The 42,410-nt window shown below is 64.2% G+C and carries 42 protein-coding genes and 1 pseudogene (1 of these 43 running past the window's edge); 16 read left to right on the top strand and 27 right to left on the bottom strand.

What is annotated here, in order from left to right; all coding sequences use genetic code 11:
- Positions 1 to 100 precede the first annotated feature (100 nt).
- Genes FJ957_RS28765 through FJ957_RS28755 form a run of 3 tightly spaced genes read right to left on the bottom strand, consistent with a single transcriptional unit; the run spans position 101 to position 2,576 of the window.
- On the bottom strand, positions 101 to 517 hold the full coding sequence (locus tag FJ957_RS28765; RefSeq protein ID WP_140836187.1) for a cupin domain-containing protein: 417 nt from the start codon (positions 515 to 517) through the stop codon (positions 101 to 103).
- A 4-nt stretch (positions 518 to 521) separates the two neighbouring features.
- Positions 522 to 1,367, bottom strand: coding sequence for a phosphoenolpyruvate hydrolase family protein (locus FJ957_RS28760; protein ID WP_140836186.1), 846 nt, complete (start codon positions 1,365 to 1,367; stop codon positions 522 to 524).
- A 12-nt stretch (positions 1,368 to 1,379) separates the two neighbouring features.
- Positions 1,380 to 2,576, bottom strand: coding sequence for a Tm-1-like ATP-binding domain-containing protein (locus tag FJ957_RS28755; RefSeq protein WP_140836193.1), 1,197 nt, complete (start codon positions 2,574 to 2,576; stop codon positions 1,380 to 1,382).
- A 177-nt stretch (positions 2,577 to 2,753) separates the two neighbouring features.
- On the opposite strand from FJ957_RS28755, the gene FJ957_RS28750 reads away from it, so the two are divergent.
- The 7 genes from FJ957_RS28750 (at position 2,754) to FJ957_RS28720 (ending at position 9,482) form a co-directional block, all read left to right on the top strand.
- The gene (locus tag FJ957_RS28750; RefSeq protein WP_140836185.1) at positions 2,754 to 3,437 is read left to right on the top strand and encodes a TetR/AcrR family transcriptional regulator; all 684 of its coding nucleotides are present in this window, start codon (positions 2,754 to 2,756) and stop codon (positions 3,435 to 3,437) included.
- A 353-nt stretch (positions 3,438 to 3,790) separates the two neighbouring features.
- Positions 3,791 to 5,107, top strand: coding sequence for an ABC transporter substrate-binding protein (locus tag FJ957_RS28745; protein ID WP_140644645.1), 1,317 nt, complete (start codon positions 3,791 to 3,793; stop codon positions 5,105 to 5,107).
- Positions 5,108 to 5,177: 70 nt separating this feature from the next.
- On the top strand, positions 5,178 to 6,083 hold the full coding sequence (locus FJ957_RS28740) for a sugar ABC transporter permease (protein WP_140644644.1): 906 nt from the start codon (positions 5,178 to 5,180) through the stop codon (positions 6,081 to 6,083).
- Between the two features lie 3 nt (positions 6,084 to 6,086).
- The gene (locus FJ957_RS28735) at positions 6,087 to 7,046 is read left to right on the top strand and encodes a carbohydrate ABC transporter permease (protein ID WP_140836184.1); all 960 of its coding nucleotides are present in this window, start codon (positions 6,087 to 6,089) and stop codon (positions 7,044 to 7,046) included.
- Positions 7,043 to 7,279 carry a hypothetical protein gene (locus FJ957_RS28730; protein ID WP_127252685.1) on the top strand — a complete coding sequence of 79 codons (237 nt, stop codon included), beginning with the start codon at positions 7,043 to 7,045 and terminating at the stop codon, positions 7,277 to 7,279. The genes FJ957_RS28735 and FJ957_RS28730 overlap by 4 nt, the downstream gene beginning before the upstream one ends.
- On the top strand, positions 7,276 to 8,379 hold the full coding sequence (locus FJ957_RS28725) for an ABC transporter ATP-binding protein (protein WP_140836183.1): 1,104 nt from the start codon (positions 7,276 to 7,278) through the stop codon (positions 8,377 to 8,379). The genes FJ957_RS28730 and FJ957_RS28725 overlap by 4 nt, the downstream gene beginning before the upstream one ends.
- Positions 8,379 to 9,482 carry an ABC transporter ATP-binding protein gene (locus FJ957_RS28720; RefSeq protein ID WP_140836182.1) on the top strand — a complete coding sequence of 368 codons (1,104 nt, stop codon included), beginning with the start codon at positions 8,379 to 8,381 and terminating at the stop codon, positions 9,480 to 9,482. The genes FJ957_RS28725 and FJ957_RS28720 overlap by 1 nt, the downstream gene beginning before the upstream one ends.
- A gap of 21 nt (positions 9,483 to 9,503) precedes the next feature.
- Here the strand turns inward: FJ957_RS28720 and FJ957_RS28715 are convergent.
- Together FJ957_RS28715 and FJ957_RS28710 are read right to left on the bottom strand one after the other, a co-directional pair.
- Positions 9,504 to 9,801: pseudogene (locus FJ957_RS28715) on the bottom strand (DUF4437 domain-containing protein); the annotation flags it as partial.
- A 27-nt stretch (positions 9,802 to 9,828) separates the two neighbouring features.
- Entirely contained in the window at positions 9,829 to 10,797 is a 969-nt protein-coding gene (locus FJ957_RS28710) for an AraC family transcriptional regulator (protein ID WP_140836181.1), read from the bottom strand.
- A 171-nt stretch (positions 10,798 to 10,968) separates the two neighbouring features.
- Here FJ957_RS28710 and FJ957_RS28705 point away from each other — a divergent pair, with 171 nt between their 5' ends.
- A complete protein-coding gene (locus FJ957_RS28705; protein ID WP_140836180.1) occupies positions 10,969 to 12,186 on the top strand; it encodes an MFS transporter in 1,218 nt (405 codons plus the stop codon).
- Positions 12,187 to 12,256: 70 nt separating this feature from the next.
- Here the strand turns inward: FJ957_RS28705 and FJ957_RS28700 are convergent, their stop codons facing one another.
- On the bottom strand, positions 12,257 to 12,604 hold the full coding sequence (locus FJ957_RS28700) for a GFA family protein (protein ID WP_140836179.1): 348 nt from the start codon (positions 12,602 to 12,604) through the stop codon (positions 12,257 to 12,259).
- A 117-nt stretch (positions 12,605 to 12,721) separates the two neighbouring features.
- Between FJ957_RS28700 and FJ957_RS28695 the strand changes: the two genes are divergently transcribed.
- Positions 12,722 to 14,017, top strand: coding sequence for an amidase (locus FJ957_RS28695; RefSeq protein ID WP_140836178.1), 1,296 nt, complete (start codon positions 12,722 to 12,724; stop codon positions 14,015 to 14,017).
- Between the two features lie 195 nt (positions 14,018 to 14,212).
- Here the strand turns inward: FJ957_RS28695 and FJ957_RS28690 are convergent, their stop codons facing one another.
- The 4 genes from FJ957_RS28690 to FJ957_RS28675 form a co-directional block, all read right to left on the bottom strand.
- The gene (locus FJ957_RS28690; RefSeq protein WP_140836177.1) at positions 14,213 to 15,193 is read right to left on the bottom strand and encodes a hydroxyacid dehydrogenase; all 981 of its coding nucleotides are present in this window, start codon (positions 15,191 to 15,193) and stop codon (positions 14,213 to 14,215) included.
- Between the two features lie 62 nt (positions 15,194 to 15,255).
- Positions 15,256 to 15,972: a FadR/GntR family transcriptional regulator gene (locus FJ957_RS28685; RefSeq protein ID WP_140836176.1), complete on the bottom strand. Its 717-nt coding sequence runs from the start codon at positions 15,970 to 15,972 to the stop codon at positions 15,256 to 15,258.
- Between the two features lie 2 nt (positions 15,973 to 15,974).
- The gene (locus FJ957_RS28680; RefSeq protein ID WP_140836175.1) at positions 15,975 to 17,144 is read right to left on the bottom strand and encodes a mandelate racemase/muconate lactonizing enzyme family protein; all 1,170 of its coding nucleotides are present in this window, start codon (positions 17,142 to 17,144) and stop codon (positions 15,975 to 15,977) included.
- Positions 17,145 to 17,201: 57 nt separating this feature from the next.
- Positions 17,202 to 18,089, bottom strand: coding sequence for a sugar phosphate isomerase/epimerase (locus FJ957_RS28675; protein WP_140836174.1), 888 nt, complete (start codon positions 18,087 to 18,089; stop codon positions 17,202 to 17,204).
- Between the two features lie 399 nt (positions 18,090 to 18,488).
- Between FJ957_RS28675 and FJ957_RS28670 the strand changes: the two genes are divergently transcribed.
- The 3 genes from FJ957_RS28670 to FJ957_RS28660 all read left to right on the top strand — a co-directional run bounded on the left by FJ957_RS28670 (position 18,489) and on the right by FJ957_RS28660 (position 21,899).
- The gene (locus FJ957_RS28670; RefSeq protein WP_140836173.1) at positions 18,489 to 19,544 is read left to right on the top strand and encodes a sugar phosphate isomerase/epimerase; all 1,056 of its coding nucleotides are present in this window, start codon (positions 18,489 to 18,491) and stop codon (positions 19,542 to 19,544) included.
- Positions 19,545 to 19,694: 150 nt separating this feature from the next.
- The gene (locus FJ957_RS28665; protein ID WP_140836172.1) at positions 19,695 to 20,882 is read left to right on the top strand and encodes a Gfo/Idh/MocA family oxidoreductase; all 1,188 of its coding nucleotides are present in this window, start codon (positions 19,695 to 19,697) and stop codon (positions 20,880 to 20,882) included.
- 165 nt (positions 20,883 to 21,047) lie between these two features.
- Positions 21,048 to 21,899: a sugar phosphate isomerase/epimerase gene (locus FJ957_RS28660; RefSeq protein ID WP_140836171.1), complete on the top strand. Its 852-nt coding sequence runs from the start codon at positions 21,048 to 21,050 to the stop codon at positions 21,897 to 21,899.
- 223 nt (positions 21,900 to 22,122) lie between these two features.
- Here the strand turns inward: FJ957_RS28660 and phnE (FJ957_RS28650) are convergent, their stop codons facing one another.
- The 9 genes from phnE (FJ957_RS28650) to FJ957_RS28610 all read right to left on the bottom strand — a co-directional run bounded on the left by phnE (FJ957_RS28650) (position 22,123) and on the right by FJ957_RS28610 (position 30,503).
- Positions 22,123 to 23,490, bottom strand: a complete 1,368-nt coding sequence (gene phnE, locus FJ957_RS28650) for a phosphonate ABC transporter, permease protein PhnE (protein ID WP_140836170.1) — start codon at positions 23,488 to 23,490, stop codon at positions 22,123 to 22,125.
- A 107-nt stretch (positions 23,491 to 23,597) separates the two neighbouring features.
- Positions 23,598 to 24,551 (bottom strand): phosphonate ABC transporter, permease protein PhnE, encoded by a 954-nt coding sequence (phnE, locus tag FJ957_RS28645; protein WP_140836169.1) that lies wholly within the window; start codon positions 24,549 to 24,551, stop codon positions 23,598 to 23,600.
- A 54-nt stretch (positions 24,552 to 24,605) separates the two neighbouring features.
- Positions 24,606 to 25,514: a phosphonate ABC transporter substrate-binding protein gene (gene phnD, locus FJ957_RS28640; protein WP_140836168.1), complete on the bottom strand. Its 909-nt coding sequence runs from the start codon at positions 25,512 to 25,514 to the stop codon at positions 24,606 to 24,608.
- 140 nt (positions 25,515 to 25,654) lie between these two features.
- On the bottom strand, positions 25,655 to 26,512 hold the full coding sequence (phnC, locus tag FJ957_RS28635) for a phosphonate ABC transporter ATP-binding protein (RefSeq protein WP_140836167.1): 858 nt from the start codon (positions 26,510 to 26,512) through the stop codon (positions 25,655 to 25,657).
- Positions 26,513 to 26,628: 116 nt separating this feature from the next.
- Positions 26,629 to 27,333 carry a DUF1868 domain-containing protein gene (locus FJ957_RS28630; RefSeq protein WP_181180751.1) on the bottom strand — a complete coding sequence of 235 codons (705 nt, stop codon included), beginning with the start codon at positions 27,331 to 27,333 and terminating at the stop codon, positions 26,629 to 26,631.
- A 113-nt stretch (positions 27,334 to 27,446) separates the two neighbouring features.
- Positions 27,447 to 28,058: a DapH/DapD/GlmU-related protein gene (locus tag FJ957_RS28625; RefSeq protein ID WP_140836166.1), complete on the bottom strand. Its 612-nt coding sequence runs from the start codon at positions 28,056 to 28,058 to the stop codon at positions 27,447 to 27,449.
- On the bottom strand, positions 28,055 to 28,762 hold the full coding sequence (phnL, locus tag FJ957_RS28620; protein WP_140836165.1) for a phosphonate C-P lyase system protein PhnL: 708 nt from the start codon (positions 28,760 to 28,762) through the stop codon (positions 28,055 to 28,057). Before phnL ends, FJ957_RS28625 begins: the two co-directional genes overlap by 4 nt.
- A 68-nt stretch (positions 28,763 to 28,830) precedes the next feature.
- Complete coding sequence (gene phnK / locus FJ957_RS28615; protein WP_140836164.1) at positions 28,831 to 29,607, bottom strand: phosphonate C-P lyase system protein PhnK; 777 nt, start codon at positions 29,605 to 29,607, stop codon at positions 28,831 to 28,833.
- Positions 29,604 to 30,503 (bottom strand): alpha-D-ribose 1-methylphosphonate 5-phosphate C-P-lyase PhnJ, encoded by a 900-nt coding sequence (locus tag FJ957_RS28610; RefSeq protein ID WP_140836163.1) that lies wholly within the window; start codon positions 30,501 to 30,503, stop codon positions 29,604 to 29,606. Before FJ957_RS28610 ends, phnK begins: the two co-directional genes overlap by 4 nt.
- Positions 30,504 to 30,562: 59 nt before the next feature.
- On the opposite strand from FJ957_RS28610, the gene FJ957_RS28605 reads away from it, so the two are divergent.
- Positions 30,563 to 30,760 (top strand): hypothetical protein, encoded by a 198-nt coding sequence (locus tag FJ957_RS28605; RefSeq protein WP_140836162.1) that lies wholly within the window; start codon positions 30,563 to 30,565, stop codon positions 30,758 to 30,760.
- A 2-nt stretch (positions 30,761 to 30,762) separates the two neighbouring features.
- Here the strand turns inward: FJ957_RS28605 and FJ957_RS28600 are convergent, their stop codons facing one another.
- From FJ957_RS28600 to phnG, 3 genes are read right to left on the bottom strand one after another with little or no spacing between them, the layout of a single operon-like run.
- On the bottom strand, positions 30,763 to 31,878 hold the full coding sequence (locus tag FJ957_RS28600) for a carbon-phosphorus lyase complex subunit PhnI (protein WP_140836161.1): 1,116 nt from the start codon (positions 31,876 to 31,878) through the stop codon (positions 30,763 to 30,765).
- 1 nt (position 31,879) lies between these two features.
- On the bottom strand, positions 31,880 to 32,491 hold the full coding sequence (gene phnH / locus FJ957_RS28595) for a phosphonate C-P lyase system protein PhnH (protein ID WP_140836160.1): 612 nt from the start codon (positions 32,489 to 32,491) through the stop codon (positions 31,880 to 31,882).
- Positions 32,491 to 32,952, bottom strand: a complete 462-nt coding sequence (gene phnG / locus FJ957_RS28590) for a phosphonate C-P lyase system protein PhnG (protein ID WP_140836159.1) — start codon at positions 32,950 to 32,952, stop codon at positions 32,491 to 32,493. The genes phnH and phnG overlap by 1 nt, the downstream gene beginning before the upstream one ends.
- Before the next feature lie 134 nt (positions 32,953 to 33,086).
- On the opposite strand from phnG, the gene phnF reads away from it, so the two are divergent.
- Positions 33,087 to 33,824 carry a phosphonate metabolism transcriptional regulator PhnF gene (phnF, locus tag FJ957_RS28585; RefSeq protein WP_181180753.1) on the top strand — a complete coding sequence of 246 codons (738 nt, stop codon included), beginning with the start codon at positions 33,087 to 33,089 and terminating at the stop codon, positions 33,822 to 33,824.
- A gap of 300 nt (positions 33,825 to 34,124) precedes the next feature.
- On the opposite strand, the gene FJ957_RS28580 is transcribed toward phnF, so the two are convergent.
- The 5 genes from FJ957_RS28580 to FJ957_RS28560 form a co-directional block, all read right to left on the bottom strand.
- Complete coding sequence (locus tag FJ957_RS28580) at positions 34,125 to 35,141, bottom strand: zinc-binding alcohol dehydrogenase family protein (protein ID WP_140836157.1); 1,017 nt, start codon at positions 35,139 to 35,141, stop codon at positions 34,125 to 34,127.
- Between the two features lie 68 nt (positions 35,142 to 35,209).
- The gene (locus FJ957_RS28575; RefSeq protein WP_140836156.1) at positions 35,210 to 36,175 is read right to left on the bottom strand and encodes an ABC transporter permease; all 966 of its coding nucleotides are present in this window, start codon (positions 36,173 to 36,175) and stop codon (positions 35,210 to 35,212) included.
- Positions 36,172 to 37,725, bottom strand: coding sequence for a sugar ABC transporter ATP-binding protein (locus FJ957_RS28570; protein WP_140836155.1), 1,554 nt, complete (start codon positions 37,723 to 37,725; stop codon positions 36,172 to 36,174). The genes FJ957_RS28575 and FJ957_RS28570 overlap by 4 nt, the downstream gene beginning before the upstream one ends.
- A 156-nt stretch (positions 37,726 to 37,881) precedes the next feature.
- Positions 37,882 to 38,877 carry an ABC transporter substrate-binding protein gene (locus tag FJ957_RS28565; protein ID WP_140836154.1) on the bottom strand — a complete coding sequence of 332 codons (996 nt, stop codon included), beginning with the start codon at positions 38,875 to 38,877 and terminating at the stop codon, positions 37,882 to 37,884.
- Between the two features lie 338 nt (positions 38,878 to 39,215).
- Positions 39,216 to 40,721: an altronate dehydratase family protein gene (locus FJ957_RS28560; protein WP_140836153.1), complete on the bottom strand. Its 1,506-nt coding sequence runs from the start codon at positions 40,719 to 40,721 to the stop codon at positions 39,216 to 39,218.
- A 468-nt stretch (positions 40,722 to 41,189) separates the two neighbouring features.
- On the opposite strand from FJ957_RS28560, the gene FJ957_RS28555 reads away from it, so the two are divergent.
- Together FJ957_RS28555 and FJ957_RS28550 are read left to right on the top strand one after the other, a co-directional pair.
- Entirely contained in the window at positions 41,190 to 42,092 is a 903-nt protein-coding gene (locus FJ957_RS28555) for a GntR family transcriptional regulator (protein WP_140836152.1), read from the top strand.
- Between the two features lie 241 nt (positions 42,093 to 42,333).
- Positions 42,334 to 42,410, top strand: the start of a protein-coding gene (locus tag FJ957_RS28550) for a hypothetical protein (protein WP_140836190.1). 271 nt of this gene lie beyond the right edge of the window; only the first 77 of its 348 coding nucleotides appear in the window; it begins with the start codon at positions 42,334 to 42,336; the stop codon falls past the right edge of the window.

Here is a 42,410-nt window from a genome sequence, read left to right as displayed (position 1 = left end):
GGGTGGAATAGGGGTGGGATTTCATAGAACCGAAGGTCGACGCTGCCCCTCATCCGTCTGCCGGTACCTTCTCCCGGAGAACGGAGAGAAGGAAAGTTCATCACTGCCCCACCGGCAGCAGCTTGAAGTCCGGCAGGTCGCGTAGCGCGAGTTCCGGTCCGGCTGGGGAATAGACGACGAAAAGCTGCATCGGCCGGTCGCCGGTGTTGAGCGTCGAGTGGAAGCGGCTTTCCGGCACGTAGATGGTGCAGCCGGGACCGACCTTGGCCACCACCGGATTGCCGTTCTCGTCCTCGACCATCTGCTCGCCATTGCCGGAGATGACGAAGATGATCTCTTCGGCGCCCGGATGGTTATGGCGGGTGTGGCCCTTGCCCGGCGGCAGGTCGACGACGCCGCCGGAGAAGCGCGTGGCGCCGTTCACCTCCGGCGCGACGGTCAGCGACAGCTTGCCCCAGTCGAAGCCGAAGGCGCTGACATCCTTCGGATAGACGAATACCTTGCTCTTGTCGGCCATTGCCTCATCCCTTCCTTTTCGCGATCTTGACAGATTTGAAATCCGCCGTCTGCCTGGCGATCGCCGCTTCGGCCGGCAGCCGCTCCATCGAGCTCGCACCATAGAAGCCGTGCAGCCCCCCGCAGCGCTCGAGGATGTAGCGCGCATCGTCGGGCATCGAGATCGGCCCGCCATGGCAAAGCAGGATGACGTCCTTGCGCACCGAGCGCGCGGCGTCGGCGATGGCGTCGATCTCGTTCACGCAGGCGTCGAGCGTTTTCGCCGAGGTGGCGCCGATCGAGCCGCCGGTCGTGACGCCCATATGGGCGACGACGATGTCGGCGCCGGCCCGCGTCATGGCGCGCGCTTCGTCCGGATTGAAAACGTAGGGCGTGGTCAGGAGATCGAGCTTGTGCGCCTCGGCGATCATGTCGACCTCGAGGCCGAAGCCCATGCCGGTCTCCTCGAAGCTCTGGCGCATGGTGCCGTCGAACAGGCCTACGGTCGGAAAATTCTGCACACCGGAAAAACCCATCGTCTTCAGTTCGGCCAAAAGCAGCGGCATGATGACGAAGGGGTCGGTGCCGTTGACTCCGGCCAGCACCGGCGTCTTCTTCACCACCGGCAGCACCTCATAGGCCATCTCCTTGACGATCTCGTTGGCGTTGCCATAAGCGAGCAGGCCAGCGGCCGAGCCGCGCCCGGCCATGCGGTAGCGACCGGAATTGTAGATGATGATAAGGTCGATGCCGCCGGCTTCCTCAGCCTTGGCCGACAGGCCGGTGCCGGCGCCGCCGCCGACGATCGGCACGCCGCCGGCGATCATGTTGCGGAATTTTTCCAGGATCGTTTTGCGGGGAATGGCGGCCATGCTTGTCGTCTCTCAGTTTTGGGCGATGTCGAGGAACGCCTCGGCGGCGGCCTTGGCGAATGCGGGGTCGTTGATGTGCAGCGGCAGGCGCGTCACGGTGCGGTCCGTGGTCGGCCGGATCGTATGCTCGATGGCGTCGAACAGTGCCGCGTCGGCGTCCGGATCGAAGAAGGCGCCGCCTTCTATATCCAGCGCCGACACGCCCTTTTCCGGGATCAGGAAACGAACCGGGCCGTCGCAGCGGGCCAGGCGGCCGCCGATCCATTCGCCGATCTTGCGGCATTCCTCGGCCGTGGTGCGCATCAGGGTGACGTTGGGGTTGTGCTCGTAGAACAAGCGTCCGCGATAACGATCGGGGATCGTGGCGGGCGCCCAGAAATTCACCATGTCGAGGGCGCCGACCGAGCCGACATAGGGCAGCTTCGCGCGGGCAATCGCGCCGAAGCGATCCTCGGTCGCGGGCAGCACGCCGCCGAACAGGAAGTCGCAGACTTCGGTCGTGGTGATGTCGAGGACGCCGGCCAGCAGACCGCTGTCGGCGAGCTTCTCCATCGAGCGGCCGCCGGTGCCGGTGGCGTGGAAGACCATGCAGTCATAGCCAGCGCGCAATCGGTCGACGATCGCGGTCACGCAGGGCGTGGTGACGCCGAACATGGTGAGCCCCAGAGCCGGCTTGCCGGCGGCGGCCGGGGCGGGCTTCGCGGCCATTCCGGCGATCGCCTGGGCGGCATTGTGCAGCACGACGCTCGACAGCCGGTTGAGGCCCGCCATGTCGGTCACCGACGGCATCATGACGATGTCGGAGACGTCGACGTAAGGCGCGGTATCGCCGGAGGCCAGCGTCGAAACCATGAGCTTCGGCAGGCCGAGCGGCAGCGCGCGCATGCCGGCGGTGACGATCGACGTGCCGCCGCCACCACCGATGCCGATGACGCCGGCGATGTCGTTGCGCGACCGGATGAAATTGACGAAGGCGGCGCCCATGCCGGCGACGGCGGCGCCGCGATCATCGATGCCGAGAACCGCGCCGGCTCCCTTGGCATGATGCACGGCGACCTCGCTTGCGGGAATGTCGACCGGAACCGTCGCGCCGCGCGTGCCGATATCGACACGTATGACAGCGCCACCGGCCTTGGCGACGGCATCGGCCAGGAAGGCGAGTTCCTCACCCTTGGTGTCGGCGGTGCCGACGACATAGATGCGCCCCATCGGTGGTTTCCCGTCCTCCGACATGTCCGGCATCGCCGTCCGCCTCTTTTGCCCCACCCTCAAGCTCCTCGGCAAAAGCCTCGTCGCTGGTGGGGACCCCATTATTGCCTGGCGTTGCGCCGTTGTTGCCCGGCGTTGCGCCGTTGCAAATTTTTGAGACGCGCGTATCGTATTGATATGGATGTCTCACGTCAACAAGCCGCCTCCAACGGTGGTGCCGCCCAGGCGCCGCCCGTCGAGAAGGGGCCGCGCGCCCGCACAAGGCGACTGATGCTGGAGACGGCGACGAGGCTGATGCAGTCCGGCATGACCCCTTCGGTCAGCGAGGTCGCGGAGGCGGCGGAGGTGTCGCGCGCGACCGCCTACCGCTATTTCCCGAGCCAGGCGGTGCTGGTGCAGGCCGTGGTCGACGAAGGGCTCGGCCCGATCCTGACCTGGAAGTCGGCGTCCGACGATGCCGAGCGGCGCGTGGCGGATCTCTTCGCCACCGCGATGCCGCGCATCGAAGCCTTCGAGGCGACCTTCAAGGCGGCGCTGAAACTGTCCCTCGATCAATGGGCGCGGCGCGAGGCGGGCACGCTCGGATCGGAGCCGGCCTTCAAGCGCGGCCATCGCGTCGACTTGCTGAAGGATGCGATCGCGCCGCTCAAGGGGCGCTTGAAGCCGCGCCAGTTCAAGCGCCTTGCCCAGGCGCTGTCGCTGGTGTTCGGCGTCGAGGTGGTCACGGTGTTGAAGGATATATGGGGACTGGACAGCGCCGAGATGATGTCGATCGCGCAATGGGCGGCGGGCGCGCTGGTGCGTGCCGCGATGGCGGAATCGGAGGCGAAATCGGCGATGCCGAAGGCAACAACGGCCTAAATCTGGTTCGACCAGATTAAGGAGACAGTTTGGAATGCTAGTTGTGATGGGCGGCCTGTGGCAAGGGCGCGGCATACCAAAGAGTAGGAAAAGCGAGGTAAAACAGGCAGATATCGTAATGTTTGGCTTTTTCGGCCGCTGCTGGCCGCTCAAGAAAGCGCTTGACGCCCAGCCGGAATTGGTAATACCAGATCAGTACCGATAAAGCGGATCAAAAGTGAAGGCCGCGATCCATTTCCGGCAGGGCGAGGAGGCCTGGAACCGGAGAGGCGCCATCACAGGAGGAACTACCAGGGCCGGCTTTCGCTGCCAGCCCGCATGAGACGGTAGAATGCGCACAAGGGAGGAAAACTATGCGCAAGTTAGTGACCAGCGTGCTTGCTGGTGTCGGCCTGGCGCTTGCCTGCGGGACATCCGTGCACGCGCAGGAAAAGTCGCTCACCATCTTCTGGGCGGAATGGGATCCGGCCAACTACCTGCAGGAACTCGGCAACGAGTATGAGAAGGAAACCGGCGTCAAGATCACGGTTGAAACCACGCCGTGGTCCGACTTCCAGACCAAGGCATTCACCGAGTTCAACGCCCATGGCGACGCCTATGACCTCGTGGTGGGCGACTCGCAGTGGCTCGGCGCGGGCTCGACCGGCGGCCACTATGTCGACCTGACCGACTTCTTCAACAAGTACAACCTCAAGGAAGTCATGGCGCCGGCGACGGTCAAATACTACGCTGAATATCCCGGCAACAGCGGCAAGTACTGGGCAATCCCGCTCGAGGGCGACGCCGTCGGCTGGTCCTATCGCAAGGACTGGTTCGAGGACCCGAAGGAAAAGGAAGCCTTCAAGGCCAAGTATGGCTACGACCTCGACGTGCCGAAGGATTTCAAGGCGCTGCGCGACATCGCTGAATTCTTCTACCGGCCGGACCAGAAGAAATACGGCATCGCCATCTACACCGACAATTCCTATGACGCGATGGCGATGGGCTTCGAGAACGCCCTGTTCTCCTACGGCGGCGAGCTCGGCGACTACTCCACGTACAAGGTCGACGGTATCGTCAACTCCGACAAGGCCGTCGCGGCACTGGATGCCTACAAGGAACTCTACAAGTTCACGCCTCCGGGCTGGGCCAAGTCGTTCTTCGTCGAGGACAACCAGGCGATCACCGAGAACCTCGCGGCGATGAGCATGAACTACTTCGCCTTCTTCCCCTCGCTGATCAACGAGTCGTCAAATCCGAACGCCAAGAACACCGGTTTCTTCGCCAATCCTCCGGGACCGAATGGCGACCAGTTCGCGGCTCTCGGCGGCCAGGGCATCTCCATTGTCTCCTATTCGCAGAAGCAGGACGAGGCGATGAAGTTCCTGGAATGGTTCATCAAGGACGACACCCAGAAGAAATGGGCGGCTCTCGGCGGCTATACCTGCAGCGCCGCGGTGCTGAAATCGCCGGAATTCCAGAGTGCAACGCCGTACAACAAGGCCTTCTACGAGACCATGTTCAAGGTGAAGGACTTCTGGGCTGTGCCGGAATATGCCGAACTGCTGCAGCAGCTCAACCAGCGCGTCTATCCCTACATGATCGGCGGCTCGGGCACCGCCAAGGAAACGCTGGACGCGCTTGCCGCCGACTGGAACGCGACCTTCAAGAAATACGGCCGCGTGAAGTAACCGACATGCCTCACGGAGGAGGCTTCCCATGCCTCCTCCGTTTGCTTTTTCGAGAATCCGGAGCAGGGTTTTGGCGAGCACGATGATCACTACGCTGGACAGGTCCTCGCGGGCCGCAGCGCGCGGCCTCAGCGACATTTCGATCCGCAATCTCTTCATCATCCCGACGATCCTGTTCCTGATCGTCTTCAACATCTTTCCGTTGATCTATTCGCTCGGTTATTCCTTCACCGATTTCCGCGCGTCGACCAACGCGCCGGCTAATTTCGTCGGGCTGCAGAACTATCGCGATCTGCTCAACGACCCCTATGTCTGGTCGAACTTCGCCATCACCGCGAAATACGTGATTGTCTCGGTCGTCGGACAACTGCTTGTCGGCTTTGGCGTGGCGATGCTGCTCAACCGGGATATTCCGCTCAAGGGCCTTATCACTACGCTGCTGTTGCTCCCGATGATGCTGTCGATGGCCGTCGTCGGCCTGTTCTGGAAACTGCTTTACGACCCTTCATGGGGCGTCATCAACTATGCGCTCGGGCTCGGCAATTTCGAATGGCTGGCAGACCCGAAAATGGCGCTCTATGCAGTCGCCTTGACCGATATCTGGATGTGGTCGCCCTTCGTCATGCTGCTGTCGCTGGCCGGCCTCTCGGCGGTGCCCAAACATCTCTACGAGGCCGCGGCGATCGACCGCGCCGGCCCGTTCTACACCTTCTTCCGCATCACCCTGCCGCTGGTCGCGCCGATCCTGATGATCGCGGTCATTTTCCGCACCATGGAAGCGTTCAAGACCTTCGATCTCGCCTACATCCTGACCAGCCAGCCGACGGCCGAACTTATCTCGATCCGGCTCTACAAGATGGCTTTCCAGGAATGGCAGACGGGGCGCTCCTGCGCCATGGCCTACATCGTGCTGATCATGGTGCTGGCGATCACCAACATCTACGTCAAATACCTCAACAAAGTGAAGGAGCGCTGACAGATGGCCGCCGTCCGCACTTCTTCAGAAATCACCTTCAACCGCATCGCCATCGTCATCGTTCTGCTGGTGACGATCATTTTCCTGGCGCCAATCTACTGGATCGCCTCGACGGCATTCAAGCCGCGCGCCCTCGCCACCACCATCCCGCCGACGGTCATCTTCCAGCCGGAGATATCGCCCTTCGTGAAGCTGTTCACCAAGCGGTCCCAGATGCGCAATCCGCCGACGCCGGAAGAATATGCGGCCGCCCCGTGGTGGGAGCGCGTCGTCTTCGATGGCGGCGAAAAGATCGTGCGCGACGGCAAGGGCGAGGTGCAATGGTCGGGATATCCAAGCCGCTTCCTGAACTCGCTCATTGTCGCCATCACCTCGACCGTGCTGGCGGTCGGCATGGGAACCTTCACCGCCTATGGCTTCTCGCGGTTCAGAGTGAAGGGAGAGGCGGATTGGCTGTTCTTCATCCTGTCGACACGCATGTTGCCGCCGGTGGTGGTGGCGATCCCGATGTTCCTGATGTACCGGGCCGTGGGGCTGAACGATTCCCATCTCGGGCTGATCATCCTCTACACCGCCTTCAACCTGTCCTTCTCGGTCTGGCTGATGAAAGGCTTCATCGACGAAATTCCGAAGGAATATGAGGAGGCGGCACTCGTCGACGGCTACACGCGCATGGAAGCCTTTTTCAAGATCGTGCTGCCCGAAGCCGCGACCGGCATCGCCGCAACCGCGGTGTTCTGCTTCATCACGGCGTGGAACGAATATGCCTTCGCGCTGATCATGACCAATCGCCGCGCGCAGACGGCGCCGCCCTTCATCCCGAGCCAGGTCGGCTCCGGCCTGCCCGACTGGACGGTGATCGCCGCCGGAACGTTCCTGTTCCTGCTGCCGGTCGCGATCTTCACCTTCCTGCTCCGCAACCATCTGTTGCGCGGCATGTCCTTCGGAGCGATCCGCAAATGAGCTTTCGCGCGATCAACGAGAAATATCTGGAGCCTGGATCGCAGATCCTGATGGTGCTTGGCATCGTCGCGCTCTGCCAGCCATGGAACATGCCGCTCCACACTTACGGCGTGACGATCATCCTGATCGGCCTGATCGGCTTCAACGTCACCTCCAAGATCCCACGCGAGGAGCAGGCCGGCACCGGACACGGAGCCGACCAGCAGGCGCACAACGCGGGGGCACAGCATTGACCCACATCGAGCTTCGCGGCGTCCAGAAATTCTTCGGCGCCGTCCAGGTCATCAAGGACCTGAACCTCAAGATCGACGACAACGAGTTCATCGTGCTGCTCGGACAGTCGGGCTGCGGCAAGACGACGACGCTGCGCGCCATCGCCGGGCTGGAGACCATAGACCAGGGCGACATATTGATCGACGGCAAGCCGGTGCAGCACCTCAAGGCTGCCGACCGCGACATCGCCATGGTGTTCCAGTCCTTCTCGCTCTATCCGCATATGAACGTCTACGAGAACATCGCCTTTCCGCTGCGCGCGACGCGCAAGAGCAGGAGCGAGATCGACACCGAGGTGCGCTCGGTGGCCAAGACGCTGCAGATCGCCGATCTCCTCAACAAGAAGCCTTCGGCGCTGTCTGGCGGCGACATGCAGCGCGTGGCCATCGGCCGGGCGCTGGTGCGGCGCCCGAAGGCGATGCTGATGGACGAGCCGATCGGCGCGCTCGATGCCAAGCTGCGCGAGGAAATGCGCGCCGAGATCAAGCGGCTGCATATCAAGCAAGGCTCGACCAGCATCTATGTCACGCACGACCAGATCGAGGCGATGAGCCTCGCCGACCGCATCGTCATCATGCATGAGGGCGTGCTGCAGCAGGTCGGCACGCCGGACGAGGTCTATTCGCATCCGGCCAATCTGTTCGTCGCGCAGTTCGTCGGCAGCCCGGTGATGAACGTGGCTGAGGCGACGGTCGCCGAGAATGCGTCGGCAGCTTCCGTCTCCGTCGGCGGCGCGGCCACCGGCTTCGAGTTTCCGCGCGCACTGCTTTCCAAGCTCAACGGCCATGCCGGCGGCCAGCTGACGCTCGGCATCCGGCCGGAAGGCGTGCTGGTGCGCCGCGAGGCGACGGACGGCTTCCTGCCAGTCGAAACGCAGATCGTCGAGCCGCTGGGATCCTTCGATATCGTCGATCTCAAGGTCGGCTCCAAGATGCTGCGCGCCCGCACCAAGAGCGGCTTCATCGGTGGTGCGGGCGAAAAGGTCTATGCGCGGATCGATCCTTCGCAGGCGCATTTCTTCGACGCCGCGAGCGGCAAGTCGCTCGGAGTGAGATTGTAATGGCCCATATCCAGCTGAAGAACATCTCCAAGACGTTCGGCACCCACACGGCTCTGTCCAATCTCGATCTCGACATCGCCGACGGCGAATTCTTCGTGCTGCTCGGCGAGACGGGCGCCGGCAAGACGACGACGCTGAGGATGGTCGCGGGCCTTGAGAAGCCGACCGAGGGCCAGGTCTTCATCGACGGCGTCGACGTCGCCGACTGGGGCGCTGCCGAACGCGACGTGGCGCTGGTGCTGCAGCAGTATTCGCTCTATCCGCGCTACACGGTGCGGCAGAACCTCGAATTTCCGCTAAAGCCGAAGATCCGCCGGCTGCCGGATGCCGAGATCAAGGACCGCGTGGCGCGCGCGGCCCGCACGCTCAGGATCGAGCACCTTCTCGACCGCAAGACGGATCGGCTTTCCGGCGGCGAGATGCAGCGCGTGTCGATCGGCCGGGCGATCGTGCGCAAGCCGCGCGTGTTCCTGATGGACGAGCCGCTGTCGGCGCTCGACGCCAAGCTGCGCGAGGCGCTGCGCACGGAATTGAAGAACCTGCAAATGCAACTCGGCGCCACATTCCTGTTCGTCACGCATGACCAGATCGAGGCCATGTCGATGGGCGACAAGGTCGGCGTGCTCAACCACGGGCGCATCGTTCAGACCGGCACGCCGCATGAGATCTACAACAATCCGCGCGACACCTATGTCGCGAGCTTCGTCGGTTCGCCGCCGATGAACCTCATCGACGGCAGGCTGGTCAACGACCGCGCCGTGATGGCGCCGATGAATTTCGAGCTGCCGCTGACGATTGGGGCCAAGACTTTTGGCGGGGGCAGGACGAGTGGCGCGACCGACGGTCGGCCACTCGTCTTCGGCATCCGTCCGGAGGACGTCTACCTGGAGACCGGCGCGCCGGTCGAGGCACGCGTCCACGACGTCGAGAATCATGGGGTGGAGAAGATCCTGACGCTCAGGGTGGGCGAAACGATGCTGCGGGCAACCGTGCCGGCCAGGACCGATGTCGCGATCGAGCAGCCGGTGCGCTTTGCCTGGAACCCCGACAAGGTGGTGCTGTTCGACAAGGGCAGCGGCGTCAGCCTGCGGCACGCCGGATAGCGGTCTCCTTGGCCTGCTGCCTTATTTCGGCAGATAGGTCTCGTAGGGCGTGCAATTGATCAGCAGGATCACGCATTCGGTGTCCGACAGGCAGGCATCGTCATGCATTTCGTCGGCCTTCTGGGTCCAGTAGGAGCCGGGCGGCAACTCGACCCTGGTGGCTTCGCCGCCCTGCATCTGCCAATGCGCCCCAGAGGCCCTTGTTGACCACGGCGCGGTAATCGGCGGTGTGGGCGTGCACGGGCGCGCGCCAGTTGCCGGGGACTTTCAGCAGGGTGCCGGCCGGACCTTTTGCGCGTTCGCCCCATAGCGGACCGAGGTGGCCCGGCGCTTCGGCTGCTTGTGATCAGGATTGTTCGTCGGCGCCGGCGTGACGGAAATGGCTCGGCGCAACGCCCATCACCCGCTTGAAGGCGCGGCTGAAGGAGGCTTCCGAATCGTAGCCCAGCCTCGACGCCGCCACCGAAACCCGCATGCCGTCGCGGGTGAACCATTGCCGCGCCTGGTGCATGCGCACGCGCAGCACATATTTGGCCGGCGTCTCGCCGACCACGGTGGCGAAGCGCTGCGCAAAGGCGGAACGTGAGGCCCCCATCATCCTGGCCAGCGCCTCGACCGTCCAGTCGCGCTCCGGCTGCAGGTGGATGGCGGCGAGCACCTTGCCGACATCCGGGTTGCGCACGGCGGCGATCCATCCGGTGGCGTCGCCGCAGCCATTCTCCACCCAGGAGCGGATGATGGTGGCTGCGAGCACGTCGGCCAGGCGGGCGAGGATGCCGCCGGAGCCGACGCGATCCATCGTCACCTCGCCGGCCATCGCGTCGAGCAGATGCTGGATGCCCGGCGCGTTGGCCATCAGCTTATGCGCCTGCATCAGGTCGGGCATCATCTCCAGCAGCGGATGCGAGCCGTCGAGGTTGAAATGCATGCTGCCGCAAAACAGCAAGGTCTTGCAGCCATCGCAGCCGTTCGAGACGTCGTAGATGTTCTCGCATACGGGCTCGATCGTGTAGCGGCCGATCGGCACCGGCGGCACGCCGGGCGCGCTCGCCAGCACATGCTCGTCGCCGCGCGGGATCAGCAGCGCGTCGCCCACCGAGAGCTCTATCCATTCCTTGGCCGGCGAAAACAGCCAGCAGCCCTGCTGTCCGATGAAATGGAAGCGCGCCGCCTTCTGCGCGGGGAAGGAAACGGCCCAGGGCTCGCCAAGCACGCAGCGGCCGTAATCGACGCCGTCAAGGCGCAGGCCGCGCAACATGTCGGTCAGCGGGTCGCCCGAAGCCTGCAGAATGGTTTTGGACGAATTGTAATTCATCTCGGCGTTTCTAGCATGGAAACTCCAGCCAGTCACTCCCTATGTTGCGCTGCAGCCAAATGTTGCGCCGCAACCAAATCGAACTGACAGAGCCGCCCACCGGCATGTAACGGGTGGAGTCCGATCTGGTCATCTCTTGCGTGGCGCCGCAAACAGATCGGAGATTTTGCCATGACCGAACCCGCAACGGGCGCCGTCGACGCCACTATTCTGGACGCAAGCGAGCCGGACGAACGAACCGAACCGGCCTGGGGGGCGGTGGTCTCGCTGGCGCTCGGCGTTTTTGGCCTGGTGACCGCCGAATTCCTGCCCGCCAGCCTGCTGACGCGGCTGGCGCAGGATCTCGGCGTCAGCGAAGGCGCCGCCGGCCAGGCGGTGACGGCGACAGCCGTCGTCGGCGCGATCGCGGCGCCGACCATGGCGATCGTCACCAAGCGGCTCGACCGCCGGCTGGTCATGTGGATACTCTCCGTCCTTTTGATCGTCTCCAACCTCGTCGCCGCCTTCGCGTCCTCGCTCACCATGCTGCTTCTTGCCCGCGTCGTGCTGGGCGTTGCGCTTGGCGGTTTCTGGTCGATGTCGGCGGCCATGGCGCTGCGGCTGGTGCCGATGCGGCTGATGCCGCGCGCCATGTCGATCATCCTCACCGGCGTCTCCGTCGCCACGGTCACGGCGGCTCCTGTCGGCGCCTATGTCGGCGATACCTGGGGCTGGCGCACCGCCTTCATGATCGCGGCGGTCGTCGGCGGGCTGGCGCTGCTGGTGCAGCTCGCCACCCTGCCAAGCCTGCCGCCGACGGCGGTCGCGAGCTTCCGCACGCTGGCCGAGGTGCTGAAGCGGCCGATGATCCGCATCGCGCTGCTGGTCGTTCTGCTGGTCGCCTCCGGTCAGTTTGCCGGCTTCACCTATGTGCGGCCGTTCCTGGAGATGGTGCCGGCGATGCCGATCGAAACCATCTCGCTGGTGCTGCTCGCCTATGGCATCGGCGGCTTCTTCGGCAATTTCGCCGGCGCCTTCCTGGCCGAGCGCAACCTGAAGATGGCGGTCGGCCTGGCGCCGCTGCTGATCGCCTTGTCGGCGGCGGCGCTGCTCGTGCTCGGCGCCTCGCCGATAACGGCGGCGGTCGCGGTCACCGCCTGGGGCTTTGCCTTCGGCGCCGTTCCGGTCGGCCTGCAGACCTGGCTGGTGCGCGCCGCGCCCGACCAGGCCGAGAGCGCCGGCGGTCTGATGGTCGCGACCTTCCAGGTGGCGATCGCGCTTGGCGCCGTCGTCGGCGGCCTTCTGGTCGATCACGCCGGTGTCGCCACCGCCTTCGCCTATAGCGGCGTGGCGACCTTGCTGGCGGCGCTGGTGGCCTTCCTGATGGGACCGAAGCAGGCTGCCGAGTAGCTAAGACTGCTTGCCTTCTCAGACATCGGCCCGGCGGCTCTCACGAGCGCCGGGCCGATAATTCTTAGCTTCAGGCCGAGCGGCCGTCGAACTCGAAGACTTCGATGGTCGCCAGATCGACGTCTTCCAGGCAGTTGATGTTGACATAGGCGGATCGTTCGTTGCCCTCACTGACATCCTCGGCAAACGGGTGCATGCCACAGGTGCGGCAGAAACGATGCGCGATCGTGCCTTTGCCGAATGTGTAGCGGCCGAGGTCGTCGCCCCAGGCGACCAGATTGAACTTCTCATGCGGCACGGCCCACAACAGCGCGCCCTTGCGCCGGCAGATCGAGCAATTGCAGCGCACGGCCATGCCGAGCTCGCCCTCGACCTCGAACGCCACCTTGCCGCAGTGGCAGCTGCCTTTGTACAGCATCAGCATCTTCCCATCGCTGGCAGGGTGCAAAGGCGCGCCTGCCGGGTTACCTCTTGGCTGGCCCAACACAGGCCGCGCCTAAAAGACGTTGCAACTTTGCAGGGCCCGACATCGAAAATGCAATCCATCCGAGACCGGCTTGAAATCATCCTGTCACGTCTTGCCAATCGCGCGGTCGACGAGAAGGTCTACACGAAACTCTACGCCGAGGCGGCGCGTGCAGCCGCCGATGCGGCCGATGCCCGCCGCAAGGCCGGTATGAGCCTCGGACCGCTCGACGGGCGCATCGTGTCGATCAAGGACCTGTTCGACGTCGCCGGCGAGCCGACGGCGGCCGGATCGCTGATCCATGCCGAGGCCCCAGCCGCCGCGCGAGACGCGGCGATCCTGCAAAGGCTGCGCCAGGCGGGCGCCGTGATCCTCGGCAAGACCAACATGACCGAGTTCGCCTTCACCGCGATCGGCGACAATCCGCATTACGGCACGCCGGGCAATGCCGCCGATGCAAGCCTGATCCCGGGCGGGTCGTCATCGGGGGCGGGCGTTGCGGTCGGCGAGGGCACGAGCGACATCTCGATCGGTTCGGACACCGGCGGCTCGGTGCGCATCCCGGCCTCGCTCAATGGCGTCGTCGGCTTCAAACCGACGGCGGGGCGCGTGCCATTGACCGGCGCCTTTCCGCTGTCGATGACGCTCGATTCGATCGGCCCGCTTGCCGGCAACGTCGCCGATTGCGCGATCGCCGATGCGATCATGGCGGGAACTGAGCCAACGGCGCTTCGGCCGGTCCCACTCGCCGGCCTGCGCGTCGGCATTCCGCGCGGCGACTTGTTCGGCGAGACGCAAGCGGAGGTCGCCGCGGCTTTCGAGGGCTGCATCGACCGGATCGGGCTAGCCGGCGCCCGTGCTGCCGATTTGTCCATCGACGATCTCATCGCCGAGATGCGGGCCGCCACCAAACGCGGGACCATCGCTTCCATGGAAGGTGCGGAAGTGCATGCCGACTGGCTGGCGAGCGGCGCTTCGGTACCGGTCGATCCGCATGTCACCGGGCCGTTGTCGCGCGCGCTGGCCGTTCCCGCTTCCGCCTATATCCGCACGATCCGCCGTCGCGGCGAGCTTGTGGCAGCCATGGCGGAACGCCTGGAGACGATCGATGTGCTGGCATTGCCGACCGTGCCGATGGTCGCGCCCTCCATTGCCGCCATGGCCGGCGACGAAGCGCTGCGCGACAAGACGGAAGGGCTGCTCTTGCGCAACACGCAGGTCGCCAACCAGTTCGACCTCTGCGCGATCTCGCTGCCGATGCCCGGCACCAAGCTGCCGGCTGGTTTGATGCTGGTGGGCAAGCACGGGCATGACAGTCATCTGCTGCGCATTGCTGCCGCGGTCGAGACCTTGCTTGGCCGTTGATAGGGCGCGGCGAACCGACGCAAATTCGGCGCCCGGGAATTCGCTGTCTCGCTGTCATCACTGGCTGCATCGTCGGGATGGTCGCCGGGAACTAAAGCGCGTCGCGTCGAAACGGATTCACGCGACGCGCTTTAGGTCCTTGTTTTGATGCATGTCGTTGTCGCAAAACCGAGGTCACTTTTTGCGCGACATGCATTAACCGTCGGCCGGAAAGCGCCGCCTGTAGCGCTCGACGACTTCCGGATTGCGCAGATTGACCGGCAATTTGCCGGCGAGCACCAGCAACGCCTCGCCGGCGGCGCCGACCCCCATGCGCATCATAGATTCCTCGGTGATGCCGGCCATATGCGGGGTGACGATGACATTGTCGAAGCCGAAATAAGGATGGTTGGGCGGCAGCGGCTGCGTGGAAAAAACGTCGAGCGCGGCGCCGCCGATGCGGCCCTTTTGCAGCGCTTCGATCAGCGCCTCGTCGTCGACCACCGGGCCGCGCGAGACATTGATCAGCAGCGCGTTGGGCTTCATGCGGGCGATGCGCTCGCGGCCGATCAGGCCGCGCGTCTCCTCCGTCAGCGGGCAGCAGAGCACGATGATATCGCTCTGCTCGACCAGCGCGTCGACCGACAGGAAGCCGACACGTTCGGGCGCCGGACGCAGGCTTCGCGTGGTCGCCACGACATTGAGGTCGAAGCCGTGCGCGGCGATATGGCCGACGGCCTGGCCGACCGCGCCGAGGCCGACGATGCCGATCGTCTTGCCGGCCAACTCGCTGGTCGAATTGGCATGCTCGCGCCCGGCAAGCCAGCCCTTGGCGCGCAGGTCGCGGTCCATCGCTCGGAAGCGCCGCAGCAGGGCAAGGGCCACGAACATCACATGCTCGGCGACAGAGCGGGCATTGACGGCGGGCACGTTCGCCACCAGCACGCCGGCGGCGGTCGCCGCCTCGACCGGGATCATGTCCAGCCCGGCACCGTGGCGGATCGCGGCGCGCAGGCTCGAAGCACCCGCAAACAGCTCCGGCGGCAGCGGCGCGCGCACGATGACGATGTCGGCGTCGCTCGCTTCGGCGGTCAGAGTTTTGGCATCGAGCGCGGAGGCTACAGCCAACCGCCCGGCCCCGGCCAGCATCGCCGTGGCGCGCGGATGCAGCGGATGCGTCGAGAGTATCTTGCGCATGAGGTTTTGTTTTTCTCCGCATTTCCGCGACGCCAAGCGATAACGCCTGGCTGCAAAATGCTCTAGGCCTTTTCGAGCGCCGCGCTTTCCGGCTCCGTTGCTCGGCCTTCGATGATCCCCTTCCAGTAGCTCTCGGCGCCCTGCAAATGGGCGTTCATCAGGGCCTGGGCGAGGTTGCCGTCGCGACGCAACAGCGCTTCGTAGATCTGGATATGCTCGGCATGCGAGCGCACGCTGCGTTCGGGATCGTTGAAATAGATCGGCAGGCGCTGCTCGCCCATCAGGTAATAGACGCTGCAGATGTTGTGGAAGACGCTGTTCTTGGTCGCGCGCACGATCTCGAGGTGGAACTCGCGGTCCTCCTTGGCGAGGCCTTCGCCGGCGGCGATGCGCTCTTCGGAGGCCTTCAGGATCTCGCGCAGGCGTTCGAAGTTTTCCTCGGTGGCGCGCGAGCAGGCAAGCTCGGCCGCCTTGATCTCGTGGATCTTGCGCAACTCGACGGTCTCGTAGATCTGCACCGGATCGAGCGGCAGGCCCGCGCGGGCGAAAAGCGCCAGCGCTTCCACGCTCGCCTGCTTGGTGTCGATATAGATGCCGGACTTGGCGCGTCGCTCGACGATGCGCATGGCTTCCAGGATGGCCAGCGCTTCGCGGATCTGGCCGCGGCTGACGCCGAAATGCTCCGCCAGCTCGCGCTCCGAGGGCGTGCGGCCGGACTCCTTGTCCGAGTTGGCGAAGAGGTAGGCGGCAAGTTCCGCGAGAAGGTTCTTTTCTTTCATCGTCAAATACGTTGCGCGTGCGCCTCCAGGAATCGCTCGGAGATGGTGAAACCCAATCCAGGCTTTTCAGGGATCGCTATCATACCGTCCTTCGCTTCGACAGTCTCCTCGACAAGGTCGTGGATCATCGGGTTGGCGCCGAGCGAATATTCGATGATGAAGCTGGCGGGCGAGGCGGCACAGACATGCAGCCCGGCAAAGAAGCAGGGCGCGCCGGCCCACAGGTGCGGCGCGAAACGCAGGTTGAAGGCGCTGGCGATGGTGCCGATCTTCATCGCCTCGCTGATGCCGCCGCAAAACGCCGGATCCGGCTGGAAGATGTCGGCCGATTTCAGCACCGCCAGATCGCGGAAGGCGTAGCGCGTCGCCTCGCTTTCGCCGGTGGCAATCGGCGTCGCGCCCGAGGCGCGCACCTCGGCCATGCCCGGCTTGTCGTCGGCGATCACCGGTTCCTCGAACCAGGCAAGGTCGAGATCGGCGGTGAGCTTGATGAAGCGCTTGGCCTCGGCGACAGTGTAGGTGCCGTGCGCGTCGACCATCAGCTCGACATCCGGCCCGATCGCCTGCCTTGCGGCGCGCACGCGCGCGGCCGAGACATGTGGGGCGCCGTCCATGGCGCCGACGCGCATCTTCAGCGCCTTGAAGCCGCCCTTGGCGACATAGGATTTCAACTGCTCGCCGATGGCGTCGGCGGCGGCCCAGCCGCCCGAGGCATAGGCCTGCATGCGCTCGACCTTGCGGCCGCCGAGCAGCCGCCACACCGGCTGCCCAACCGACTTGCCAAGGATGTCCCAGAGCGCGATGTCGACGGCGCTGATCGCCGCCACGCTCATGCCGCGCCGCGCCAGCTGCGGCATGGCATGGCCGGCATGCGCGGCCGTCTCGTGCCGCACGCCGTTGTAGAGCATTTCCCAGATGATGCCGATGTCGGCCGGATCGCGGCCGATGAGCTGCGGGCCGACCTCATGGTTGAGCATATGGACAAGCGCGCCATAGCTGCCGGCGCTGCCGGCGGCGTTCTTGCCCTCGCCCCAGCCGACCAGGCCGTCGTCGGTCTCGATGCGCACAATGGCGGCGTCGAACGTCGTTACCTGACCGAAGTCGCTGCGATGCTGCTTCGCGACTTCGATCGGGATACGAACCCACCAGGCCTGGACGCGTTTGATGCGCATGTTTTCCCTTCGGCCCCTCCGCCCGCCGGGTGGAAGGGATAGGTTTCAATCGGAGGCCTACTTGATCAGCGGCAGCAGCGTTTCGGCGGTGATGCGCATCTGGTCGGTGTAGAATTTTTCCGTGAGCACGCTGGAGCCGTGGTCCTGGATGAACTTGAGCTGCTCGGGCGAGATGTCGACCGGATTGCGCTCGACCATCTCCGGATAGGGCGCCGCCGGCGTGCGGTCGACGGGCGCGACGAACTCGTTGGTCAGCGCGCCGTCATAGCCGACTTCCTTCAGCGTGCGCACGATCTTCGGCCAGTCGATCTGGCCAAGGCCGGCGGCGAAGCGGTTGTTGTCGGCGACATGGAAATCGAACAGGCGCTTGCCGACCTGGCGGATCGCGTCATAGACGTTAAATTCCTCCATGTGGATGTGGTAGGCGTCGAGGCAGACGCCGCATTCGGGGCTCACCGCATCGGCGAGCGCCAGCGCCTGGGCGCCGCGGTTGAAGAGATAGGTCTCGAAGCGGTTGAGCGGCTCGACGGCGATCCTGACGCCGACCTTCTTGGCATGGGTGAAACACTCGCGCGTGGCGTCGACCACCCAGCCCCATTCCTCCGCCTCGGTGCCGTCCGGCACGACCTTGCCGACGGTCGCGGGGACCAGCGTGATGATCTCGCCGTCGAGCTCGCTCACCATGGTGAGCACGTCCTTGACGTACTGGACCGAGCGCTCGCGCTGGCCCTGGTCCTTGGCGGCGAGGTTGCGCTCGCCCAGCATCAGCGTCACCGAACCCCAGCAGCGGATGCCGTGCTCCCTGAGCAGCGCACGCGTCTCCTTGGTCTTGTACTGCTCGGGCTCGCCGGAAATCTCGATCGATTCATAGCCGAATTTCTTGATGCGCTTGAGCGTCACCTCCAGCGGCTCCGCCCGCATCCAATTGTGCGTCGAAAGATGCATGGTCTATCCTTCCCAGAATTCGCCTGTCACGTTTACCCGCGACGCCTCCGACAGAGGCGGCCGCACGATTCCTCCCCAAGGCGCCGCCAGCATTTTTCCTCGAAACTGGTTCGACCAATTGGGCCTGCCATGACCTCTACAGCAAATTTTCATGCACGGCAAGAAGTGGCCAGCGACAGCTCCGTCAGTCAAGCAATTCTCTGATTTTATAAGGTAATTTCCCCCGTTCGTTTGGAAATCCGCCCCATCTTCGCTGTTTTCGACCGCTTGACCGAATTACCGGATTTGGTAATACCAGAATGGCGCGGCGCATAGACGCCGACAGTATTGACCAAACAGGCTGGCCCTCACTTCAATCGGCGCTATGCTTGGTCGCGAAAACAATGAGGGAGGATGCCGATGCCGACGACGATGAAGGGTCCCGGCCTGTTTCTGGCGCAGTTCGCGGGCGATGCCGCGCCGTTCAATTCACTGACTTCGATCACCAAATGGGCGGCCGGGCTGGGCTACAAGGGCGTGCAGATCCCGACCTGGGACGGACGCCTGTTCGACCTCAAGAAGGCGGCGTCGTCGAAGGCCTATTGCGACGAGGTGAAAGGCATCTGCGCCGATGCCGGCGTCGAGATCACGGAACTGTCGACGCATCTGCAGGGCCAACTGGTCGCCGTTCATCCGGCCTATGACGCACAGTTCGACGGCTTCGCGCCGGCCGAGGTGCACAACAACCCCAAGGCGCGCCAGAAATGGGCGGTCGAGCAGATGAAGTTCGGCGCCAAGGCATCGAGGAATCTCGGCCTCAAGGCCTCGGTGACCTTCAGCGGCGCGCTCGCCTTCCCCTACCTCTATCCGTGGCCGCAGCGGCCGCCAGGCCTGATCGAGGAAGCGTTCGCCGAGCTTGGCAAACGCTGGAAGCCGATCCTCGACGTCTATGACGAGAACGGCGTCGATGTCGGCTATGAAATCCACCCCGGCGAAGACGTGTTCGACGGCGCGACCTTCGAGATGTTCCTCGACGCGGTCGGCGGCCACAAGCGCTGCAACATCAATTACGACCCGTCGCATTTCCTGCTGCAGCAGCTCGACTATCTCGAGTTCATCGACATCTATCACGAGCGGATCAAGGCGTTCCACGTGAAGGATGCCGAGTTCAACCCGACCGGGCGGCAAGGCGTCTATTCCGGCTACCAGGGCTGGGTGAACCGGGCGGGCCGCTTCCGTTCGCTGGGCGACGGACAGGTCGATTTCAGCGGCATCTTCTCCAAGCTCACCCAGTACAACTACGATTCCTGGGCGGTGCTGGAATGGGAATGCTGCCTGAAACATCCCGAGGACGGAGCGGCCGAAGGCGCGCCCTTCATCCAGCACCACATCATCCGGGTGACCGAGAAGGCCTTCGATGATTTCGCCGGCGGCACGAGCGACAAGAAGCTGCTGCGCGCCATGATGGGGATTTAGCTCGCTCGCGAACTCCCCCTGAGGAGGTTCGGCTACAGGTCCGGATGGGATTGATCCCAATCGCAGCGGACTCTTATGTCTCCACCTTGACGCTGCGCGTCGCCCCTCGCCACAAGGGGAGGGTGAGGAGCCAAACAGAGAGGACAAAAAATGGTCGGCGCATCGAAGTCGGAAACGGGAGGCGGCCCGATCCGCTACGGCATGGTCGGCGGCGGGCAGGGCGCTTTTATCGGCGCGGTGCATCGCATCGCGGCGCGCATGGATAACGACTTCGTGCTGGTGGCCGGCGCGCTGTCGTCGGATCCGGCGCGGGCGAAGGCCTCGGCCGAAGAACTCGGGCTCGATCCGTCACGCAGCTACAGCTCCTATGCGGAGATGGCCAAGGCTGAGGCCAAACGCCCCGACGGCATCGAGGCGGTGGCGATCGTGACGCCCAACAATGTCCATGTGCCGGCGGCCAGGGCCTTCCTTGAGGTCGGTATCCACGTCATCTGCGACAAGCCGCTGGCGACCTCTCTGGCCGAGGCGAAGAAGCTTGCCGCCCTGGTCGAGAAGACCGGCAAGGTGTTTGTGCTCACGCACAACTACACCGCCTATCCGATGATCCGGCAGGCGCGCGAGATGGTGGCCAAGGGCCAACTCGGCGACATCCGCATCGTGCAGTCGGAATATCCGCAGGACTGGCTGACCGAAGACCTCGCCGCCACAGGCCAGAAGCAGGCCTCGTGGCGCTCCGATCCGAAACAGGCAGGCGCCGGCGGCGCACTGGGCGACATCGGCACGCATGCCTACAATCTCGCCCGCTTCGTGTCCGGGCTGGAGCTGGATTCACTTTCGGCCGATCTCGATGCGTTCGTGCCGGGGCGCCAGCTCGACGACAACGTCAACGTCATGCTGCGCTTCAAGCCGGTCGGCAACAAGCATCCGGCCAAGGGCATGATCTGGGCCAGCCAGGTGGCGCCCGGCCATGAGAATGGGCTGAAGCTGCGCATCTATGGCTCCAAGGGCGGGCTGGAATGGGTGCAGGCCGATCCGAACTATCTCTGGTACACGCCGTTCGGCCAGCCGAAGCAGTTGCTCACCCGGGCCGGCGCCGGCGCGATGCCGGTCGCGGCCCGCGTCAGCCGCGTGCCGCCTGGCCATCCGGAGGGCTATCTCGAAGGTTTTGCCAATATCTACCAGGAGGCCGCACGGGCCATCCGCGCGGCACGCAGGAAGGGCGGCAAGCCAGGCAAGGACGTCGTCTTCCCGACGATCGCGGACGGCGTCGAAGGCATGGCCTTCATCGAGGCCTGCGTGAAGTCGTCGAAGAAGAATGGGGCGTGGACGAAGCTATAGGGGTGACGATCTTCAGGTTAGGCCGGGCTGCAGATGGCGGCTTCCTGCGCTTCCGGTGCTCACGTGCGTACGCTCCGCTCCGGTTCTCGGAATCCGTCGTTTTCGGCTCGGCCTGACCTGAATCTCATCAACCGTTGATCGAAGGTGACCAGGGGAGGGGCGTCGATGAAGATCGGCATGTGCATGTTCTTGTGGACGACCAGCGTCTCGAAGAAGCACGAGGCGCTGCTGAGGGACATCAAGGCGACCGGCTTCGACGGCGTCGAGATACCGGTCTTCGTCGGGGCGCCCGACGACTACAAAAAGCTCGGCGAGATGCTCGACCGCATCGGCCTTGAGCGCACCGCGGTCTCGGCGATGGGCGATCCGGCGATGAACCTGATCTCGCCGGATGCGGCGATCCGCAAAGCCGGCGTCGATTATATGAAATGGGCGATCGACTGCAGTGCCGCGCTTGGCGCGGATAGGCTGAGCGGGCCGCTGCATTCGACGCTCGGCGCCTTTTCCGGCAGCGGGCCGACGGCGGCTGAGAAGAAGCGCTCGGTCGCCTCGCAGCGCGCCATCGGCGACCATGCCGGCAAGAAGAGCGTGACCATCGGACTGGAAGCGCTCAACCGCTTCGAATGCTATCTCGTCAACACCATGGCCGATCTGTCGGAGCATATCGACGCGATCGACCGGCCGCACATCAAGGCGATGTACGACACCTTCCATGCCAATATCGAGGAGGCCGACCCGATCGGCGCCTATGTGAGCAACCGCCGCAATGTCGTCCATATCCACATTTCGGAGAACGACCGCGGCGTGCCGGGGCGCGGCAACATCCCCTGGAAGGAGACTTTCGCGGCGATCCGCCGGACCGGTTACGACGACTGGCTGACGATCGAGGCGTTCGGACGCTCGCTGAAGGATCTGGCGGCGGCGACCAAGGTGTGGCGCGATTTCGCGGAGAGCCCGGAGGCGGTTTATCGCGAGGGGTATAGGCATATCAGGGACGGGTGGAAGAAGGCGGCTTAGGGTGCACCGTCCGGCGGGCGTCGCGATCCTTCGCGCCCCCCTCTGTCCTGCCGGACATCTCCCCCACAAGGGGGGAGATTGGCGGCTTCGGCGTTCCGCTCAATCCTGTTGGGCGATTGGCGAAAGCCGCGATGACGGCTGATCTCCCCCAAGTGGGGGAGATGCCCGGTAGGGCAGAGGGGGGCGCTGTCCCGCCGACCTCTCCTTAGAAGCAGCAGTCCAACTACCCCCGCTCGGCCTGCAGCCTGTTGTAATCATGCAGTGTGCGGCTCAGCCTTCGGCGCAGGAAGTTCGAGATGTTGTCGAAGATGAAGACGACGAGCAGCGTCAGCAGCACCATGTAGAAGACGTTGGCCCAGTTCGAGTTGGTGCGCATCGCTTCCCATAGTTTCAGGCCAATGCCGCCGGCTCCGACGGCGCCGATGATGGTCGCGCCTCTGGTGTTCGATTCCCACTGGTAAAGCGTCTGGCTGATGAAGATCGGCACCACCTCCGGCATCACCCCGTAGCGCTGCACCAGCAAGCCGTTGGCGCCGGTCGAGAGCACGCCTTCGCGCGGCTTGTCGTCGATGTTCTCCAGCGCCTCGGAATAGGTTTTGCCTAATGTGCCGATCTCGGTGAAGAAGATGGCGGCGCTGCCCGCCAGCGGTCCGGGGCCGAAGGCGCGGGTGAAGAACAGCGCCCAGATCAGCATGTCGACCGAGCGCATGAAGTCAAAGAAGCGCTTGAGGACCTGGCTGAGCACCCCGCTCGGCGTGATGTTGCGGGCGGCGAAGAAGGCAAGCGGGAAAGCGACGATGGCGCCGAGCAGCGTGCCGAGGAACGCCATGACGATGGTCTGCAAAAGCTTTGTCCAGACATCGCCATGCTGCCATTGTGCATTGTTCCAGATGTTATCGGCGGCAAGCGCAAGGTTCGACGTGCCCGCCTGTAGCTCAGGTCCCGAGACGATCAGCGACACCACTTCGCCGGCCGACTTGCCGAAGAAGGGCGAGCGCGTGTCGAAGACGAAATTCGCCCAGCCGAGGAAACGCTTGCGCACCTTGACGCGGTCGACAGTGACGCGCACCTCGCCGACAAAGCCCATCCTGGCGACGACCTCGTCGTCATGTGCCGTTACCCAGTCCGGCACCGGGCCCGACACCACAGGCTTGCCGCTGGTGAGCGCCACGGGCACCGTTTGTCCGTAGGCGACAATCGTTGCCTTGGACTTGTCAAAGGTTACGGACTTCGCCTGGCCGTCGATCTGCACGGTGTAGGTCCCGTCGGGATTCTTGATCACCCAATCGGGATTGGGATTGTCGCCAAGCGCCGAGAAGCGCGGATATTTCGGCGTTATCTGCGGCTGATCGAGCCGGAATTCCGGCTGCAGGTCGTAGCTGATCCATTGCGAGAGGAAGAGCGGCAGGCGTTCCCAGTGCGACTCGCGCAGCACCTGCGGCAGACTGAAGAACCATGCGGCATAGATGAGATAAAGTATGGTGCCGACGACCAGGAATGGCAGGCCGAAGCGCTTGTAAAGCGGTCGCCGGAACACTTGCGGGAAGCGCTCCTCGATCGACAGCATTTCTTCGGCGGTCAAATTCGTCATGGTCTATCTTTTGTTTTAACTATGATCTTTTCCGAACCGAAGGTCAGCGAACGCAAAAACCGGGCTTCCACTTTTCGCCGACGTGGTCCCCGGTTGGAGATCATGGTCTAGGCACCCAACAAGAAGGCTTGCTCGCCGACAAGCTTGCGGCGCAGCCAGGCGGAGAACTGGTCGACGATGAAAATCGTCGTGAACAGCAGCAGGACCAGGGCCAGCGTCTTGGCGCCGAAACCGCGCGAGATGGAAAGCTTCAGCTCCTCGCCGATGCCGCCGCCGCCGACAGCGCCGATGATGGTCGAGGCGCGCACGTTGATCTCGATCCGGAGCAGCGTGTAGGACATGAAATTGGGCAGCACCTGCGGCAGGTCAGCGAAACGCACGCGCTCGAACCAGTTGGCGCCGACGGCGCGCAGGCCCTCCTCCGGGCGCATGTCGATGTTCTCGTTGATCTCGTAGAACAGCTTGCCGAGCGCGCCGACCGAATGCAGGCCGATGGCGATGATGGCGGCCACCGGGCCGACCGAGACGATGGCCGCGAACAGGCCGGCAATGACGATCTCGGGGAAGGCGCGCAACAGTTCCATGAAGCGCTTGATGAACAGCCGCAGAATTGGGCTCGGCGTCAGGTTGCGCGCCGCGATGAAGGAAAACGGAACGGCAAAGACGAAGCCGATGAAAGTCGCGACCAGCGCCGTGTTGACCGTGGTCAGCATCAGCTCGAAATATTCGGGGATATAGAACCCGCCCCAGATATAGACGCGACCGAGCGGGAAGTTGAACTCCTGCGTGCCTTTGTCATGCGGCGAAGCGACATCGAACAGCGCCCGCCAGACGTCGTTCCAGTCCTTCGGAATCAGCCAGCTCAGGAAATCGAGGATATGCGGCAGCCGCTCGAAGAAATGGCCCGCATTGGCTTCGTCGGCAAACCACATACTCGCCACCATCGCGGCAAGCAAAAGGCCGATACCGAGCGCCGTGTAGAAGCGGCGCAGCGAGGTTTGGCGCCGCCAGGCGTCGGCCTGTTGGCGGATCGCGTCGGAATGGATTGTCGCTGTTGTCATGACGGGCATGAAAAAGGGCGGCGCTTTGGCAACGCCGCCCCTTTCCTGATGTCGTCAGCCGCCGATCGCCGCTTTGCGGGCTTCGATGATGACGCTGTAGAAGTCGGATTTTACCGGGACGTAGCCGGTGAAATCGCCACCTTCGACGCCCTCGAAGCAAGCCTTGTCCTTGGTCGGCAACTGGGTGAAGAAGTCGGTAAGCTTGGCGGCCATGCCGTCGCCGAGTGCGGTGCGGACAACCAGCGGGCCATTCGGAATCAGGCCCGAGCGCCAGACTTCGACGAAGTCGTTCGGGTCAGCGGCGCCCTTGGCAACGACCTTGTGGAAGGTGCCGGAGGTGAAGCCGTTCTTGAAGTCGCCGATGCCGGAGGAATCGTCCACCGCCACGTCCACCTTGCCGTCGCGCATGGCGAGGAGGTTGTTCTCGTGGCCACCGTTGAACTGGGTCGAAGCGAAGAAGGTATCGTTCGCCATACCGGTGGTCTTCGGGATCTGGGTCAGCGGGATCAGATAGCCGGAGGTCGAGTCCGGATCGGCATAGCCGAGCTTCTTGCCCTTGGCCGACATGATGTCGGTGATGCCGGAGGATTTCAGCGCCAGGCCGATCGAATAATAGCCGGTGGAGCCGTCGGTCTGCTTGGTGGTGAGGATCGGGGTGACCGCCTTCGGATCCTTGAGATAGACGCTGGCGTAGCCGGAAGCGCCAAGCTCGGCGAAGTCGAGCGTGCCGCCGAGCAGGCCCTGGATGACGCCATCATAGTCGGCGGCGGGGAACAGCGACACCTTCTCGAAGCCGAATTCCGACTTCAGGTGGTCGGCGAGGCACTGGTAATTGCGCAGGCGGTCGGTCTCGTTCTCGCCGCCGAGGATGCCGACGCGGAATTCCTTGATGTCAGCGGCATGCGCGGCGCTTGCTGCCATGGCGAGCAGCGAAACCGCCCCAAAAACCATCTTCCTGAACATTTCGATCTCTCCTGTTGTTCCGGCTGCGCGCCGGCTGCGTTCTGATTTTTCAAGTCTTGCCTTTGACGCTGGCGGGCGATCCGGGTTGCTCTGCTGAAATCCACGACTTGCCCGCACCGGCTGGGCCCGGGACGGTGGACTCAGTAGCCAGGGAAGGCTGGTTCGAGCGGTCCGGCGGATGCGGTGATCTTCGGCCTGATGGTCACGCTGGTCGACGTGATGGCTTCGGAGATCTCGGCGCCGCTGGCGTCGGCGCCATAGACCGTGCGCACGGCGTCGCGGTCGAGGTCTTCCGGGGCGCCGTCGAAGACGACCTTGCCGGCGGCCATGCCGATGATGCGGGTGCAATAGGCGCGCGCGGTGTCCAGCGTGTGCAGGTTGGTGACGACGGTGATGCCTTCGCGCAGATTGATGTCGCGCAGCGAATCCATCACCACCTTGGCGTTGAGCGGATCGAGCGAGGCGATCGGCTCGTCGGCTAGGAGTACCTTCGGCTCCTGCATCATGGCCCGGGCGATCGCCACGCGCTGCTGCTGGCCGCCGGACAGCGTGCCGGCCGGCTGCAGCGCCGTGCGTGCGATGTCGAGGCGCTCGAGCGCGGCGACCGCCTCGGCGCATTCGGTGCGCGTGAACATGCCCAGCAGATTGGAAACCGTCGAGCGATGGTTGAGGCGGCCGAGCAGCACATTGGTCAAGACGTCGAGGCGCGGCACGAGGTTGAACTGCTGGAAGATCATGGCGCAGTCGCGCTGCCAGCGGCGCAGCGACGAGCCGTGCAGGCTGGAGACCTCGGCGCCGTCAAAAAAAATCGACCCGTGGCTGGGATCGATGAGACGGTTGATCATGCGCAAAAGCGTCGACTTGCCGGCGCCGGAACGACCGATGATGCCAACCATCTGGCCGCGCGGGATCGAGATGTTGATGTCGCTGACGGCGGTGTTCTTGCCAAATCGTCGGGTTACGCCGCGGATCTCAAGCGTGGCCGATGATGCTGACATACCAAAACTCCAGTCCGTCGCGCTTTTGCAGGTCTGTTAACCTTCGCTAGCGCAGGCCGATGAAGCTGCGGTGTCGGATTGATGTCAGTTTTGTTACGTCCCACAGGCTTGGAGATTCAACCAAGCACCAGCAATTCCTCGAAATGCTTCATGTCCTTGAAGCTGCAGAAGGCCGGAGGCTTGAGCTCGATCACCGGAGCCTCGCGCTCGAGGAATGACAGGCAGTCATCGAACAGGTCCTGCCATGCCGCGGCCCGCTCGTCGGCGAGGCGGCGGATCTGGTAGGCGAAGGTGATATGGTAGACATAAGTGTCGTGATCCGGATGGCGATAGCCGAACGGCGCTGAAAGGGCGTCGCGCCAGGCCTTCATGATCTGCCGGTCTTCCTCGGAAGCGCCGGCGACGGTGAGGCCGGTCGGCACGACTTCGACGGCCTTGACCTTGAAGGGGCCGTGGCTCTCGAAGCCTTGCAGGCGTTCGAGATAGAGGCGGGTCATGTCGTCGATGCCAGTGTCGAGCGGCACGTCCGATGGCCAGTAGGGAAGGCGGCGCCGGTATTCGATGATGCCCTGAAAGAGCGTCATGTGAAGGCTCGAGATCGGCGTGAAGGCGAGCCGGTCGGCGTCGGGCATGGTGTGGATGCGCTTGCGCACCTCGATAATGGCAGCTTGCGAAGGCGTGCCTTCGGCGAGATGGCAGACGACGGTGTTGCCGGGTTCGGGGAGGAAGTTGCCCGACGCATCATAGCGGGTGCCGAGATGGATAGGTGAAGCCCGATTGGTGCCTTCGAAATAGGCGGCAAGCGAGGGTCTGGCGGTCATGGCAATCTCCTTGGGGAGATGCCTCCTGTCGGAGTCACATGTCAGGGATGTGAATGGTGAAGAGAATTTCCCTGGCCGGGACCTTGTCTTCCGCCATTCGCCATTCACCGCACCTAGCCGCCATATTTCTCCAGGAAAGCCTCGGCGTCCAGCTCGCGAAAATCGTCGAGCGCGGAGCGCAGCCTTGTATGGTCCCAATCCCACCAGGCTAAAGCCTGGTAGCGCTCGGCGGTGCGGCGGTCGAAGCGCTCGCGGATCGGCTTTGCCGGCACGCCGCCGACGATGGTGTAGGGCGCCACATCCTTCGACACCACCGCGCCCGCTCCGACTGCCGCGCCGTCTCCGACGGTCACGCCGGGCAGGATGGTGGAACCATGGCCGAGCCAGGTGTCGTGGCCGATGGTGACGCGCCTGGCGCGGCGCTCGGCGAAGAACTCGCTCTCATGCTCGGCATCGTCCCAATAGTCGGATGCGCGATAGGTGAAGTGATGCAGCGTCGGCCGCCATGTCGGGTGGTTGGTGGCATTGAGGCGCACGCTCGCCGCGATGTTGGAGAATTTGCCGATGGTCGCGCACCACACGGCGCAGTCCTGCATCATGTAGGAATAGTCGCCGAGCTCGCATTCGGCGACGCGGCTGCGCTCGGCGATCTCGGTCCAGCGGCCGAGCGTCGAGTTTTCGACCTGCGCTGTCGGATGGATCAGCGGCGTCTCCGAAAGCTTCATGCGGCGATCTTTCCGGCGGCGAAAGCGGTGACGTCGATGACGCGATCGGCCACCGCGTCACGCACGTCGAGGTCGTGGAAGATGCCGAGCAAGGCAACGCCCGCCGCCTTCTTGGCGGCGATGAGCTCGACCACGACATCGCGGTTCCTGGCATCAAGCGAGGCAGTCGGCTCGTCAAGCAGCAGGATCGGATGTTCGGTGATGAAGCCGCGCGCGATGTTGACGCGCTGCTGCTCGCCGCCGGAGAAGGTCGCGGGGGGCAAGGCCCAGAGTTTTTCCGGCAGGTTGAGCTGGGCAAGCAAAGTGCGTGCTTTCTCCCGCGCGCCTTCCTTGTCCCCGCCGCGCTCGACCAGCGGTTCGGCGACGACGTCCAGCGCCGAAACGCGCGGCACGGTGCGCAGGAACTGGCTGACATAGCCTATGGTGTGGCGGCGCACGGAGAGCACGGTGCGCGGGCTGGCGGAGGCGAGGTCGATCAAGCCGCCCGCGTGGTGGACGATGATCTGGCCTTCGTCGACGGCATAGTTGCCGTAGAGCATCTTCAGGATCGAGCTTTTTCCCGCGCCGGACGGGCCGCCGAGCACGGCGCATTCGCCGGCGCGGATCGAGAAGGAGACGCCCGCCACCACCGGCAGCGTGACACCGTCGCGCAGATGCATGGTGAAGCTTTTGGCGACATCGGAGACAACAAGTGGAGTGGGCATATTAGAGTCCTTCGTTTTTGCGCATGATCTGATCCGAAAACCGGCTTCCACTTTTCGGGATCATGCGGTCACACCTGCAAAATCGAAGACACGAGCAACTGGGTATAGGGCGCGCGCGGGTCGTCGAGCACGCGGTCGGTCAGGCCGCTTTCGACGACGCGGCCGTCCTTCATCACCATCATGCGCTGCGAGAGCAGCCGCGCCACGGCGAGGTCGTGGGTGACGACGATCGCGGCAAGGCCGAGATCGGTGACCAGCCCGCGCAACAGGTCGAGCAGGCGGGCCTGCACCGAGACGTCGAGGCCGCCGGTCGGCTCGTCCATGAACACCAGTCGCGGTCCCGTCACCAGGTTGCGGGCGATCTGCAGGCGCTGGCGCATGCCGCCGGAAAAGGCGCGCGGCTCGTCGTCGATGCGGTCCTCATCGATCTCGACGCGCGACAGCCAGTCGACCGCGGTGGCGCGGATCCTGCCGTAGTGGCGGTCGCCGACCGCCATCAGCCGCTCGCCGACATTGGCGCCGGCCGACACGGTCATGCGCAACCCATCGGCCGGGTTCTGGTGGACAAAGCCCCAATCGGTGCGCATCAGGAAGCGGCGCTCGGCCTCGCTCATGCGGTAGAGCTCGCGCCATTGGCCATCGCGCATGCGGTAGCCCGCGGTGCCGGAAGAGGGCAGCAGCCTGGTCGACAGGCAGTTCAGCAGCGTTGTCTTGCCGGAGCCGGACTCGCCGACCACCGCCAGAACCTCGCCCGGCCAGAGGTCGAAGGTGACGTTCTCGCAGCCGACGCGCGAGCCGTAGAATTTGGACAGCGCCGAAACGCGCAGCAGCGGTTCGTCGGTCATTCGGCCGGCTCCTTTGTTTCAAGGGCGAGATGGGTTTCCGGCGCGAGGTGGCCGTGATGACCATCGGCGCGGCGCTTCTCGCAGTGGTCAGTGTCCGAGCAGACGAACATGCGGCCGCCATGGTCATCGAGGATGACTTCGTCGAGATAGACATTCTCGGCGCCGCAGAGCGCGCAGGGCTGGTCGAAGGTCTGCACCTCGAAGGGATGGTCCTCGAAGTCCAGGCTGACGACGTCGGTGAAGGGCGGCACCGCATAAATGCGCTTTTCGCGGCCGGCGCCGAACAACTGCAGGGCTGGCGAGCGGTGCATCTTCGGATTGTCGAATTTGGGCGTCGGCGAGGGGTCCATCACATAACGGCCCTCGACCTTGACCGGGTACGCATAGGTGGTGGCGATGCGGCCGTGCTTGGCGATGTCCTCGTAGAGCTTCACGTGCATGAGGCCGTATTCCTCCAGCGCATGCATTTTTCGCGTTTCGGTCTCGCGCGGCTCGAGGAAGCGCAGCGGCTCGGGGATCGGCACCTGGAAGACCAGCACCTGGCCGGCCGTCAGCGGCTGCTCGGGAATGCGGTGGCGGGTCTGGATGATGCTGGCCTTGGCCGTCTCGGTGGTGACGGCGACCTTGGCGACCTTCTTGAAGAAGGCGCGGATCGAAACGGCGTTGGTGGTGTCGTCGGCGCCCTGGTCGATGACCTTCAACACGTCATCCGGGCCGATGATCGAGGCGGTGACCTGCACGCCGCCGGTGCCCCAGCCGTAAGGCATCGGCATCTCGCGCGAGGCGAAGGGCACCTGGTAACCGGGAATGGCGATGCCCTTCAAAATGGCGCGGCGGATCATCCGCTTGGTCTGTTCGTCGAGATAGGCAAAGTTGTAGGTGGCGATGTCGGTCATGGCGATCACGTCCGCTTTGAGCTAAGGATTTGACGCTCAAGACGCGGAAGCAGATCCACATGGACTCTACCGGTCGGATGCATCTCGGCGTGCTGTTGCTGGTCTTCGCCGGCGTTGCGGCTTTTGCGCTTCGGAAGATGTTTCTCCCCGCGCCAGGGGAGCCTCCGCATGGCGAGACCGTTGCCGGCGCCAGTGACTACGCCTCGGGCGGCGGCTCGTTCGATGGCGGCGGCGGACATTCCGGTAGCGGGCACTGAACTCATTCCGCCGCCTCGCGCTTTTCCTCGGCGGCCTTGTCCTCGTTTTCCCTTGCCTCGTATTCGGCGCGCATGCGGCGAACGAGGCCGAGCTCGGCCTGGAAGTCGACATAATGCGGCAGCTTCAGGTGTTCGACGAAGCCGGTCGCCTGGACATTGTCGGAATGGGAGATGACGAACTCCTCGTCCTGCGCGGCGGCGACGACGTCCTCGCCAAGCTCGCTCGCGCGCAGCGCCCGGTCGCACAGCGCCATGGCCATCGCCTTGCGCTCGCTCTGGCCGAAGACCAGGCCGTAGCCGCGGGTGAATTGGGGCGGCGCCTTGGCCGAGCCCTTGAACTGGTTGACCATCTGGCATTCGGTGACGCGGATCGAGCCCAGCGGCACGGCGAAAGGCAGTTCCGGCACGTCGAGCTCCAGCTCGACCTCGCCGATGCGCACCTCGCCCACGAAGGGATGGTTGCGGGCGTAGCCGCGCTGCGTCGAATAGCCGAGCGCCAGGAGAAAACCCTCGTCGCCCCGTGACAGTGCCTGCAAGCGGATGTCGCGCGCCATAGGGAACTGCAGCGGCTCGCGGGTGATATCGCCAGGCACGTGGTCAAGCGGCATGTCGCCATCGGCCTCGATCAGGCCTTCATGGGCGAGGATCGCCGAAACGCGAGGCATGGGTTCGGCCTGGCCTTCGCGCAGCGCTGGCGTCTCGACGTCGGCGCCGGCGGCAAGCTCGGGATCGAGCAGGCGGTGGGTGTAGTCGAAAGTCGGACCAAGCACCTGACCGCCGGGCAGATCCTTGTAGGTTGCCGACACGCGCCGCTCGACCTGCATCGCGCCGGTGTCGACGGGGTTGGTGTAGCCGAAGCGCGGCAGCGTGGTGCGATAGGCGCGCACCAGGAAGATCGCCTCGATCATATCGCCGCGCGCCTGGACGACGGCGAGAGCCGCCAACTCGCGATCATAGAGCGAGCCTTCGCTCATCACCCGGTCGACGCCGAGCGCCAGCTGTTCGACGATCTGGTCGAGGCGCAGCGCCGGCACCGAGCGGTCGCCGCGGCGGCGGTCGGCCAGCAGCCGATGGGCGTTGGCAATTGCGGCCTCGCCGCCTTTCACCGCGACATACATGTCATGCCTCCATCGGCTTGATGCGGGTGGTGCGCGGCAGGCAGGCGAGGCTGCCGGGCGCCGCCAGGATGATGTCGACGCCGCGCGGGAAACGCTGGTTGTTCTGCTTCCACTGCTCGACGAAATGGCGCGGCATGCCCGGAGGCGCGATCATCGAGGTCTTTTCGATCCCAGGTCCTTCGAGCAGCAGCGACGGGCCCGAGGCGAGGCCGTCGACCAGGAGGATCAGCGTCGTCGAGCGATCGGGATATTCTTGCGTGCCCTGCGCAAAACCGTCGAGCGCGGCCATCTCTCTTGGATTGGCGATCAGGGCGAAATGCGCATCGGCCGGGGTGTTGGCCAAGGGCGCGCCGGTGTGAAAGCCGAGCCAGGCCTTGACCGAGGCGTCCGCCTGCAAGGGCGGATCGAGCCAGACTGGCGTGTCGTTGTCGCAGAGCGCCAGCGCCACGGCGCCTGCCGTCGCCGACAATGGCGCCGGCGGGCGGGCGAGTTGCGGCAGGTCCTGGACGGTGCCGGGGCGCGCCATCGCGTCCATGATGGCGCGGAAGATGGTCTGCGCGTCGAAAACCGGCTCGGTGAAGCCGCCATCGATCGATTGCGTGGCGATGTTCATCAGTCCTCTCCGCGCACCATGGTGAAGAAATCCACTTTCGTTGCCGCCGTCTCGACGCGCCGCGTCTCGCGCGCCGCATCGAGCGCCGCGCGCAAGGGCGCGACCAGCTTCGTCTCGACCGCCTCGCGATGCGCCGGGTCCTGCCACAGCGCGTCGGCGATCGCCGCGAGCTTTGCCTTGCCCTTGTCGCGGCCGAGCGCATAGGAATGGCCGACCTTGCCGGATGGCAGCCGCACCGTGGCGCGGGTGACCGTGGCCTCGCCGACATTGAACGGCGCGCCACCGCCGCCGATCCGCCCGCGCACCGTCACCAACCCTGTCTCCGGGCCGCGCAAAAGCTCTGCCTCGGAAGGCAGGCCCGCTTCGTTCCACAGACGGGCAATCTCATCGGCCGCGGCATGCGCCAGCGTCGCCATCAAGGCCTTCCGCCCGGCCTGCTCGCGCGCTTCCTGTCCTCGCATGGCATCACTCCTTACATGGATAAATTTGTCTATTGATATAGATAACTATACAAATTATACTCATCTCGTAACGGGAGTCCATGACGGGTGGATGACAACCCGGGAAAAATGCTTGGGGGCGATGGGTGACCGGACTGGCGGCTAGCATCGAAAGGCGAAACGGCGTGTCGCTGTGGCGGCAGATCGCCGATCGGATCCTGCAGGCGATCGCCAATGGCGATTTCGCGGAGAACGCGGCGCTGCCGCCCGAAGTCGCGCTGGCGGAACGTTACGGCGTCAACCGCCACACCGTGCGCAGCGCCATTGCCGCACTTGTGCAGGAAGGCGTGCTGAAGGCCGAGCAGGGGCGCGGCACCTTCGTCTTGTCGCGCAAACGGCTGTCCTATCCGATCGGCGCGCGCACGCGCTTCTCGACCGGACTGCAAGGGCAGACGAGCGAGCGGCACATCGCGCTGTTGTCGTCATCGACGGAGTCGGCCAGCCGGCGCATCGCCGAGGCGCTGGGCCTTGCCAAGGGTGCTGCGGTCATCCGCCTGGAGACGCGCGGCGAGGCCGACGGTCATCCGGTGTCGCGCGCGACGACCTGGTTCGACGCCAAGCGCTTCGCCGGCATCGAGGCCGCTATGGCGGAAACGGGGTCGATCACTGCCTCGCTGAAGCGTTTCGGCGTCAACGATTATCTGCGGCACTCGACAGTGCTGTCAGCGCGGCATGCCGACGCCGACGACCTTCCAGCACTCGATTTGCAGCCCGGCGCCATCGTGCTGGTCACCGTCGCGGTGAATGTCACGCTCGATGGCCAGCCGATCCAGTTCGCGGAGTCGCGCTTTCCGGCGGAGCGGGTGGAGCTGAGGCTCTCGGCCGGCGATTAGCCCTCGGCGTCTTCATCCAAGGCGATGACACCAAAGGTCGTCGTCCACGCGACGCAAAGCGGAGCGCAGACCCGAGGGTCCATTCCGTTACCTCGATCGTAAAGCGCAGCGGAGCAGAATTCTGGATCGTTGCAACGCGTCGACGTCGCGGAATGGATCCTCGGGTCTGCGCTGCGTCGCCACGCTCCTTGCTCCGCCCGTGGATGACGAAGGGATATGCGTTCCGGCCAATTGCCAAAGACTGCGATCTGCCAAGGCAGGCACCATCCAGCGCGCTAGATTTTCGTGCCGGCCTCTTACTTACCCGACCTCGATGACGGCCTTGATCAGTCCCGACTTCTCATGCGTCCATATGGCGAGGTCACGCGGCGTCCTGGCAAGCGTGGTTCGATGGGTGACGAGCTTGTTCAGCGGCACGGCGCCGTCGCGGATCGAGGCCGCGACATGGTCGAAGTCGGCCTTCAGCGCATTGCGGCTGCCGATCAGTGTCATCTCGCGCTTGTGGAATTCGGGATCGGAGAAGGCGATGTCGTCCTTGACGACGCTGACCAGCACCAGCGTGCCGCCATGCGCGACATGGGCGAAGGCGGACTGCACCGATGGCGTGTTGCCGGTCGCGTCGAATACGAGGTCGAAACCCTCGCCGGAGGTTGCTTGCCGGACCAGTTCGGCAGCCGCCGCCTTCGAGCCGTCCAGCGGGGTAAAGCCGAGTGCCTCTTCGGCGAAGCCGAGGCGCTCGGCGCTCATGTCGAGCAGGCTGACATCAAGTCCGGCGATGCGCGCGAAGATCGCCGTACCGAGGCCGATCGGCCCGGCGCCGATGACCAGCGTGCGCGCGCCGGGAGTCCCGAGCGAACGGCGCACCGCATGCGCGCCGATGGCCAGGAATTCCACCGCCGCGGCGTCGGCCAGCGACAGGCCATTTGCCGGATAAAGGTTCTGCGCCGGCACCAGGATCTCGTCGCACATGGCGCCGTCGCGGTGGACGCCGAGCACTTCGATCTTCACGCAGCAATTCGGCTTGCCGTGCCGGCAGGCGATGCATTTGCCGCATGAAAGATAGGGGTTGATGACGACCGGCTCGCCGACGGCGAGATCGACGCCTTCGCCCTTCTCGACGATGGTGCCGGAGACCTCATGGCCCATGATGCGCGGATAGGCCAGAAACGGGTGCTTGCCTTCGAAGATGTGGTAGTCGGTGCCGCAGATGCCGACATGGCTGACGGCAACCCGCGCCCAACCGGGCGGCGGCGCGCCAGGGTCGGCGCGGTCTTCGAGGACAAGCTCGCCGGGTGTGCGGCAGACAACGGCTTTCATGGGCAATCCAAGGCAAAAAAGCGCCGGCCTCGCTCGAGCGAGGCCGGCGCGAAAGGTTCAGGGAAGGTTCATTTGCCGCGACGGCGCAGGCCGTCGAAGTAGACGATGACGATGATCAGCAGGCCGGTGATGACGCGCTGCCAGAAGGTGTTGACGTTGAGCAGGTTGGCGCCGTTGTTGATCGTCGAAAGGATGAAGGAGCCGATCAGCGGTCCGTGCACGGAGCCGATGGCACCGAACAGCGAGGTGCCGCCGATCACCGAAGAGGCGATGGCCTGAAGCTCATAGGTGTCGCCCTGCGTCGGGTTGCCGATGCCGATGCGCGAGGCCAGGAGCACGCCGACGAAGGCGGCCAGCAGACCGGACAGGATATAGGCCATGAAGATGGTGCGCGGCACGTTGACACCCGAAAGACGCGCGGCCTCGGCATTGGAGCCGACCGAGAACAGGTAACGGCCCCAGCGCGTGTGATGCAGGAATACGTAGGACGGGATGGCGACCAGGACCACCATCCAGAACAGATACGGGATGCCGAAGAGTGAGCCCCGCGAGAACGCCTGGAAGGGGTCGCTGTTGATGGAGATCGAGTTGCCGTTGGTCATCAGAAGGCCGATGCCGCGCAGCGAGGTCATGGTGGCTAAAGTGATGATGAAGGGCGGCAAGCCCATCTTGACGATGCCGAAGCCGTGGAAGAGGCCGATGGCGACGCCGACCAGCAAGGTCGCCAACACGGCCGCCCATATCGGCCAGCCGGCATTGATCAAAAGCGCCACGATCACCGTGGTGAAGCCGACCACCGCGCCGACCGACAGATCGATGCCGCCGGTGATGATGACGAAGGTCTGGCCGACGGCGAGGATGGCGATCAGCGAGCCCTGGCGCAAAAGATTGGTGATGTTGAGCGCCGTGGCGAAGGACGGCGTGGCGAGCGCCAGCACGATCCACATCAGAAGCAGAAGGCCAAGCAGGGTCAGGCCGAAGAGCGCGTTGAAATTGCGCTTGGGTTTTTCGGCGGGGATCGCCTCGGTGCTCATTTTTGTCCTCCCGACTTTTCTTGTTTCTCGGCCAGTGCCTGACCCAAAATGTCCTCGTGGCTCACGGTGCGGAAGCCATGTGTGGCGACCAGCTTGCCGCGCCGGAACACATGCAGCGTGTCGGCAAGCTCGTAGACTTCCGGCAGGTAGGACGAGATCAGGATGATGCCGGCCCCCTTGGACAGCAGCGTCGAGAACAGGCGGTAGATCTCTGCCTTGGTGCCGACATCGACGCCCACCGTCGGCTCGTCGAAGATGAACAGCTTGGCGCCATGCGCCAGCCATTTGCCGATGACGATCTTCTGCTGGTTGCCGCCCGACAGGCTGGAGGCGAGCGCATTGCGCGTCGGCGTCTTGATGCGCAGATCGGCGATCTGGCGGTCGGCCTCGGCCTTTTCCCTGGCGCCGGAAATCAAAAGATTGCTGGAGATGCGTTTGTAGATCGGCAGGTTCAGGTTCATGCCGACCGGCAAATTGAGGCAGAGGCCCTGATCGCGGCGGCTTTCCGGGGCCAGCGCCATGCCGAGGCGGATCGCGTCGTGCTCGGAATTGACCTGGACTTCCTTGCCCTCCCACAGGATCTGGCCGGCCGACTTCCTGTGGCGGCCGTACAGCGTGGTGACGAACTCGCTGCGGCCGGCGCCGATCAGGCCGTAGAGGCCGACGATCTCGCCGGCGCGCACGGTCACCGAGACATTTTCGAAGCCCTTGCCGGAAAGGTTCTTCGTCTCGACGATCATGGCGCCGGGAGTGAAATGCTCCTTGTGGTAGATCTGCTCGATCGAACGGTTGATCATCAGCTTCACCAATTCGGGCTCGTCGGTCTCGGCGATGTTGCGGGTGCCGACCAAAGTGCCGTCGCGCAGCACGGAGACGCGGTCGGCAAGCTCGAACACTTCCTCCATGCGGTGGCTGATGTAGATGATGGTGACGCCTTCGCCCTTCAGCCGGCGGATCAGTTTGAAGAGCTGGTCGGCCTCCTTGCGGGTGAGGTAGGCGGTGGGCTCGTCGAAGATCAGGAATTTCGTGCCGCGCACGGTGGCCCGCGCCGCGGCGATCAACTGCTGCTGGCCGATGGTGAGATCGCCGAGCACCACATGCGCCGGCAGGTCGAAGCCCAGCCCGTCGATGATCTTCTGCGCTTCCTTCACCATGGCGCGCTGCTGCAACAGGCCGAAGCGGGACTCCTCCTCGCCGAGGAACATGTTGGCGGCGACGGTGAGATGGCGGCACAGCACCACTTCCTGGTGGACGGCGTTGATGCCCAGCGCCATCGCCTCATGCGGTGTGGCCAAGGCCGCCGGCTTGCCTTCCCAGATGACCTCGCCGGAAGTGCGCGGCATGACGCCGGTGAGAAGCTTGATGAGGGTCGACTTGCCGGCGCCGTTCTCGCCGACGATGGCGTGGATCTCGCCCGCCTTGAAGGCAAGGTGCGCAGGCTTCAGCGCATGCGTGCCGGGGTAGCGCTTTTCCAGCCCGTTGAGCTCGAGGATCGTCCTGCCCGGCTGCAGCGTAGGGGCCGGATGCAGTTCCTGCGCCGTCGATGTCATGACAATCCTCCCAGATTGGTCTCAACCGTTGGGTACGCAGCGATGCGTCTGGCGCGCATCTTGAAATAAGAGCCTAAATCAGGCCGGCGAATTTCCAAATCGCCTTATGGATGTTTCCGGGGCGCGAGGCCCCGGAAACGACTGCCGCGACGCTGCTCAGTTGAGCTTCGGATTGAGCAGCGCGTCGATCTTCGGATCCTTCATGTTGTCCTTGGTGACGAGGTTGGCGCCGGTGTCGACATTGGCCTCGACCTTCTCGCCTTTCGAAGCGGCCAAAGCGGTCTTGATGCCGTCATAACCCATCCGGTACGGGTCCTGGACGACCAGGCCGGAGATGACGCCGTCGTTCAAGAACTTGATCAGCTTCTCGTCGCTGTCGAAGCCGATCAGAGCGACCTTGCCGCCGAGGCTGTTTTCGGCGATCGCCTGGCCGACGCCCTGCGCCATGATCAGGTTCGAGGCGAAGATGCCCTTGAGGTCCGGATTGGCGGTGATCAGGTCGGTGGCGATGTTGAGGCCCGTGGTGGCCTGGCCGTCGGCATATTTGTCGGCGACCAGCTCGAGGCCGGGATATTTGGCCTTGATCTGTTCGATGAAGCCTTGCTTGCGCTGCTCGAGCGAGCCGGCGCCGGGAAGCGCCGTGATCAGCGCGACCTTGCCTTCCACCTTGCCGCCATTGGCGGCACCGATCGCCGCGGCGAGACCGTCGGCGGCGACGCGGCCGCCCTGGACGTTATCGGTGGTCAGGAAGGAGGTGAAGGCCTTGGAGTCGGCGCCGGAGTCGATGCCGATGACCTTGACCTTGGAGGCCGCCTCGTCGATCGGCTTGCCGAGCGCCTTGAACTCGGTCGGCGAGATGACGATCGCGGCCGGGTTGCTGGCGACGGCGTTCTCGAGGATCGAGATCTGGCCGTTGACGTCGGTTTCGGCCTGGGCGCCGAGCTCAGGCACGTTGATGCCGAGGTCCTTGCCGGCCTTGCGCGCGCCGGCCAGCACGATCTGCCAGTAGAAGGAGGTGGTATCCTTGACGATGATCGGAATGGTGACGTCGGCCGCCGAGGCGGGCGCGGAATGCATCGCGCCGGCAAGCATCGACGCGGCCGCCAAGGCCACGAAAGTACGGCGGTTGAGAAGGCTGGTCACGAATTTCATTAGGTTCCTCCCTAAGGTCGCCTGGTGAAGGTTGCGGAAGCTCCGTCTGGATAGGCGCGGCCCGAACAGAACTTTATCAATAAAAAACAGATGCCTTTTTTTGATAATGCATCGCCATGGTCGATGCAAGCGGTGTCTGGTGCCGTTTGTGTGATGCCGGGTGAGCTTTGTCCGGCCCCTCCCTGGCAGCCCATGGGCGCTTCCGTTCCTCCCTGTCGATATGGAACGATAGTTTCACGACACTGTCAATATGGAATATTCGTTCCATAAGGACGTCTCGTGATTGTGAAGGCCGACTTCGTTGCTGGCAGCGCTTCCTCCACGACAATGGCCTGCGACTAAAGCGTCGCGCCGAGATGCCAGGGCACGAATTCGTTGTCACCGTAGCCGAACGCCTCGCTCTTGGTCTTGCGGCCGGACGCCGTCTCGATGATCAGCTCGAAGATCTCGCGGCCCATGCCGGCGATGGTCTTCTCGCCCGAGGCGATGACGCCGCAATTGACGTCCATGTCCTCTTCCATCTGGTGATACATGGTCGAATTGGTGGCGACCTTGATCGACGGCGTCGGCCGGCAGCCGAAGCAGGAGCCGCGGCCGGTGGTGAAGACGATGACATTGGCGCCGCCCGCGACCTGGCCGGTGGCCGAGACCGGGTCGTAGCCGGGCGTGTCCATGAACACCAGGCCGCTGCCCGACACCTTCTCGGCATAGCCGAAGACGCCGTTGAGCGGTGTCTGGCCGCCCTTGGCGACGGCGCCCAGCGATTTCTCGAGAATCGTGGTCAGGCCGCCGCGCTTGTTGCCGGGTGAGGGGTTGTTGTCGATCGAGGCGCCGTGCTTGGCGGTATGGTCCTCCCACCATTTCACATAGCCGTCGAGCTTGGCGGCGATCTCGGGCGAGGCGGCGCGATAGGCAAGCAGATGCTCGGCGCCGTAGATTTCGGTCGTCTCCGACAGGATGCCGACGCCGCCGCAACCGGCCAGGATATCGACGGCGGCGCCCAGCGCCGGATTTGCCGTGATGCCGGACATGCCGTCCGAGCCGCCGCATTGCAGGCCGACGACGATCTCCGAGACCGGGATCGGCTCGCGCTGCAAGTGGCCGACCTCATCGGCGATCTCGGCCAGCACGCCCATTGCCCTCTCGACGGATTTGCGCGAACCGCCGGCTTCCTGGATGTTGAAATGGCGTTTTCCAGCGGCCACGCCCTTCTGGCCGTAGAGGGTGAGCTGGTTGACCTCGCAGCCCAGCCCCACCATCAGGATGCCGCCGAAATTCGGGTGGCGCGCATAACCGGCAAGGGTGCGGTGCAGGACCATCATGCCGTCGCCGGTGGCGCTCATGCCGCAGCCCTGGCCGTGGACGATCGGCACGAAGCCGTCGATGCCGGGATATTTCGGCAGAAGCGTGCGGTTGGCTTCGTCCGCAATGGCGTGGCAGACGGTCGACGAGCAATTGACGCTGGCGATGATGCCGATGAAGTTGCGCGTGCCGGAGCGCCCATCGGCGCGGCGGTAGCCCATGAAGGTGCGCTTGCGGTCGGCCTCGGTGGCGTGCTCGGCCTCGCTCGGCGGCACCACCGGCAAGCGGCCGCTCTCGAAAACCAGATTGTGCGAGTGGACATGCTCGCCGGCCGCGATGGCTTGCGTGGCGCGGCCGATCGCCTGCGCGTATTTCACCACCGCTTCGCCCGCGGCGATCGGCTTGATCGCCACCTTGTGGCCAGGCTCGATCACGGCAGTCGCAGCGGCGCCGCCCGGCAATGGCGTTCCAATTTCGATGCGCCCGTTGGCGACGGCGACATTATCGGAGGGTGAGAGAAGGATGGTGTTTGCAATGGTCACGGGCGGCTGTCCTGGGTGATCCTGGGAATGCGGGCGGATTGACTTGCGCCCATTTAAAGATAATGTCTTTTATCGGGAAAAAACAATTCTGCGTCAATTGTTTTCTCGCCCGGGCGGCGCGCGTCTTTTGGACGCCCTCGCCCACCCGTTTGGCAAGCCGGCGAAAACGTTCCGCTTTTCGGAGGCTTGCGCTAGAGCCGGATGGTTTCAGGTCCGTTTGACCTGAAATCTGAATCCGGCTCTAAATCAAAGAGATAGAGCATGATGTGGCCCGAAAATCGCTTCATACTTTTCGGCATCATGCTCTAGAGCAGTTCCAGGAAAAGTGCGTAGCGGTTTTCCGTCCGGAATTGCGCAGAAACAAAGATTTGGAGCAGTTCGGCGATTCCGGGAAACGCTGAACCGCTCTGGGAACACCGATCATATCGCGCTTCCAGCAGGCCGCGGCAAGCGTTGGGGAATACGGGCATGTCGAAGAGCAACAATGTCTACAAGGACGCCTTCAACCGCTGCCTCAGGCTGCTCGACGAGACCAAGAGCCTGCCGTCGGAACCTGAGCTCGGCACGCTGCTCGGCGTCAGCCGCACCACGGTGCGCAGCATTCTTTCGCGCATGGAAGAAACCGGGCTGATCGCTTGGAACAAACGCAACAAGACGGTGCTCAGGGCGCCGCGGCCGGAGGATTTCTTCCCCGAGGAAGAGACCGATTCGCTTGCCGAGATCATCGAGCGCTCCTTCATGCGGCGTCTGCTTGCGGAAGGCGCGGAAGCCGGCATGCAGATCAACGAGCTTGAGCTGGCGCGCGAGATCGGCGTCGGCACCACCAGCGTGCGCGAATTCCTGATCCGCTTCTCGCGCTTCGGGCTGATCGAGAAGCGTCGCAACAGCCACTGGGTGCTGAAGGGTTTCACGCGCGCCTTCGCGCTGGAACTGACCGAGATCCGCGAGATGTTCGAGCTGCGCTCGGCGGCGGCTTTCGTCGCGCTTCCGGAAGACAGTGCGGTCTGGGTGGACCTCGACATGCTGGAGGTCCAACACCGCCAGCTCGCCAGCGAAATCGCCACGCGCTTCAACGAATTCTCCGAACTCGACGAGCGCTTCCACCGGCTGATCCACCGCGCCTCGCACAACCGCTTCATCGTCGACTTCTACGATGTCATCGCGATGATCTTCCACTACCACTATCAGTGGAACAAGGCCGAGGAGCGCCAGCGCAACGAGGTCGCGGTCCAGGAGCATCTTGCCTATATCGCGGCGCTGAAATCGCGCGATCCCGGCAAGGTGGACGCCGCCTGCCGCAAGCACCTGAAGTCGGCGCGCCAGACGCTGCTGAGCTCCATTCCCGAGGGACGGCAGGCGCAGCCCGCCTAATGCATGTCGCCCAGAAGCGTGCAGCGGTTCTGGGATAACGACAATGCATGAAAACAAGCGCGTCGCGCCGCGTTGCCGCAGCACGGTTTTGTCGATTTTCCAGCCGCATCCTCCGTGTTATTTCCTTACTGGTCGCAATCCCGGACGGAAAACCGTTTCACACTTTTCCTGGAATTGCTCTAGTGTCGATCAAGTTTCCGGGAGAGGCTTTGCGTTGAATATCCGGCTGAAACGATGGAGCATGCCGGCCGCGTTTGTCGCGGCGCTGCTCCTGTTGCTTCAGTCCTCTCTCGGCGCTTTCGCGTTCGGCGCGCCGTC

Origin of the sequence: Mesorhizobium sp. B2-4-6 (genome assembly GCF_006442775.1) — a bacterium.
GTDB lineage: Bacteria > Pseudomonadota > Alphaproteobacteria > Rhizobiales > Rhizobiaceae > Mesorhizobium.
Note: the sequence above shows the minus strand (reverse complement) of the source record. Positions and strands in the feature narration are given on the sequence as shown.

Bases quoted from the DNA above. Each gene is read 5' to 3' on its own strand.
- FJ957_RS28765 (WP_140836187.1), bottom strand. From the start codon at position 517: ATGGCCGACAAGAGCAAGGTATTCGTCTATCCGAAGGATGTCAGCGCC.
- FJ957_RS28760 (WP_140836186.1), bottom strand. From the start codon at position 1,367: ATGGCCGCCATTCCCCGCAAAACGATCCTGGAAAAATTCCGCAACATG.
- FJ957_RS28755 (WP_140836193.1), bottom strand. From the start codon at position 2,576: ATGGGGCGCATCTATGTCGTCGGCACCGCCGACACCAAGGGTGAGGAA.
- FJ957_RS28750 (WP_140836185.1), top strand. From the start codon at position 2,754: ATGGATGTCTCACGTCAACAAGCCGCCTCCAACGGTGGTGCCGCCCAG.
- FJ957_RS28745 (WP_140644645.1), top strand. From the start codon at position 3,791: ATGCGCAAGTTAGTGACCAGCGTGCTTGCTGGTGTCGGCCTGGCGCTT.
- FJ957_RS28735 (WP_140836184.1), top strand. From the start codon at position 6,087: ATGGCCGCCGTCCGCACTTCTTCAGAAATCACCTTCAACCGCATCGCC.
- FJ957_RS28730 (WP_127252685.1), top strand. From the start codon at position 7,043: ATGAGCTTTCGCGCGATCAACGAGAAATATCTGGAGCCTGGATCGCAG.
- FJ957_RS28720 (WP_140836182.1), top strand. From the start codon at position 8,379: ATGGCCCATATCCAGCTGAAGAACATCTCCAAGACGTTCGGCACCCAC.
- FJ957_RS28710 (WP_140836181.1), bottom strand. From the start codon at position 10,797: ATGAATTACAATTCGTCCAAAACCATTCTGCAGGCTTCGGGCGACCCG.
- FJ957_RS28705 (WP_140836180.1), top strand. From the start codon at position 10,969: ATGACCGAACCCGCAACGGGCGCCGTCGACGCCACTATTCTGGACGCA.
- FJ957_RS28700 (WP_140836179.1), bottom strand. From the start codon at position 12,604: ATGCTGTACAAAGGCAGCTGCCACTGCGGCAAGGTGGCGTTCGAGGTC.
- FJ957_RS28695 (WP_140836178.1), top strand. From the start codon at position 12,722: ATGCAATCCATCCGAGACCGGCTTGAAATCATCCTGTCACGTCTTGCC.
- FJ957_RS28690 (WP_140836177.1), bottom strand. From the start codon at position 15,193: ATGCGCAAGATACTCTCGACGCATCCGCTGCATCCGCGCGCCACGGCG.
- FJ957_RS28685 (WP_140836176.1), bottom strand. From the start codon at position 15,972: ATGAAAGAAAAGAACCTTCTCGCGGAACTTGCCGCCTACCTCTTCGCC.
- FJ957_RS28680 (WP_140836175.1), bottom strand. From the start codon at position 17,144: ATGCGCATCAAACGCGTCCAGGCCTGGTGGGTTCGTATCCCGATCGAA.
- FJ957_RS28675 (WP_140836174.1), bottom strand. From the start codon at position 18,089: ATGCATCTTTCGACGCACAATTGGATGCGGGCGGAGCCGCTGGAGGTG.
- FJ957_RS28670 (WP_140836173.1), top strand. From the start codon at position 18,489: ATGCCGACGACGATGAAGGGTCCCGGCCTGTTTCTGGCGCAGTTCGCG.
- FJ957_RS28665 (WP_140836172.1), top strand. From the start codon at position 19,695: ATGGTCGGCGCATCGAAGTCGGAAACGGGAGGCGGCCCGATCCGCTAC.
- FJ957_RS28660 (WP_140836171.1), top strand. From the start codon at position 21,048: ATGAAGATCGGCATGTGCATGTTCTTGTGGACGACCAGCGTCTCGAAG.
- phnE (WP_140836170.1), bottom strand. From the start codon at position 23,490: ATGACGAATTTGACCGCCGAAGAAATGCTGTCGATCGAGGAGCGCTTC.
- phnE (WP_140836169.1), bottom strand. From the start codon at position 24,551: ATGACAACAGCGACAATCCATTCCGACGCGATCCGCCAACAGGCCGAC.
- phnD (WP_140836168.1), bottom strand. From the start codon at position 25,514: ATGTTCAGGAAGATGGTTTTTGGGGCGGTTTCGCTGCTCGCCATGGCA.
- phnC (WP_140836167.1), bottom strand. From the start codon at position 26,512: ATGTCAGCATCATCGGCCACGCTTGAGATCCGCGGCGTAACCCGACGA.
- FJ957_RS28630 (WP_181180751.1), bottom strand. From the start codon at position 27,333: ATGACCGCCAGACCCTCGCTTGCCGCCTATTTCGAAGGCACCAATCGG.
- FJ957_RS28625 (WP_140836166.1), bottom strand. From the start codon at position 28,058: ATGAAGCTTTCGGAGACGCCGCTGATCCATCCGACAGCGCAGGTCGAA.
- phnL (WP_140836165.1), bottom strand. From the start codon at position 28,762: ATGCCCACTCCACTTGTTGTCTCCGATGTCGCCAAAAGCTTCACCATG.
- phnK (WP_140836164.1), bottom strand. From the start codon at position 29,607: ATGACCGACGAACCGCTGCTGCGCGTTTCGGCGCTGTCCAAATTCTAC.
- FJ957_RS28610 (WP_140836163.1), bottom strand. From the start codon at position 30,503: ATGACCGACATCGCCACCTACAACTTTGCCTATCTCGACGAACAGACC.
- FJ957_RS28605 (WP_140836162.1), top strand. From the start codon at position 30,563: ATGGACTCTACCGGTCGGATGCATCTCGGCGTGCTGTTGCTGGTCTTC.
- FJ957_RS28600 (WP_140836161.1), bottom strand. From the start codon at position 31,878: ATGTATGTCGCGGTGAAAGGCGGCGAGGCCGCAATTGCCAACGCCCAT.
- phnH (WP_140836160.1), bottom strand. From the start codon at position 32,491: ATGAACATCGCCACGCAATCGATCGATGGCGGCTTCACCGAGCCGGTT.
- phnG (WP_140836159.1), bottom strand. From the start codon at position 32,952: ATGCGAGGACAGGAAGCGCGCGAGCAGGCCGGGCGGAAGGCCTTGATG.
- FJ957_RS28580 (WP_140836157.1), bottom strand. From the start codon at position 35,141: ATGAAAGCCGTTGTCTGCCGCACACCCGGCGAGCTTGTCCTCGAAGAC.
- FJ957_RS28575 (WP_140836156.1), bottom strand. From the start codon at position 36,175: ATGAGCACCGAGGCGATCCCCGCCGAAAAACCCAAGCGCAATTTCAAC.
- FJ957_RS28570 (WP_140836155.1), bottom strand. From the start codon at position 37,725: ATGACATCGACGGCGCAGGAACTGCATCCGGCCCCTACGCTGCAGCCG.
- FJ957_RS28565 (WP_140836154.1), bottom strand. From the start codon at position 38,877: ATGAAATTCGTGACCAGCCTTCTCAACCGCCGTACTTTCGTGGCCTTG.
- FJ957_RS28555 (WP_140836152.1), top strand. From the start codon at position 41,190: ATGTCGAAGAGCAACAATGTCTACAAGGACGCCTTCAACCGCTGCCTC.